The sequence below is a fragment of the Paenibacillus sp. NPDC056722 genome (assembly GCF_042790635.1).
GTDB classification, from domain to species: Bacteria; Bacillota; Bacilli; order Paenibacillales; family Paenibacillaceae; genus Paenibacillus_AQ; species Paenibacillus_AQ agri.
On the sequence record NZ_JBHTYV010000006.1, the window covers coordinates 230,687 to 288,357 of the forward strand.

The 57,671-nt window shown below is 44.5% G+C and carries 54 protein-coding genes and 1 riboswitch (2 of these 55 running past the window's edge); of the genes, 41 read left to right on the top strand and 13 right to left on the bottom strand.

The window, feature by feature from the left end; translation table 11 throughout:
* The 4 genes from ACFRAM_RS17295 to ACFRAM_RS17310 form a co-directional block, all read left to right on the top strand.
* Window positions 1-1,407, top strand: partial view of an FAD-dependent oxidoreductase gene (locus ACFRAM_RS17295; RefSeq protein ID WP_379466898.1) — the 3' portion only. 126 nt of this gene lie to the left of the window's left edge; the window shows 1,407 of its 1,533 coding nt (coding positions 127-1,533); its start codon lies beyond the left edge, outside the window; it ends in the stop codon at window positions 1,405-1,407.
* A gap of 141 nt (window positions 1,408-1,548) precedes the next feature.
* The gene (locus ACFRAM_RS17300) at window positions 1,549-2,367 is read left to right on the top strand and encodes an alpha/beta fold hydrolase (protein ID WP_379466899.1); all 819 of its coding nucleotides are present in this window, start codon (window positions 1,549-1,551) and stop codon (window positions 2,365-2,367) included.
* 680 nt (window positions 2,368-3,047) lie between these two features.
* Complete coding sequence (locus tag ACFRAM_RS17305; RefSeq protein ID WP_379466900.1) at window positions 3,048-3,698, top strand: DUF5071 domain-containing protein; 651 nt, start codon at window positions 3,048-3,050, stop codon at window positions 3,696-3,698.
* Complete coding sequence (locus ACFRAM_RS17310) at window positions 3,691-4,053, top strand: NUDIX hydrolase (protein ID WP_379466901.1); 363 nt, start codon at window positions 3,691-3,693, stop codon at window positions 4,051-4,053. The genes ACFRAM_RS17305 and ACFRAM_RS17310 overlap by 8 nt, the downstream gene beginning before the upstream one ends.
* Window positions 4,054-4,424: 371 nt before the next feature.
* Here ACFRAM_RS17310 and ACFRAM_RS17315 read toward each other — a convergent pair whose 3' ends face one another.
* Window positions 4,425-5,750: an APC family permease gene (locus ACFRAM_RS17315; RefSeq protein ID WP_379466902.1), complete on the bottom strand. Its 1,326-nt coding sequence runs from the start codon at window positions 5,748-5,750 to the stop codon at window positions 4,425-4,427.
* A 233-nt stretch (window positions 5,751-5,983) separates the two neighbouring features.
* Window positions 5,984-6,093, top strand: a riboswitch (guanidine-I (ykkC/yxkD leader).
* Window positions 6,094-6,162: 69 nt separating this feature from the next.
* Here ACFRAM_RS17315 and ACFRAM_RS17320 point away from each other — a divergent pair.
* The 8 genes from ACFRAM_RS17320 (at window position 6,163) to ACFRAM_RS17355 (ending at window position 18,118) form a co-directional block, all read left to right on the top strand.
* Window positions 6,163-6,876, top strand: coding sequence for an urea amidolyase associated protein UAAP1 (locus tag ACFRAM_RS17320; RefSeq protein WP_379466903.1), 714 nt, complete (start codon window positions 6,163-6,165; stop codon window positions 6,874-6,876).
* Between the two features lies 1 nt (window position 6,877).
* Window positions 6,878-7,552 (top strand): urea amidolyase associated protein UAAP2, encoded by a 675-nt coding sequence (locus ACFRAM_RS17325; protein ID WP_379466904.1) that lies wholly within the window; start codon window positions 6,878-6,880, stop codon window positions 7,550-7,552.
* Window positions 7,545-11,165, top strand: a complete 3,621-nt coding sequence (gene uca, locus ACFRAM_RS17330) for an urea carboxylase (protein WP_379466905.1) — start codon at window positions 7,545-7,547, stop codon at window positions 11,163-11,165. Before ACFRAM_RS17325 ends, uca begins: the two co-directional genes overlap by 8 nt.
* Window positions 11,162-12,895, top strand: a complete 1,734-nt coding sequence (locus tag ACFRAM_RS17335) for an allophanate hydrolase (protein WP_379466906.1) — start codon at window positions 11,162-11,164, stop codon at window positions 12,893-12,895. Before uca ends, ACFRAM_RS17335 begins: the two co-directional genes overlap by 4 nt.
* A gap of 745 nt (window positions 12,896-13,640) precedes the next feature.
* Complete coding sequence (locus tag ACFRAM_RS17340; RefSeq protein ID WP_379466907.1) at window positions 13,641-14,666, top strand: LacI family DNA-binding transcriptional regulator; 1,026 nt, start codon at window positions 13,641-13,643, stop codon at window positions 14,664-14,666.
* A 135-nt stretch (window positions 14,667-14,801) separates the two neighbouring features.
* Complete coding sequence (locus ACFRAM_RS17345) at window positions 14,802-15,731, top strand: carbohydrate kinase family protein (RefSeq protein ID WP_175371032.1); 930 nt, start codon at window positions 14,802-14,804, stop codon at window positions 15,729-15,731.
* A 56-nt stretch (window positions 15,732-15,787) separates the two neighbouring features.
* A complete protein-coding gene (locus ACFRAM_RS17350; RefSeq protein ID WP_379466908.1) occupies window positions 15,788-17,158 on the top strand; it encodes a family 4 glycosyl hydrolase in 1,371 nt (456 codons plus the stop codon).
* A gap of 27 nt (window positions 17,159-17,185) precedes the next feature.
* A complete protein-coding gene (locus tag ACFRAM_RS17355; protein ID WP_379466909.1) occupies window positions 17,186-18,118 on the top strand; it encodes a sugar phosphate isomerase/epimerase family protein in 933 nt (310 codons plus the stop codon).
* A gap of 84 nt (window positions 18,119-18,202) precedes the next feature.
* Here ACFRAM_RS17355 and ACFRAM_RS17360 read toward each other — a convergent pair whose 3' ends face one another.
* Together ACFRAM_RS17360 and ACFRAM_RS17365 are read right to left on the bottom strand one after the other, a co-directional pair.
* On the bottom strand, window positions 18,203-18,829 hold the full coding sequence (locus ACFRAM_RS17360) for an HXXEE domain-containing protein (protein WP_379466910.1): 627 nt from the start codon (window positions 18,827-18,829) through the stop codon (window positions 18,203-18,205).
* Between the two features lie 24 nt (window positions 18,830-18,853).
* Window positions 18,854-19,435, bottom strand: a complete 582-nt coding sequence (locus ACFRAM_RS17365; RefSeq protein WP_066368331.1) for a TetR/AcrR family transcriptional regulator — start codon at window positions 19,433-19,435, stop codon at window positions 18,854-18,856.
* A 413-nt stretch (window positions 19,436-19,848) separates the two neighbouring features.
* On the opposite strand from ACFRAM_RS17365, the gene ACFRAM_RS17370 reads away from it, so the two are divergent.
* From ACFRAM_RS17370 to ACFRAM_RS17385, 4 genes are all read left to right on the top strand, one after another.
* The gene (locus tag ACFRAM_RS17370; RefSeq protein ID WP_175371027.1) at window positions 19,849-20,616 is read left to right on the top strand and encodes an S-layer homology domain-containing protein; all 768 of its coding nucleotides are present in this window, start codon (window positions 19,849-19,851) and stop codon (window positions 20,614-20,616) included.
* 590 nt (window positions 20,617-21,206) lie between these two features.
* Complete coding sequence (locus tag ACFRAM_RS17375) at window positions 21,207-21,515, top strand: hypothetical protein (protein WP_379466911.1); 309 nt, start codon at window positions 21,207-21,209, stop codon at window positions 21,513-21,515.
* Between the two features lie 16 nt (window positions 21,516-21,531).
* On the top strand, window positions 21,532-21,975 hold the full coding sequence (locus ACFRAM_RS17380) for a hypothetical protein (RefSeq protein WP_379466912.1): 444 nt from the start codon (window positions 21,532-21,534) through the stop codon (window positions 21,973-21,975).
* Between the two features lie 27 nt (window positions 21,976-22,002).
* Entirely contained in the window at window positions 22,003-22,539 is a 537-nt protein-coding gene (locus ACFRAM_RS17385) for a GNAT family N-acetyltransferase (RefSeq protein ID WP_379466913.1), read from the top strand.
* 155 nt (window positions 22,540-22,694) lie between these two features.
* Here ACFRAM_RS17385 and ACFRAM_RS17390 read toward each other — a convergent pair whose 3' ends face one another.
* Together ACFRAM_RS17390 and ACFRAM_RS17395 are read right to left on the bottom strand one after the other, a co-directional pair.
* Complete coding sequence (locus tag ACFRAM_RS17390) at window positions 22,695-23,366, bottom strand: hypothetical protein (RefSeq protein WP_379466914.1); 672 nt, start codon at window positions 23,364-23,366, stop codon at window positions 22,695-22,697.
* Window positions 23,367-23,444: 78 nt separating this feature from the next.
* Window positions 23,445-24,077: a hypothetical protein gene (locus ACFRAM_RS17395; protein ID WP_379466915.1), complete on the bottom strand. Its 633-nt coding sequence runs from the start codon at window positions 24,075-24,077 to the stop codon at window positions 23,445-23,447.
* Between the two features lie 262 nt (window positions 24,078-24,339).
* Here ACFRAM_RS17395 and ACFRAM_RS17400 point away from each other — a divergent pair, with 262 nt between their 5' ends.
* The 9 genes from ACFRAM_RS17400 to ACFRAM_RS17440 all read left to right on the top strand — a co-directional run bounded on the left by ACFRAM_RS17400 (window position 24,340) and on the right by ACFRAM_RS17440 (window position 31,468).
* Complete coding sequence (locus ACFRAM_RS17400) at window positions 24,340-25,134, top strand: hypothetical protein (protein ID WP_379466916.1); 795 nt, start codon at window positions 24,340-24,342, stop codon at window positions 25,132-25,134.
* A 431-nt stretch (window positions 25,135-25,565) separates the two neighbouring features.
* A complete protein-coding gene (locus ACFRAM_RS17405) occupies window positions 25,566-25,937 on the top strand; it encodes an iron chaperone (RefSeq protein ID WP_379466917.1) in 372 nt (123 codons plus the stop codon).
* A 298-nt stretch (window positions 25,938-26,235) separates the two neighbouring features.
* Window positions 26,236-26,874 carry an FMN-dependent NADH-azoreductase gene (locus ACFRAM_RS17410; protein WP_066366738.1) on the top strand — a complete coding sequence of 213 codons (639 nt, stop codon included), beginning with the start codon at window positions 26,236-26,238 and terminating at the stop codon, window positions 26,872-26,874.
* Window positions 26,875-27,033: 159 nt separating this feature from the next.
* The gene (locus tag ACFRAM_RS17415; RefSeq protein ID WP_066366735.1) at window positions 27,034-27,372 is read left to right on the top strand and encodes an ArsR/SmtB family transcription factor; all 339 of its coding nucleotides are present in this window, start codon (window positions 27,034-27,036) and stop codon (window positions 27,370-27,372) included.
* A 14-nt stretch (window positions 27,373-27,386) separates the two neighbouring features.
* Window positions 27,387-27,839: an SRPBCC family protein gene (locus tag ACFRAM_RS17420; RefSeq protein ID WP_379466918.1), complete on the top strand. Its 453-nt coding sequence runs from the start codon at window positions 27,387-27,389 to the stop codon at window positions 27,837-27,839.
* Between the two features lie 157 nt (window positions 27,840-27,996).
* Window positions 27,997-28,335, top strand: coding sequence for a hypothetical protein (locus tag ACFRAM_RS17425; protein WP_379466919.1), 339 nt, complete (start codon window positions 27,997-27,999; stop codon window positions 28,333-28,335).
* Window positions 28,336-28,663: 328 nt separating this feature from the next.
* Window positions 28,664-29,587 carry an aminoglycoside phosphotransferase family protein gene (locus ACFRAM_RS17430; protein WP_379466920.1) on the top strand — a complete coding sequence of 308 codons (924 nt, stop codon included), beginning with the start codon at window positions 28,664-28,666 and terminating at the stop codon, window positions 29,585-29,587.
* A 196-nt stretch (window positions 29,588-29,783) separates the two neighbouring features.
* Entirely contained in the window at window positions 29,784-30,701 is a 918-nt protein-coding gene (locus ACFRAM_RS17435; protein ID WP_379466921.1) for a GNAT family N-acetyltransferase, read from the top strand.
* Between the two features lie 26 nt (window positions 30,702-30,727).
* Window positions 30,728-31,468 (top strand): alpha/beta fold hydrolase, encoded by a 741-nt coding sequence (locus ACFRAM_RS17440; protein ID WP_379466922.1) that lies wholly within the window; start codon window positions 30,728-30,730, stop codon window positions 31,466-31,468.
* 35 nt (window positions 31,469-31,503) lie between these two features.
* Here ACFRAM_RS17440 and ACFRAM_RS17445 read toward each other — a convergent pair whose 3' ends face one another.
* The 4 genes from ACFRAM_RS17445 to ACFRAM_RS17460 form a co-directional block, all read right to left on the bottom strand.
* Window positions 31,504-32,706: an MFS transporter gene (locus ACFRAM_RS17445; RefSeq protein WP_379466923.1), complete on the bottom strand. Its 1,203-nt coding sequence runs from the start codon at window positions 32,704-32,706 to the stop codon at window positions 31,504-31,506.
* Window positions 32,707-32,815: 109 nt separating this feature from the next.
* Complete coding sequence (locus ACFRAM_RS17450; protein ID WP_379466924.1) at window positions 32,816-33,580, bottom strand: SDR family NAD(P)-dependent oxidoreductase; 765 nt, start codon at window positions 33,578-33,580, stop codon at window positions 32,816-32,818.
* A 104-nt stretch (window positions 33,581-33,684) separates the two neighbouring features.
* Window positions 33,685-34,263 (bottom strand): TetR/AcrR family transcriptional regulator, encoded by a 579-nt coding sequence (locus ACFRAM_RS17455; RefSeq protein WP_379466925.1) that lies wholly within the window; start codon window positions 34,261-34,263, stop codon window positions 33,685-33,687.
* A 144-nt stretch (window positions 34,264-34,407) separates the two neighbouring features.
* Window positions 34,408-35,391: a biotin--[acetyl-CoA-carboxylase] ligase gene (locus tag ACFRAM_RS17460; protein ID WP_379466926.1), complete on the bottom strand. Its 984-nt coding sequence runs from the start codon at window positions 35,389-35,391 to the stop codon at window positions 34,408-34,410.
* A gap of 237 nt (window positions 35,392-35,628) precedes the next feature.
* Between ACFRAM_RS17460 and ACFRAM_RS17465 the strand changes: the two genes are divergently transcribed.
* From ACFRAM_RS17465 to ACFRAM_RS17510, 10 genes are all read left to right on the top strand, one after another.
* Window positions 35,629-36,180, top strand: a complete 552-nt coding sequence (locus ACFRAM_RS17465) for a biotin transporter BioY (RefSeq protein ID WP_379466927.1) — start codon at window positions 35,629-35,631, stop codon at window positions 36,178-36,180.
* Window positions 36,181-36,306: 126 nt separating this feature from the next.
* Window positions 36,307-37,104, top strand: a complete 798-nt coding sequence (locus ACFRAM_RS17470) for an energy-coupling factor transporter ATPase (RefSeq protein ID WP_379466928.1) — start codon at window positions 36,307-36,309, stop codon at window positions 37,102-37,104.
* Window positions 37,089-37,949, top strand: coding sequence for an ATP-binding cassette domain-containing protein (locus ACFRAM_RS17475; RefSeq protein ID WP_379466929.1), 861 nt, complete (start codon window positions 37,089-37,091; stop codon window positions 37,947-37,949). Before ACFRAM_RS17470 ends, ACFRAM_RS17475 begins: the two co-directional genes overlap by 16 nt.
* On the top strand, window positions 37,939-38,727 hold the full coding sequence (locus ACFRAM_RS17480) for an energy-coupling factor transporter transmembrane component T family protein (RefSeq protein WP_379466930.1): 789 nt from the start codon (window positions 37,939-37,941) through the stop codon (window positions 38,725-38,727). The genes ACFRAM_RS17475 and ACFRAM_RS17480 overlap by 11 nt, the downstream gene beginning before the upstream one ends.
* 310 nt (window positions 38,728-39,037) lie before the next feature.
* Window positions 39,038-40,132, top strand: a complete 1,095-nt coding sequence (locus ACFRAM_RS17485; protein WP_379466931.1) for a phosphotransferase enzyme family protein — start codon at window positions 39,038-39,040, stop codon at window positions 40,130-40,132.
* A gap of 217 nt (window positions 40,133-40,349) precedes the next feature.
* Window positions 40,350-42,950 (top strand): phosphoenolpyruvate synthase, encoded by a 2,601-nt coding sequence (gene ppsA, locus ACFRAM_RS17490; RefSeq protein ID WP_379466932.1) that lies wholly within the window; start codon window positions 40,350-40,352, stop codon window positions 42,948-42,950.
* A 36-nt stretch (window positions 42,951-42,986) separates the two neighbouring features.
* Window positions 42,987-44,024, top strand: coding sequence for an AraC family transcriptional regulator (locus ACFRAM_RS17495; protein WP_379466933.1), 1,038 nt, complete (start codon window positions 42,987-42,989; stop codon window positions 44,022-44,024).
* A gap of 373 nt (window positions 44,025-44,397) precedes the next feature.
* Window positions 44,398-45,192, top strand: a complete 795-nt coding sequence (locus tag ACFRAM_RS17500; RefSeq protein WP_379466934.1) for an SDR family NAD(P)-dependent oxidoreductase — start codon at window positions 44,398-44,400, stop codon at window positions 45,190-45,192.
* A gap of 205 nt (window positions 45,193-45,397) precedes the next feature.
* Entirely contained in the window at window positions 45,398-46,543 is a 1,146-nt protein-coding gene (locus ACFRAM_RS17505) for an ElyC/SanA/YdcF family protein (protein ID WP_379466935.1), read from the top strand.
* 257 nt (window positions 46,544-46,800) lie between these two features.
* Entirely contained in the window at window positions 46,801-47,655 is an 855-nt protein-coding gene (locus tag ACFRAM_RS17510) for an alpha/beta fold hydrolase (protein ID WP_379466936.1), read from the top strand.
* A gap of 25 nt (window positions 47,656-47,680) precedes the next feature.
* On the opposite strand, the gene ACFRAM_RS17515 is transcribed toward ACFRAM_RS17510, so the two are convergent.
* The 3 genes from ACFRAM_RS17515 to ACFRAM_RS17525 form a co-directional block, all read right to left on the bottom strand.
* Window positions 47,681-48,505, bottom strand: coding sequence for a MerR family transcriptional regulator (locus tag ACFRAM_RS17515; RefSeq protein WP_379466937.1), 825 nt, complete (start codon window positions 48,503-48,505; stop codon window positions 47,681-47,683).
* A 30-nt stretch (window positions 48,506-48,535) separates the two neighbouring features.
* Window positions 48,536-49,060, bottom strand: a complete 525-nt coding sequence (locus ACFRAM_RS17520) for a GNAT family N-acetyltransferase (RefSeq protein ID WP_379466938.1) — start codon at window positions 49,058-49,060, stop codon at window positions 48,536-48,538.
* A 261-nt stretch (window positions 49,061-49,321) separates the two neighbouring features.
* Entirely contained in the window at window positions 49,322-50,152 is an 831-nt protein-coding gene (locus ACFRAM_RS17525; RefSeq protein WP_379466939.1) for an SDR family NAD(P)-dependent oxidoreductase, read from the bottom strand.
* A 199-nt stretch (window positions 50,153-50,351) separates the two neighbouring features.
* Here ACFRAM_RS17525 and ACFRAM_RS17530 point away from each other — a divergent pair, with 199 nt between their 5' ends.
* Window positions 50,352-51,317, top strand: a complete 966-nt coding sequence (locus ACFRAM_RS17530) for an AraC family transcriptional regulator (RefSeq protein ID WP_379466940.1) — start codon at window positions 50,352-50,354, stop codon at window positions 51,315-51,317.
* Between the two features lie 178 nt (window positions 51,318-51,495).
* On the opposite strand, the gene ACFRAM_RS17535 is transcribed toward ACFRAM_RS17530, so the two are convergent.
* Window positions 51,496-52,431: an AraC family transcriptional regulator gene (locus ACFRAM_RS17535; protein WP_379466941.1), complete on the bottom strand. Its 936-nt coding sequence runs from the start codon at window positions 52,429-52,431 to the stop codon at window positions 51,496-51,498.
* Between the two features lie 187 nt (window positions 52,432-52,618).
* Between ACFRAM_RS17535 and ACFRAM_RS17540 the strand changes: the two genes are divergently transcribed.
* From ACFRAM_RS17540 to ACFRAM_RS17560, 5 genes are all read left to right on the top strand, one after another.
* Window positions 52,619-53,356 (top strand): SDR family oxidoreductase, encoded by a 738-nt coding sequence (locus ACFRAM_RS17540; protein ID WP_379466942.1) that lies wholly within the window; start codon window positions 52,619-52,621, stop codon window positions 53,354-53,356.
* A 31-nt stretch (window positions 53,357-53,387) separates the two neighbouring features.
* Window positions 53,388-54,536 carry an MFS transporter gene (locus tag ACFRAM_RS17545; protein WP_379466943.1) on the top strand — a complete coding sequence of 383 codons (1,149 nt, stop codon included), beginning with the start codon at window positions 53,388-53,390 and terminating at the stop codon, window positions 54,534-54,536.
* A gap of 186 nt (window positions 54,537-54,722) precedes the next feature.
* Entirely contained in the window at window positions 54,723-55,541 is an 819-nt protein-coding gene (locus ACFRAM_RS17550) for a MerR family transcriptional regulator (protein ID WP_379466944.1), read from the top strand.
* 73 nt (window positions 55,542-55,614) lie between these two features.
* A complete protein-coding gene (locus ACFRAM_RS17555; protein WP_379466945.1) occupies window positions 55,615-56,298 on the top strand; it encodes a DUF554 domain-containing protein in 684 nt (227 codons plus the stop codon).
* 281 nt (window positions 56,299-56,579) lie between these two features.
* Window positions 56,580-57,671 carry the 5' portion of a Na+/H+ antiporter gene (locus ACFRAM_RS17560; RefSeq protein WP_379466946.1) on the top strand. The gene runs 900 nt beyond the window's last position, so 1,092 of the gene's 1,992 nt are visible here — the first part of the coding sequence; the start codon lies at window positions 56,580-56,582; its stop codon lies beyond the right edge, outside the window.

Genomic DNA, 57,671 nt, shown 5'->3' on the forward strand with positions numbered 1-57,671 from the left:
GAATTTCCCACAGAACCTGAGAGTCGTTCAGGAGTACCCCAGTCGTTCCATCCCCACCGTGTGCTCCCTCGTGGCAGAATCATTCTAGAACGCTATTTCCCCGGCTATGTAGATACTTTAATAGAGTTGGGCGCTCAACCTACCCAAGGCGAGTCTACGATAACCGTTAATAAGTATGGGAGCTTGGTCAACCAACCCGCGGATAAAGATGCTTCGAGTAGCAGAGTGCTGCTGGAGTGGGTCCTGTATCAGCGTGTTCGGGAGATTTCAAATGTACGTTTTCTAGCAAACACAGAGGTTAAGGGGTTAGTCACTTCAGATGACCTGCAGACAGTCACAGGGATTTATACAAAATCTCGTGATGAGCTAAAAACTGAATCATCATTGACCGCGGATCTGGTGGTAGATGCAGCCGGACGTTCATCTAAAGTAATCAAATGGCTTGAAGCCCTTGGACAACAAGTTCCAGAACCGGAAATTCTGAAAGTTCCACTGGGATATAGCACCCGTTATTATAAAATCCCTTCACACGTTGATCAGAATTGGAAGTCTTTCTTCTATGATACTCAGGCAGGCGAGGGTGTAAGTGCCGTCATGGTGCACCGCATTGAAGATCATATTGCGGGGGCAACCATCGCCAGCACTGGAGGGGAACATTATCCTTCTACCAATGTTACCGAATTTGAGGAAGAATTGAAGCAGTTAGTGGCTCCTGAGATTGCAGAGGCACTCGAACAATTAGAGCCCTACCAAGGTCCACGGGGCTATCGCTTAGCGGAATCGGTTCGTCAGCATTTTGAGAAGCTGGAGAGCTGGCCCTCAGGATTGCTAGTGCTTGGAGATGCCTTATGCAGCTTTGACCCGATCTATGGGCAAGGCATGACCGTAGCTTCGATTGAAGCGGAGACCCTGGCTTCCTGCCTGGAAGAGCAGCTTAGTAATCCCCAGCCGAAGTTCGAGCTTCGTGTGCTCCACAGAATGCAGCAAGCCCTTGAACCCGCATGGTGGCTTAGCTCGGTGTCGGATTTACGTTGGAGAGGAGTCGAGCATGTCTATTCGGAGCCTTTGAAAGGCATTACCTTTGCACAGAAATATATCGATTTGTATACGAAAAAAGCGACTGCATTGGCCCTCGAAGAAGGGAACAGAGCTCTCTTTTTCACCTTGTTCATGATGAACGGGTTAGTTCTTCCGCCGCGTGAGTTCTTTAATGCTCATTTATTGACCATGCTGTTAAATGATAACGGATCCGCGGAAGAGCAACGATTAAGAGCAGAACTTGCAGAAGAGGACCCTCAGAAGTTCCAGGCCAGAATAGATGAACTCATTCCTTCCTTTGAAGCTGCATACGATGACCGTCTGAAGGAAATGCTGGCCGCAAATTACCAGCACGCAGCAGCGGAGTAAGTACTATATTTAATCCAAGAACGATCGCCCTGGACTGCGATCGTTCTTTTTTTGACTATGACAATGTTTGTCACTATTAATAGTTATACTTTAGCCTGTAAGTTCAACTAGAATCTTATTTTGGAAGGGGAAAGAATACAGGTGGCGAATGCTCATCATGAAATTGCAGCAGTGCGGAAATATTTTAAATCAGGGAATCTTCAGCTATCTTACTTAGACTTTGGCGGGGAAAGTCAACAAATACTGGTAATGCTTCATGGGGCAATGGCCAATGCCAGAACATTCTCGGAATTAGCGGATAGATTCAGTAACTGGCGGGTGATTTGTTTAGATCAACGCGGCCATGGTTGGAGTCAGCATGCTCCACAGGACGAATACTCCAGAGATCATTATGTAACGGATGTTCTGAACCTGATTCAAACGGAGCTTGGAGGGCAACCGGTAACGATCCTAGGTCATTCCTTAGGTGGGGTAAACGCTTATCAGTTCGCCACCCTTTACCCTGAATTGGTTCAGGCTGTGATTGTTGAAGATATCGGTGCAGAGATTCATTCTGACTTCTCATTTGCTAACAAACTCCCTTACCGGTCAGCCTCCTTAAAAGAATTGAGAGATTCGCTTATAAACATTGGCCTTCGGGCGATCGATTATTTCTCAGAAAGTGTGTTGGAGGATGAGCAGGGCTGGGGATTCCGCACCGACATGAAAGGGCTGCAAACTACCATAGCACAAGTAAATGGGGATTGGTGGGAGGACTGGTTATCATCCAGTTGTCCTATTCTACTGATTCATGGCAGAAATAGCATCTTTTTCGACTTACCCCAAGCGGAACAGATGGAGGCAAGAAGGCCAAATACAAAGCTTGCTGTTTTCGAAAATTGCGGACACGGCGTCCATTCCGATGATTTGAATGGTTTTTATCAAGTGGTGAATGCATTTCTTGAGGATCTAACGTATTAGCATATATACCGCCGAACGCAGCGCATGACAGGCTGTTGAGACTTTCTCGATAGACTGAAAATGTCTTATAAAACTTTATCAAAGTAACGTAAAGAAACTAATTCTATTGTGTCTCGCAAATAAATGCAAATGGGTTCACCAGAACAGGGGAGCTTGATATAATTAATGAATTATATAAGTCGAACACAAGGTATAACAAAAAGCGAGTATCAGTGAACGGGAAAGTATGGGACTGTAGGCACAAAACGCTCGCCTGTAAGCTTTCTATAGGAAGCCAGCACCGGATCATAGTCTGCTGACAGATTTCAACCTCTAGAAGCGCTATTTCTCCCTTCACCTGTCGTCTTAACAGTGTAAAAGAAGGATCATCTCCCCAATTAACAGCATTTTTGTACCTTATTTTTCTTGAAATTAGTCAAAAGAGGTAACTAAGGTCATTTTTGTATCTTATTTCTCGAAAAAGTATGCTGAATGGGGTATTTCGGAAAATTTAAGGTACAATATTGCACTTAATCTCCACTAACACGTAGCTGCAGAGGATTTAAGGTACAAGAATGCCGCTAATTTCACATCCTATATGTAAGCTCTCTTTTTTCTTGACTATGTTTGTTTTTTAATGCGTTCTATCTAGTACTGGGTTTTCACTCACGAAAGTTCTTTAATAAAGGGGAGTCCCACGTATGAATCACACCTATATACCCGTTGATAAGCATGATTTTAAAAGTGTTGAAACCCTTGCTGACATGAAAAGAGAAGAAGTTATTCCCTTGTTACCAGAATTATTAGAATGGATACAGGATATGAACTGGCCTATCGCTTCCGCAATGGTGGACCTGTTACTTAAGTATAAGGTTGAAACCGTACCGCACCTCAAAATCATCTTTTCTCAATCCGATTCCGCTTGGACATACAACATCCTCGCTTATTTGATAAAGGATTGGAATACGGAACTGATTTCAGAATTGTCCTCAGACCTGCGAGAGCTAGCACAAACGATGGATCACTATGTAGATACAGATCTGCTGTCCATTGAAATTTTGTATAATCATCGCTTGATAGAAACGGAGGAGGCAACCGAGCTATTAGTAAGGAAAGCGGGCGAAATAGAAGCGACCCTCCATAACTTTACAAAAGAACAAAAAGTCACATTCACGAAGTTAGAGCATGAAAAGTCACATATTCTAAACACGGATACCAGGGGAATCTTAAATTACATAGAGGTTAACCGCAAATCCTTGAATGAAAAAGATCAGTACGAAAATTTGCTTCGCCGTTATCAGGAAATTGAGACCATGATAAATACGAATGGAGGCAGGCTCAATCGTGAATAGTGAAATATTGAAGATTTTTGATGATAATCGAAATACAATCGGGGTATCCACACGCGAGGAAGTACACAGATTGGGACTCTGGCACGAAACGTTTCACTGTTGGTTTATAAGCAGAGAAGGGAATAAAGATTATATCTACCTACAACTCCGGAGTGATCAGAAGAAGGATTATCCGAATCTACTGGACATTACAGCCGCCGGACATCTATTAGCTCATGAAACAGTGCTTGATGGAATAAGAGAAGTGCACGAAGAAATAGGTATTGAGGTTACCATTGATGAATTAGAGTCATTAGGAGTAAGATTTTACACTACAAGAAGAAGAGGTAGCTGGGATTTTCAAGGTGGAATTTGATGATTTTTACGATCCTTGGCACGGGGAGAAGGAGCAAATTCAAGCCAGTGGATTTATTATAGAATGCGGTGGGGTAAGGATTCCGGTGAAGAAGATGGTTGATAAAGATCACTTCGTTCCCCATGAGGAATCATTTTATCGACATATTGCGAGTCTAATAAAAGAGTGTTTAATCAAGAAACCTTTTATCCGATAAAAGGACTGGTGCCTCTCTGCCCTACAGCAAGCTGACTATAGGAAAGCATCAATAACAATTCGTGCAAATCAAAAGACGAGCTGAGAAGCCCGTCTTTTTGTGTTGCTTTTGTAGCAATAACCACTCCTTTATTTGAAAATGGGCATGTTTATCACTTTATGACGTCCTGGTGAGCCTAGACCGCTTTATCCACCTCCACCATTGGCAATGTCGCTGATTTCATTCCTCTCAAAGTGTAATACATAAATCCTACAACAAGCCACCCAGAGCCCAGCAGCAGCGAGGAGATATCCAGCAGCGTGATGAGATAAAATACAAATCCTGCGCCGATGAGTGGACAGAGAAAACGTAAGAATATATCCTTCGGAGAACGTTGCTTTTGACGGATGATGTAATGGAAAATGACGGAGAGATTCACGAACAGAAATGCGGTTAATGCGCCAAAATTAACAAATTTGATCGCGGTTTCGAGGCTGATGAAGATTGCAGACAACGAGATTACGCTTGCCAAAATAATGTTGAATACAGGGGTTCGTAATGTAGGGTGGACAGATGCGAATTTTCGCGGCAGCAGGGAGGTTCTGCCCATTACGAACAATAGGCGGGTTACGGTCGTCATGGAAGACATCCCTTGGGACAATACGGAGAAAATAATGACAAAGGTGAAGATGGATGCAAGCAGACTGCCTCCGATGGATTGCATCAATTCAAATCCTGCGGAATCCACGTTGGTGGAGGTGAAGGTAGGGTACATCTGCTGGATAAGGAAACCAGTGACGAAATACATTAAACCTGCCAGCAAAACGATCACTAAAATGGCACGGGGAATGGTTTTCTTCGGATTTTTGGTTTCTTCGGCCATCGTAGTAATGGAATCAAAACCAAGGAAAGAGAAGCAGACAAGCGAAGCACCGGCAAGGATGGATGAGAAAGATACACCTTCTTTAGCTGCAAAAGGGTTCAATCCGGCAGTTATACCGCCTTGCAACGCTCTATACACAAGCAAGGAGCAGAACCCGGCAATGAAGATGATCTGCATCAGCACAAAGATTTTGCTAACGTTGGCTGAAGTCTTAATCCCGATGATATTAATGATCATAACTACAAGGGTACATCCAATAATCCAGACGGAGGAAGGAATGGAAGTGAACTGTGCATGCAGATTGATACCGAACATGAGCACTGCAATGATACAAGAGAAAAGATAATCCAGTAGAATGGCCCAGCCCACTAGAAAACCAATGAAAGGATTCATGGACTTGGTGACATACGTATACGCGGAACCTGACACAGGGAAGGCACGAGCCATTTGACCATAACTTAAAGCCGTGAACAAGATCGCTACAAAAGCCAGGAGATATGCGGCCAAAAGCATACCGCCAGATCCTGCATACAACACACCGAAGCTGGTGAAAAAAATCATAGGCGACATCCAGGACAACCCCATGGTCACGACATGTACTAGAGATAAATTTCTTTTCAAGGTCAGATTATCTGACATAAAATCTCCTCCTTCAGTTTGCGATGAATACTTGCTGTTTTAAACCAATGTCATGACACCTCACATTAAATCAAGGTTTTTCGTAAAAAACAAGCATTATTTCTTCGGTTTTCAAAAAAACGAGCAATAATCTAACGTAAAAATCGTCGCTATTATTGAAATAACTAAAAATTCGAAATATTTTGTTGTCATGAATTTTATTGTGTGTTAGGATTGTTTACACAAACCGAATAACAAATGTTTTCTAGGGTTCCGAACTGCTCCGGCGGTTGGCTGGTCCGAGAGAAAACGCATGGATGCCACATCGCAACTGTGTACACGGCGGGAAAAAAGCCCGGGAGAATTTACCAAGTCTTATCTTTGGTATTTCTCCCGGGCTTTTTTATTTTTTTCACTAACAGGAGGGAATGACATGAGTTCAATCCGTATTCAAGCAGGCGGCAAATGGTCCGGTTTTATTCGCAGAGGGAAAAGCATTGTAATAACAGCAGCTGGCGAACGCGCCAATCTGACAACTCTGCTATTTCATGCATCTGATCCTTCCGAGCGTTATAACATGCCCGACACCTTAAAGGCTCAACATACCGCTTATTTGACAGCGGGCCATGTACTCATGAGTGACCAGGGCCGGGTGCTTGCATCGATTACTGATGACACGGCAGGCTGGCACGACACTTTAGCAGGGTATACAACACGAGCTATGACGGATCGGAAATATGGTTACAGCCGTTATCAAGATGAACGTAATGCCTGGCTCCGCAGCGGTTATGAGAACCTAATTGTTGAGATGTACCGGCACCAGCTTACGCCTCGCGATCTCAGTACTCCGGTGAACTTTTTTTCCAAAGTGGTATGTGAACTGGACGGTACAATGCGGTATGAGCGGCAGCCAACGGCAGGGACATCGGTTACTTTGCGCACGGAAATGGATGTACTTCTTGTGTTGTCGAACACACCTAATCCGCTGGACCCGCAAGCAAGCTACCCCGATACCGCCATTGAACTGCTGTTCAGTGATGCTGAGACGGTGAGACCTGATGACCGCTGCGTGGTCCACTGTAATGAGAACCGGAGAGCTTTTGAAAATACATGGAATGCATATTCGTTACTGAAGGGAGCGAACTAACATGAGCACTCATACATTCGAACCAATACACAGCACGCTTGATCCGGCCAAAGCTGTTTATGACAAAATCATTCCGGCAGGTGAAGGATGGATTCATGACCTTGCCGCCGGGCAGGTGCTCCGAATCCTTGATCTGGAAGGAAATCAGGCGGTTGATACGTTGTTTTACGCGGCTGAAGATCCTGCAGATCACTACAGCGCTATTCAGACGATCACCAGACAACAGAATCTGTATTTGACGACAGGTTCAGTGCTGGTGTCTGAATCCGGACGGGAGCTGCTGCGAATCACTGCGGATACTTGCGGACGGCACGATACGATTGGAGGAGCTTGCTCGGCCCAAAGCAATACCGTCCGTTATTCCCACGATACGCTTCCCATGCATAATTGCCGGGATACGTTCATGCTGATGCTGTCGGGCCGGAGTGAATTTTCCAAAAGAGATCTCGTGCCCAATGTGAACTTCTTCATGAATGTTCCCGTAACGCCGGAAGGCGAGCTAACCTTCGCAGATGGCGTGTCCGGTCCGGGGCGTTATGTAGAGCTGGTCGCGCTTGTTCCCGTAACGGTGCTGATCAGTAACTGCCCTCAGCTTAATAATCCATGCAATGCATATAACCCTACACCCGCACAAGTGCTGATCTGGGATGCAGAAGGGAGCGAGACTCATGTTTAAAAAAGTGCTCATTGCCAATCGCGGTGCCATCGCTGTAAGAATTATCCGCACACTGCGCAGCATGGGGATCGCCTCTGTTGCAGTGTATACCAAGGCAGACCGGGACAGCCTTCATGTTGAACAAGCGGATGAATCGATCCTGATCGGAGAAGGTCCGGCTAAAGAAAGCTATGTGAACGCAGAGCTTATTTTGCAGACAGCAGTAGCGGCCGGAGCAGATGCCATCCATCCGGGTTATGGATTCCTGAGTGAGAATGCTTCTTTTGCCAAGGCCTGCGGAGAACACGGTATTACTTTTATTGGACCCTCCCCGGAGCATATTGAGATGTTTGGGCTAAAACATACCGCTCGTTCCATTGCTGAGCAGGCTGGTGTTCCCATGCTGCCCGGTACGGGTCTGATTCCATCCCTGGAGCTGGCTGCCGAACAGGCTGCTGGGATCGGCTATCCGGTCATGCTCAAAAGCACAGCCGGTGGCGGCGGGATTGGGATGAGAATATGCGCCAATGAATCGGCGCTCCGGGAAGCGTATGATTCTGTCACACGCCTGGCAACGGCGAACTTTAATGACGGCGGTGTTTTTCTGGAGAAATATATTGCACGGGCACGTCATGTGGAGGTTCAAATCTTCGGAAATGCCTTCGGCGAAGCCGTTGCTCTTGGTGAGCGGGACTGTTCAGTGCAGCGCAGGAACCAGAAGATCATAGAGGAGACCCCTGCTCCGAATCTGCCGGATAGCACGCGGCATGAGATGCACGAAAGCGCCCGGCGCCTGGCGGCGACAGCCGGTTACCGCAGTGCGGGGACTGTAGAATTTTTATATGATCCTGAATCGACTGGATTTTACTTCCTGGAAGTGAACACTCGGCTTCAGGTTGAACATGGTGTAACAGAGGTGGTACTGGGGTTAGATCTAGTGGAGTGGATGATCTTAGAGGCTGCCGGAGATCTTACGAATCTCGCCGAACGCATCCGTCCTCCGCAAGGTCATAGTCTTCAAGTCCGATTGTATGCTGAAGATTGCTTCCATGATTTCCGCCCTAGTGATGGCCGTATTGATAACATTGTATGGCCAGAAGGTGCGAGAATCGAAACATGGATTCAGAACGGGCTTGAAGTGACTACACTGTATGATCCGATGCTTGCCAAAATCATTGTTCATGGGGAATCAAGACCAGCGGCGATTGAGAAAATGAGGATGGCTCTGGACCAATTGCGTGTGTATGGCATAACGACGAATCAGACTTACATTCATGCTTTTCTGGAAACGGACCTGTTTCAAGAAGGACTCGTCTATACGAATATGCTGAATGGATTCCATCCCGCTCAACATGCACTTGAAGTGCTTGACGGGGGAGTCCAGACAACCGTGCAAGACTATCCGGGGCGAAAAGGTTATTGGGATATCGGGGTTCCGCCTTCCGGACCGATGGATGCCCTGTCCTTTAGAATAGGGAATCGTTTACTCGGAAATGCCGATCATGCAGCAGGGCTGGAAATGACCTTACGTGGCGGGTCCTACCGCTTCAGGGATGAAATGGTATTTTGCCTCACCGGATCAGATATGGCGGCTACGCTTGACGGCAAGTCTGTTCCTTTATATACACCTACGCTGGCAGCTGCAGGCTCGACGCTGGTTATGAATGAATCTGTTAGCGGCATGCGCAGCTACTTGCTCATAGGCGGCGGATTGGATATGCCCCTAACCCTAGGTAGCTCATCTACATTTACACTTGGTGGATTCGGGGGCCACATGGGGAGTGCACTTCGTCCCGGCGCGGTGTTAAAGGTGCATCATCATCGGGGTACCATCCTGCAACCACTCCCGCTGCAAGCGATCCCTGAATTTACTCACGAGTGGACCATTGGTGTAATTCCGGGACCCCATTGTACGGAGGAGTATTTGCTAACCGAATATTTGGAGCAATTGACGGAGACGGAATGGGAAGTTCATTTTAACAGCTCACGGACAGGAGTACGCCTGATTGGACCTGCCCCGCTATGGGCAAGGGAAGACGGTGGAGACGCCGGACTTCATCCGTCTAATATACACGATAATGCTTATGCTGTCGGTGCGCTGGATTTGACCGGAGATATGCCTATACTACTTGGGCCGGATGGGCCGAGCCTGGGAGGATTCGTCTGTCCGGTTACGACCGCTTCCGCTGAATTCTGGAAGGTGGGCCAGCTTCGTCCGGGAGACAAAATCTCTTTTAAACTGATTACGGTAGAAGAAGCAGAGCAGCTCAGGAAAGAGCAAAATGCCTTCCTGGACGCTATCGTGAACGGTCAATCCACCCCGTCTCTGCCCCAATTGCAGGACATTTCTACGGGCGACTATATGCCACTGCTTGCTTATGAAGAGGATGGACGCCGGTTCAAAATCGGGATTCGTTGTTCTGGCGACGAGAACATTCTGATTGAGTATGGTGACCGTGAGCTGGATCTGCTCTACCGCTTTCAGGTGTATGTCTTAATGCAGGCTGTGAAGGATAGCGGGAACATTCCTTTTATTGAAATGACGCCGGGAATCCGTTCGCTCCAGATTCATCTGGATACGACCCGCATTACAGTGAAGGAAGCGGCTGCGATCGTTCTGGATTTGGACCTGCAACTGCCGTCTCTGGAATCGATCGAAGTGCCTTCGCGAATCGTGAAGCTGCCATTGTCATGGGATGATCCTGCAACACAGCTTGCCATTGAACGTTATCAGCAAAATGTACGCCCTGATGCCCCTTGGTGTCCGAGCAATCTGGAGTTTATTCGTCGCATGAACGGACTGGGTTCATTAGAAGAAGTTGCAGAGGTGGTATTCAATGCGTCCTATCTCGTAATGGGGCTGGGAGATGTATATCTCGGCGCGCCTGTAGCTGTACCGCTTGATCCGCGCCATCGGCTCGTTACCACGAAATATAACCCTGCACGCACCTGGACACCGGAGAATGCCGTAGGTATTGGCGGAGCTTATCTGTGCGTCTACGGGATGGAAGGACCGGGGGGATATCAGTTTGTAGGCCGAACCGTGCAAATGTGGAACAAGTTCAGGTCAACGGCGAATTTTGAGCAAGGGAAACCCTGGTTGCTGCGCTTTTTTGACCAGATTCAATTTTATCCCGTGTCCAAGGAAGATTTGCTGCAGATGAGAGAGGATTTTCCACGTGGGGAATTCGTTGTGGAGGTAGAAGAGACTACGTTTAACCTGGGGGATTATCTCCGGTGGCTGGGGCAGATTCAGGAGCAATCACTCGCTTTCCGCCAATCACAACAAGCTGCGTTCCAGCAGGAGAGAGCCTATTGGAAGGAGCTTGGCATTGCCGAGCATGTGTCTGAGCCGGAAAGTGTGGAATCCTTGGAACAGGAAGACTTGCCTGAAGGAAGTATGGGCCTCAGCAGCTCCATGTCAGGAAGTGTATGGCGGGTGCTGGTGGAAGTGGGTCAGAGTGTCCGCAAAGGCGAAGATCTTATAATAGAAGAAAGTATGAAAATGGAGTTCCCGCAAAAGGCGCCCTATGACGGAATTATCGCTTCGCTCTATGTATCGTCCGGTGACCAGGTGCGGGCGGGGGACTGCATCGCAGCTTTATATCCTGCCCAGGAGGTGAATGCATCATGACAATGAAATCTGTACCTGCTCTGTTGTCCATTGAAGTTCTGCAAAAGGGATACCGCAACCGTCAGTTTACGCCTCAGGATGTCATAGCGGCAATTATTCACCGGGCCGGGCAGACTCAGGAGAAGAACATCTGGATTCTTCCGCCATCCTTAGAGCGAATTCAACCTTACTTGGACCAGCTGATGCAAAAGAGTCCGGAAGAGTTCCCACTCTGGGGCATTCCATTTGTGGTCAAAGACAACATCGAGGTGGCTGGCTGGCCGCTGAGCGCCGCCTGTCCTGACTTTACTTATATTCCGGAGCATCACGCGACTGTAGTAGAACGACTAATTATGGCAGGCGCAATCCCTGTCGGTAAAAGCAATCTGGATCAGTTCGCCACCGGACTGGTCGGCACCAGAAGTCCTTATGGCGATACGCATAACGCACTTCGTGCGGAGTTGATTAGCGGAGGTTCGAGTTCCGGTTCGGCCGTGTCTGTAGCCTGCGGTCAGGCTGCTTTTGCGCTGGGTACTGATACTGCAGGATCCGGGCGCGTTCCCGCAGCCTTAAATCATCTGATCGGTTATAAACCAGCCGTGGGCGCATGGCCTACCAAGGGCGTACTCCCTGCTTGCCGTTCTATTGATTGTGTGACTGTATTTACGCATGTGCTGGATGATGCGGAGCGAGTGGACCTGGCAGTTCGCGGATTAGACCGCGAAGATCCTTATTCAATAGATCGTCCCCTGCAGCGGGGAGTTATGCCGGGCACCTTTTTACTTCCTGCAGGATCGCTTCAGTTCTACGGACCTTATGCTGAGCAATATGAAGAGGCTTGGAATCGCAAGAAAAAAGCAATAGCAGAGCTGGGCGTGCGTGTGAAAGAAGTTGACATTTCCTTATTAGAGGAAGCGGCAGCACTCTTATATGAAGGTCCTTTGGTTGCAGAACGTTGGGCAGATCTTGAGGATTTTGTGGAAAAGCATACAGGCTCCGTCTTCCCTGTGACCGAAACGGTTCTACGCTCGGGGAGTAAACCGGAGTTCACGGCGGCCGCTCTTTTCAAGGCACAGCACAGGTTGGCTGAGATTCGACGTAGCATTGCTGCAATGCTAGAAGGTAACGTGCTCGTGTTGCCGACTTGCGGCGGGACCTGGACGAGGGAACAAGTAAAGGCGAATCCGATCGAGACGAATAGTAAAATGGGACTCTACACCAATCATTGCAATTTGCTGGATCTCAGTGCCCTTGCGTTCCCTGCGGGGTGGGCTGAAGCCGGGCTTCCCTTTGGGATAACCCTATTCGCACTCCCAGAAGAAGAAGCTAACCTAGTGGTTGCCTCCAGAATCCTGCTTCAGCAGGAAGATAGGATTACGGTTGCGGTGTGTGGATTGCATATGCGGGATATGCCGCTTACGCATCAAATGACGGGACTCGGAGCTGTTTTTCTGGAGGAAGCCGTAACCGCACCGAAGTATGAGCTGTATAAACTCCAGACGGAGCCACCTAAACCGGGTCTCATCCGTGCAGACCAAGGAGGATCGTCTATTCTCGTAGAGTTGTGGGAAATGCCAAGTGCCTCCTTTGGTGCATTTACGGCCTCCATTCCTGCTCCATTAGGGATAGGGCGAGTAGAGCTGAGTGATGGCCGGCAAGTTAGCGGCTTTCTATGTGAACCCTATGCTGCTCTGAATGCAGAGAATATTAGCTCATTTGGAGGATGGAGAGAGGCGGCTTTGCTCGGATGATGTTTTGTTTGATGGAAGCAGGTGAAGATAAACAGGCTCAGCATCCTCAACACAACGTTATCAACATAGCTTGTCGATTTGGCCTCATCAAAACAGCCAGTTTTGAAGGTTGAACTCACGCCCACAAAGCTAACGGACCGTAAAGTCCTTATTTGCAAATAAAGCTGCTTTAAGAGCAAATAGCGGACTCAGATGACGCTATTTGCTCTAAAACAGCTGATTTTGAATATGATTTCTGCCAATAAGGGCTCTGGAGTCCGTTAAATTCCTGAAAGGCTTGATTCTATAGTAATAAGGCTTCTGGAGTCCGTTGTTTGTCGAGGCACAGAAGAACTAGAAGCACAGAAGAGTTAAAGACGCAGAAGAGATAAAGGCAGATAATAAGAGATAAGGCACATAAGAGTTAAAGGCACAGCAAAATTAAGACAGATACTAACCTAATTACACATACAAAACGAACATCACCCAAAGCGAAACACGCAGCAGAATCGAAACATCCGCGATAGTGCAACAAACAGCCATAGTAAGACGCGCACCCAAAGCGAAACACACAGACAAAACGAACCAGACAGCCAGACTATACCCCGGCTGTCTGATTCATATGTTGCAGCTAACAATGAAAATATATCAGAATAAAAAGTGCATGAATCATTAAAAATAAAAACTGTTGACGAATCTGAAAACGTTTTGATATATTTTGATTATCAACTACAACATCATTGAAAAACGTAATGATCGCAAAGAAGTGGAGGGAAACGTTCTGTCTGTCAACATTAAAGATGTCGCGAAGAAGGCTGGCGTTTCCATCTCGACCGTATCCAGGGTGCTGAATAATGGGAAGTATGTGAAGCCAGAGGTTAGACTGATTGTGCAACAAGCGATTGAAGACCTCAACTTCGTTCCTAACAGCATTGCCCGCAGTTTGGTGAGCAAGAAGACGAATCTGATTGGTGTGATCGCTTCCGATATCTCTACCAGTTTCTTCTCTTCCACACTTAGTTATATTGAAGAAGCTGCAAGTCAGAATCGTTACAACATTCTTGTGGGTAACATCAAAGACAATCTGGACAAGGAATTGAAGTATCTGCAGGTCTTTAAGGAGATGCAGGTGGACGGCATTATTATTATGCATGAGATGATGGATAAGCATATTGAGCGGTTTCTCCAATCGTTGACGACACCCACCGTGTTTTGCAGCGCCAAACCGAATTCATCTGTGAATTGCCCGTCGGTGAACATAGATGATCTGCAAGCGTCGTACGACACTGTGAAACATCTGATCTCGCTGGGACATCGGCGTATCGCTTTTATCGGGGGAGATACGAAGGAGCTCTCGACAGGGCGCTATCGTTATGATGGCTACTTGAAAGCACTCGTGGAAGCGGGGATCTCGGTGAATCCGGATTGGGTCCGTTTCGGTAATTTCAAGCTGCAGGATGGCTATGATATTATGCAGACTTTCCTACAAAGTGAACAACTGCCAACTGTTGTCTTTGCAGTCAGTGACGATATGGCCGTAGGGGCACTCAATTGTATTGTGGACCATGATCTAAAGGTGCCAGATGACATTTCGCTTGTTGGGTTCGATGATTCGAGTATTACAGAAACGGTCCGTCCGAAGCTGACTTCATTGCATCAACCGATTCAGCAGATCGGGCAAATGAGCGTCGATATCCTGATTAAAATGATTGAAGGGCAATCGCCAGGAGTTAAGGAAGTCGTACTTAGCCACAAGCTGGTGGAAAGAAGCAGTCTGAGAAGCTTGCTGTAAGAGTCTCAGGCATCTTTTTTACTCAAATCTGATAACGTTACCAGATAATCATACGATAAAACACTTACAACTCTTTTATTTATATCTGGTAACGTTACCATAATAATTATTCGAGATTGATAGGAGGGAATTCTTGTGCAAGCTGAAAAATCTTACGATGTGCTGCTCGTGGGAGCAGGGAACATTGATATCGTCGTTAGCGGCTGCAACGCCATTCCTGATGCGGGACAAGAGATTCGGGTGCCGAATATCTCTTTTCACATCGGGGGCGGGACTGCACTCAGTGGGTTGGGCATGGCCAAGCTTGGAATGCGCCCAATGATTACTGGACTTGTAGGCGACGACTATTGCGGAAGGTTCATCATCGATGAACTTCAGCGTTATGGGGTAGCTACAGACATTGCTTTTAGCCGAACGCAAAGTACTGGGATCAGCATCGCATTTAATCCGGAAACGGACAGGAGTTTTATCACTCACGATGGCACCGTCACAGCATTTACGCTGAATGACGTCAAGGGGCAGCTGCTGTCCGAAGTCCGACACGTCCATATCACTGGATATAACGGGCGCTCCAACCATGAGGAATATATGACTTTCGTCAAGAAAGCCAAGCAAGCTAATTTGACAGTGTCCATGGACGTTGGGTGGGATGAATCTGGCGAGTGGTACGACGGTATTTTTGAGGTCATCCCATTTGTGGACGTGTTTTTTTGCAACGAGCTGGAAGCTCTCCATTATACTCGCAAATCCGATGTCAAGGAGGCCCTCTCTGTATTCGCTGCTCATGTACCTGTTGCTGTCATCAAACTTGGAGAGCAGGGAGCTATTGCTGCCAGTGGAAGGACGATGCTGCATCAACCTGCTTACCGGGTAACCGTTGTGGATACAACTGGAGCTGGAGATTCATTCAATGCCGGTTATCTCTACGGTTATCTGAATGGTCATGATTTGAAAAGCTGCTTGAACTTTGGTACCGCCTGTGGCTCGTTCTCAGTTACGAATCGCGGAGGCAACGCAGGATTTCCTACGTTACCTGAGTTGACCGCGTTTTTGGCCGAAAATTAGTCGCAGTTTCTATAGCTTCATTCTTAATTCCATATTACATTTGAGGAGGATTTACAATGAAATTGGCATTAATCGGGGGCGCGGGTGTTCGCGCGGTATTTTTCACTAAGAGCTTAACAATGTTGGCCCAAGAGATTGGAATCACGAAATTCGTCATGTATGACATTAACCGTGAGAAATTAGAAATCATCGGCAAGTTGTGCAAGCATGTCGTTGCGGAAAGCGGCATTCCCATGGAGCTGGAATTTAGCGATGATATCGAATATGCTCTCACCGATGCGGATTACGTTATCACGACCATTCGGGTAGGGAATGACCGCTCCCGTGTTATCGACGAGCAAATTGCCCTGAAGTATGGCGTAATCGGACAAGAAACAACGGGTCCTGGGGGCTTTTCCATGGCAATTCGTACGATTCCTGTACTGCTGGATTATTGTGAGAAAATCAAACGTCTTGCGCCAAACGCTTGGGTGTTCAACTTTACCAATCCATCCGGGCTTGTCACGCAAGCCATGCATACCGCCGGTTATGACCGTGTGATCGGTATTTGTGATACACCAAGTTCGACCAAGATCCGCATTGCCGAAGCGATTAACGCTAACCCAGACGAGCTTTATGTGGAGTTTGTTGGACTTAACCATCTTTCCTGGATTACGAGCGTTGTACAGGACGGCGAAGAATTGCTGCAAGACCTCGTATCGGATAAAGCGTTTATTGCCAAGGTTGGCGAGTTCAAAATGTTCGATCCCGATTTGATCGACACGCTTAAATTACTGCCTAATGAGTACCTGTATTACTACTATAACCGGGAGCAAGCAGTTGAGAACATCATGAAGAGTGGCGATACCCGCGCCAAGTTCGTTGAAGCTAACAATGCAGAGATGCTGCGTGTGCTGGGAGAAATGGACATCGACGCTGATCCGGAAGCAGCACTGCAAACCTACCTGCGGTTCATGCACAAACGTGAGTCTTCATATATGGCTATCGAAACAAGCAAAGGCCCGATTGAGCAACCCGCAGAGGACGAGAAGCTGGAAATGCCGAACACACTCGGCTATGCCGGTGTCATGCTGGACTTCGCGAGAGCGATGAATCAAGGCATTGAGAAGCATATTGTGCTGAACATTCCAGCCGGCGACTATGTCGAAGGTTTTGAGAAAAATGATGTTCTGGAAATCACCTGCCGCATGACGGCCGAAGGCGCGGTTCCGGTTACACCGAAGAAACTGCCTGAGCATGCCTATCAACTGATGAAGAATGTGAAGTTATTCGAAAGATATACGGTAGAGGCTGTGTTGAACAAATCCAAAGATTCCGCAATCAAGGCACTGATGGTGCATCCGCTTGTCAATTCCTATTCCATGGCCAAAAGCTTGGTGAACGATTACCTTGAGGCTTACGCAGATATTCTCGGAGAATGGGAATAAGCCGGGCGTATAATAGGAGGCACTCGTATGAATAAAAAAGGGATTGGAATCAGTCTGAACGCTGAATTGGTGAATGGCGATTTAGAGGCGCTGGAACGCCACTTGGGGTATATCGCAAATGCCGGATGCGATTACGCAGAGCTCATCTTGCATGGACTTGACGTAGTGATCGGGGGCCGTGTTCACCAGAAACGGCTGGAGAGAGTGCGTCAGGTGTTGGATAAATACGAGCTCGGATATACGATGCATTTACCCTATGAATTGAATTTACTGTCGTGCAGCAAAGGCGATGATTACGAAAGGGTCTTCGAAGCAGGGATTGAGTTGTCAGCTGCGATTGGCGCGGACACCATCGTGTATCATAGCTCCTATGCGGAGTTGACGGATCATAATCTTATGCAGCATTATTTTCCGACGTATGGCCGACTGCCAAGGGAAGAGCTATTTCAGATCTTGCTTGAAGAGGATGCTACGAAGCTGCGTAGATTGGGGAGTATCGCCAAGGACGCTGGCATTACGATTGGAGTAGAGAACAACATCTGGTACGATATTAAGAATGATTACACCTACGGCATGAATCCGCAGACGTTGGTGGAGCATGTTCGCTACGTCGGACTGGACAATGTAGGTATTACGCTAGATGTTGGACATTGTTATCTGACTTCCATTGCTTACGGCTATGATTTCAAAAAAGCCATTGAGGCCGCGCTGCCTTATGTGAAGCACCTGCATGTACATGATAACTTCGGGGAGCTGTACGATGCCAAGGCATTCATGAGCAATCTTCCTTATGGATATGGTGATTTGCATTTGCCTGTGGGCTGGGGCGATATCCCTTATGAGGAAGTTTTCCAGTGGATAGAACCGTATCAAGGTATTGTAAATATGGAGATTGAATTCCGGCTGTATCCTCATTTTCAGGAAGCTGTCGAAGACATGAGGAATCTTTTGGCCAAATAAGTGTATATATGTGCAGATACATTTATTATCGAATGAACAAAGGTCCGCGATTTCGCGGACTTTTGTTTTTTTGGACGATAGAATTTATTTTTTGTGATAAGGCCCTAATTGTTGTTGTGAAAAAATATGGATGGAGTTTTTGTTTTCTAGCCACGTATTTCCTTTCACTATTAAAATATAGACAGCTACGGCAAAATAAATCGCGCTCCAAATCCAGTCTGTTACGGTTATTAAATGATGCGCATACACGTAGTTGATATACCAGATTCCAATTGGCAAATGTACAAAGATCGCGGTGAATACGCCTGGATGGTATATCCTTTTTGCTTTTATATTTGCGACGATACCATGGAATATGATCTGGAAAAAACCCATCAAAACAGGTGCCATCCCCAGCCATATGACCGATGGGAACAATAGAGGGAGCAGGTAAAACACATAGGCGATGACCACATTAATTATCATAGCGGACTGTTTATTTAAAGGGTATCTCTCAGGGGCGTCACTCTTAAACAGAACCGTGTTGAATATGCCTGGAAAGTAACCTGGCCAACGATATTCCTCAAACTGATGCAGAAGGATCGCCACGAAACTCAACCACAAAATGCTGTTAATCCGCGGAATCGTGTCCCAATTCATTGCAACATAAATACATACAACAATTCCAATGATAAGCCCTAAATCCTGCCAATACTTTTTCAAGAATTTCATTTGAATCACCCCAATCCAAGGTTTTTAGTGAAAGTATCTGTCAAAGAGCAAATCAATTTGTTCCTCTATCGGTGCAATCTTCACGGAAGCGCCTGTTTCCAGAATAGGACTCATAAGTGCCGGAAGAAAAAGTGCCCCGAAGATCTGTGTCGTCATTGTCATTAGGCGTTCTGGTTGCTGTTCGTTAGTTAACTCTCGCAGGGTACTTTGAACCTTGGGGAATCCTAATAAGTTGAGAAATGATCCATATTCATGCTGGGATGAGAAAACGGTCTTGCCCATTAAGATGATTCTAGAGAGCAACTCGGGATATTGACGGATGACTTGCAAATAATCAAGTAAGAATTGCCTCAATCTAGCTCGTGCTGGGAGGGAAGAATCATCAAGGATATCAAAGGTATGCTGAAAGCTATTCAAAATCAACTTCACGGACTCGTTAATCAAGTTATCTTTGGACCCAAAGTAATAGTTCACTAAAGCGACATTTGTGTTTGAGGCTTCTGCAATTTTTTTGATGGTGATACTTTCAAAGCCTTCTTGTTTGGTTAACTCCAGTGTTGCGCGCATAATCTTCTCTTTTGTTTCCAGTTTTTTGTCTGTTTCCATCGTGTAACCTCCAAAGTATGCTTCTTTAATTAAACGATTCGCACTAATTTAAATGATGATTTAAATACAAATTTAAATGTCATTTAAATTTAGGTTTGAATTCAGTATAGCAATTATTTTCCTGATTGCAACCTTGATTTTGACAGTGGGCTCCCGGAATGAGAAAATGTTATTTCATAGAACTATAAAACAATAGTCAGAGCAAAGGTGGCAACAGCAACTTGCAGCAGCCAAAACGAGTGTTATACCGTTTAATTCTTTATTAGTTCTAAAGGTTGATTGCCGATTTCAAAAACACTGTTAAACAGCATTTTTCTTTTTTGTATAATCTTTTCCTACAGGAATGCCGATATAGATTTGAGTCTTAAGGACTATTTTGTATTTCGATTTTATTCAAAGGAAGTGGCAATGAAGTGTTTAAAAAGAAGTGGCTTATCACCCCGCTGGTTGCGGCTACACTGATGTTCAGTCCATCCGCATTCGCAGCAAATACGTTTCCCGATGTGGACGGGACAAAATATGAATGGGCTGCCGAATCGATTCGTTCGATGGTCGACAAGGGCGTTGTCAACGGTTATGCAGATGGAACCTTCAAGCCAGGCAAAACCATAACGAAAGCAGAGTTTGTACATATGTTTCACAAGCTTTTTCCAGAAATCAATTATTCCTCCGGCAAATCTTCAGATTTTGTGGATGCGCGTAAACACTGGGCCAATAAAGATTTTGCAGCAATATTCAACGGGGACTATATATGGCCGTACACTGAAAGTCTAGCGGGCAAATATCCTGACTATCAATTCTATGTCAAGCCGGACAAACCGTTGACCCGCTGGGATGTAATGATGATTTCTTCGATCCGGACGGATTATACCGAGCAGACGCTCCATCCGGAGATTGAGGAAGTGATCACCGCAGCTTCGCAGTTCAAGGATATTAAAGTTCGTCAGGCAAATTACAATGACAATTTCTCAGCCTACTATCCGGTACTGTACATCGACAAGACCGGAGAAGAATTCTACTATGACGGTGATTTTCAGGATCTAAAGGCTGAGGCTTTCTACACTCTGACCCAAATGGGCGTTCTTACGGCTAATCAAGGATACCTTTTCCCAAAATCGCTAGTCACACGGGCTGAAGCGGTTACCATCCTACAGCGTTTGTACGAAGCCACAACTCAGTGACCTGTAAGAGAATGTGATACCAGGTCTTCAATAACCTACTTTTCTATGCGCTCTGAGTCCGCGAAATCGCGGGCTCTTATTTTATAAGCGAAGGATTTATGCCCAGATGACTATCTCATCCAGCGCTTTGCGCTTCTTGCCATATCAAGGAGCCTCTCCGCGATAACCGAAAGCTGACAAGTGGGGAGGACAGCATTACGAAGCCATTAAGAGCACTGGTCAGCATTCATAATAATTGCATGGTTTAGCTTGCTAAAAATTTAAGGCGGCTTTCCCTTTCGTTAATAACCTTCCGTTATGTCAATTTGCCGGCGACTTCTACGAATAACGATTCGAAGTAGTAGTCAATGACCAGTTACAGATGCTATTATGGATGCTATGAACCATCTCGTGAAATACGCACTTTAAAGTATAGTAGGTACTTGAAAAGGCAGGGGTGGTGTTATCTTGAAGAAATATTGCAACGGTATGGAGGTCTCTTTGGAAGTGGCCACTTGGACATAGTCTATAGAGGCAGAGCTACCTACTTGGAAAAGTATTAGCAACGTTCTATCCATGCATAATTACAAAATAATCTTGGAGGCTTAGCAATGAATCAGCGTTTTCGGTTAACCAGATCGATGCAAGAAAATAATGTGGAGCAAACCATCTCCTTGGAAGAGTGCAAGGACTACTTCTCCTCTCAACCTGACTTTACATACTCACAGGTTCTTATTGTTAAAGGACCAGAAAGTACCATGTCTATAGATGGTGATTTTTTCAAATGGAAGGTGATGGACGTGGAAATTCCCTTCCGTCTTTACATGGGCGATTTATACGTAGCTATTTCACACGAAGCAATTGTTCCCAAAATGATTGAGATTGCAACGGATCTGCGTGCAGATATAGTTGAAGGGTAATCTAAGAGAGTCCCCCGTGTATCGAATCTCAATAGAAGGGCGATGCGAGGAGAAGCAATTCAAGTTCGTTCCAATCGATTGGGTAGAGCTTGATGTTTGGCTGGATTTTGATCCTTTTAAAGACTTAGAGTCGTCCCAACTAGAGATATTAGAAGATCAGTCAGAGCAATGGTGGCAACAACAGCTTGCAGCAGCCAGAACGAGTGTTATACCATTTAATTCGTTGGAATTCGATCATGTAACGAAGCAGAAATATCAATGGTTAGAGACAATCAATCCCGAATCACATGCTGTTCGCTGGGTATGCAGACACCATATTATGATTCAACGCATTAAAAACGCAATCAACGATAATCCAGACGCACGAATCCTATGTATTGTAGGTGCTGACCATAACCATGCGCTGTACGAGGGATTGATTGCACAAGAGAATGTTCAACTTATCTATCCGCTAAAATAATATCAATTAATTGTGGGGATGATGCAGATGGGAGAGCCGCAAGTATACGTCCGTTTCCCGGAAGAAGCGGATGCCGCAGAATTGGCAGCATTGTACAAGCGTAATCGGGAGTTTTTTGAGGAGTTTTCGCCAAGCATTCCAGAGGAGTTCTATACAGAGGAATATCAGCTTGAGAAGATTATTAAGACTAAGGCCGATAGAGACGAGGACCAGCGATATGACTTCTTGGTATGCCACAGGGAGGACAATCGTATTATTGGTAGCGTAGGGCTGACCTTTGTGTTGCGTAGCTCGCTTCAAAGCTGCATGATCGGATACAACCTGGACCGGGATTATAACGGCAAAGGCTATATGACCGAGGCTGTGAAGCAGGTGGTACGCTATGCATTCGAAGAGCTGAAGTTCCACCGGATCACAGGGGAAGCCTCTCCCCGGAATCCTGGGTCTATACGTGTACTTGAGAATGCCGGGTTTCATACAGAAGGCATCTCCCGAAGCAATGTGAAGATCAACGGAGTGTGGGAAGATCATCAGGTTCTGGCCATCATCAATCCTGCAGATTGAATCTAGTCTAACATTTAAATCCATATAACGTAAAAAGGGTCGATATTTCTGACAACAGAAACATCGGCCTTTTTTTTGCCGTGTACACCTATTTATAAGTAAAGTGCCCTGTTACCAGAGCAAGTTGCCGCTGATAGCAGGGAGGCCAGGGATCATTATTTAAACGGTTCGACACCAATCGTAGTACCTGTATCACCGGGGTCCTTCATTTTAATATTCGTAATATACCAACCTTCATAGCCCTGGGATGTCATTTTCTGTACAGTGACAATCGCAGATCCAGTGCCTTTCCAATTGGAAGAGCGGAGACCATAGTCGAATGAGAACTGAGTCGTTGTCTTATTCAGAGATTTTGTTTTAAGCTTATCAATCTCAGTCATGTGTGGGCTCGAACCGCCTGTTGTCCAGTAATAATACTCGAATTCTTGCTTCGTTTTGGTACGTAGTTCAGGGGAGAAAACAGCATATTGCAATGCGCCATTGCGAGTCTGAATGCCTTTGACCCATGTATTTAAAGCTTCTTTGGCCGTAGTGGGAACCAGCCCTGCTTCCAAACGCCCGATCTGAACTGCTTGTTGAGCGGAGTCCGGTAGCGTCACTTGAACTTCATTCTTATCGGCATCATAAACTGCTTTTCCTTTAAATTTTTCGGCAAGTAGATCGATTGGAGCTAGTACTTTACCGTCTTTGACTTGAAGGTCCAGTTTGCTTGTATCAAATTCTTGGCCATTGATAATCAGATTCAATTTTGATCCTGCATAAGCGGAGCCTATAGCAATCAATACTCCGAGGCCGGTACACAGCACAATTTTCGACAGGGATTTCATTAGCACTTCACCTCTTCTTGATATATACAGAAATAGACGATTATTACTGGGAAAAGTTTCATATAAAGTTTTTATGCTCTACTCACTAACCTCACTTGTTTTCTCTTTATATTGATTAATCAAGTGATAGATATCCATTTTCCATATCTTATCTTCTTTTTGTAGACCTAATGCCAAGGAATTTGTCATTATTCCAACCCCCGCTGTAATAATTACGGTGACTTTATTCTCCTCTGCGGTATTTTCTTCAATTTTCAGGGATTCATAATACCGGTAATGAACTGCTATTTCTGAATCATAATTCGATGCATATTTAAAATATTCATTGCGGAACGTCTCCTGATCTGGTAATAGACCCGCATTATAAGTGATCGCATAGATCAAATCAGGATCGCCAACGGAGAGGGAGTATAGATAAACGAGTACCATGTCCTCTGGGGTGAAATCGTAAAGATAATGAAAATTCTTCTCTTCGGCTATAAATTTCACGAATGATTCCTGTTTCGCCAATGACAACTGTCTTAGATAAGAGAACCTTTTATCGTTCCCATCATTGATGCTTTCAATGCTGCCGTTAGTATTAGATAGCCGCTCGTCAAAGTGAGCTTCTGATGTTGGGGAATTTTTCTCGGTCGTTGCCGGCTCACTCTTTGTATAATCACAACCTACTAGAGATATTAAAATAATCATTGTCAATATGAGTTTTCTCATTTTACAGTCCCCTTTTGAAACCCGTTGTTCTAACTAACGAATGGAGTTACCAACATATTTTTCTATTTGACGTTGTGTTGTTATGTTCCTTGCTGTTGATCACTTACTTAATTTATAGCCTGGGCCCAAGCAAAACCCAACTGGAAAATGAATAGGTTAAAACCTTCAGCGAACTTTCAGTTGGCATTAAGGGTGTCTTCATATTAGAGCCTTATGATACGGATGTAACCCCACAAAAAAACAACCGCAGGAGGATCTGAACATGAAGAAGAGACTGATCGCAGCAAGTGTATTGGCACTATCAGTAACGTTAGGTGGTGGCACACTTCTAGCCGGAAATGTTCTGGCAGCCAGTACCGTTCAAACTACGCCGAATCCAACATCAGCAACGAAAAGTCCGGTTAATGGAACGTTGAAAGGTAAAGGCTTTGGATGGGGCGGCGAACGTGGCGCACATGCTAGAATGGACAATGCAGCGATTGCCACACTTCTTGGCGTAACAGAAAAGGATCTGAAGACGGCAGAACAAGCAGGGAAATCACTTGCAGTAATTGCTGGCGAGAAGGGCGTAGCAGTGCAAACAGTGGTTGACCTCGTGACCAAGCAACTAACAACGAATCTGGACAAGCAACTAACGGACGGTAAAATTACACAAGCAGAATATGATAAGCAAAAAGACAAATTGGCTACAAAAGCGGGCGAGATTGTTAATCGAACATTTACCGGCAAAGGAGAACACGGGAATCGCGTGAAGCTGGACAATGCAGCGATTGCCACACTTCTCGGGGTAACAGAAACTGATCTGAAGACGGCAGAACAGGCAGGGAAATCACTTGCAGTAATTGCTGGCGAGAAGGGCGTAGCAGTGCAAACAGTGGTTGACCTCGTGAGCAAGCAATTGATAACGAATCTGGACAAGCAACTAACAGACGATAAAATTACACAAGCCGAATATGATAAGCAAAAATCGAATTTGGCTACAAAAGCGGGTGAGATTGTAAACCGGACCTTTGTGAATCGAGGCGGTCACGGCAAATTTGATCGTAATCAAGGGTGAACACTCGTTTTTAGCTGCCGAAATAAACTAAGGAACTGATGAGCATTGTTATCGAAAGAAAATGCACACTTTATTAGATTGAGTAAACCGTATTTGTACTGACACAAGCTCTTGGCCTAGCGGATGCCAGAGTATTTAGTGAACAACGCAGATTATCTATGCAGAGCAGTTGATCACGTGAAAATATTAGATGTAATCGGATATGATCATGCAATAAAAGAAGGAGCAGCTTGCCCACGGCATCTGCTTCTTCTTTTGTATGCTAACACACAGCGTACGGTACGCTTAGTGTTAGATATCAATTGCAATTGCAAAGCATGGGAGAGGGCCATGTGATAGAATAAGGGTTAAGTATTACACTAGTGGACAGATTATAGTCGATAGGGAATGGGCTTGAGGACACCTCTAACGACATTTAGGAGGAGGTTAACATGGAAGTTTTTGCAGAATATTTAGCGAGTATTGATAACCCGGAGCATCGGGCCCGAACGGAAGAAGTGTTGAATTGGGTGAACCAAACATTTCCGAATTTAGTGCCAAAAGTGGCTTGGAAGCAACCGATGTTTACCGATCACGACACGTATATTATAGGCTTTAGCGTATCCAAACAACATTTGGCTGTGGCTCCTGAAATTGCAGGGATTACTCACTTTTCTGCTGACATTGCGCAGGCAGGCTATGATCACACCAAGCAGTTAGTACGTATCAAGTGGGAACATCCGGTAGACTACTCATTACTTGAGCGAATGATACGCTTCAATATTTTGGATAAGGCGAAATGCACAACATTTTGGCGGAAATAGAATAATTAAGATTGACCCTTAAAGGCTGCGTAAATCGCGGCTTTTTTTATTTTTATACTTATAAGCAGGAACAGGAACTCTCTATAGGAGGATGTGTAATTCGAGTGTTTCTACTTGACAGTGGATAAAAGATGCTTTATATTTAATCACGTGGTTAATTAACCAATTGGTTAAACATATTGAGACCTCAAAAGGCTAAATAATAGCCGATTAGTCTCAATGAAAAAAGATTGGAGGCATTGTCGTAACTATTTTTCCAGGAGTAAACACAAATTAATTGAAGGCAGGTTATTTAATTATGGCGACAGTATTGTATATCACAGCAAACCCGAACGTTCTGGAAGCATCTTATAGCTTAACTGTAGGAGAAGAATTCGTAGAGGCTTATCGCTCCGCCAATCCGACCGATGAGGTTATTCGTCTGGATCTATTTAAATCGGATATTCCGCAACTGGATGCTGATGTTTTTAGTGGCTGGGGTAAGCTGGGAGCGGGAACTGCCTTTGCAGAATTGACCGATGCTGAAAAAGCGAAAGTAAGTCGTCTTGGGCAATTGGTGGATCAATTTGTGGCTGCCGATAAATATGTTTTTGTAAATCCGATCTGGAACTTTTCTATTCCACCTGTTTTGAAAGCATATATTGATGCGATCTGTGTTGCCGGCAAGACGTTCCGCTATACCGATAAAGGTCCGATTGGCCTGCTGACGGATAAAAAAGCTGTTCACATCCAAGCTAGCGGAAGCGTATTGTCCCCAGGCTCAGTGTATGCGGATTCTGAAATGGGTCACCGTTACTTGGACTCCATTATGAAGTTCATTGGCGTTCCTAGCTTTGAAGGCATCTTTGTGGAAGGCATGGCGAAGTCTCCCGATCAAGCGCCAGCGATTAAAGAAAAAGCGATCCAACAAGCGCGCGAGATCGCAACCAGCTTCTAATCAGTCAATCAGCCTTTGCACAACCGAGCCGAGCGAGTTTCAGGTCTCTAATCCTGAACCGTTCGGCTTTTTTTTCGTGCTACCACTCTGTTTACCTGATTGGAGTTTTACAAATGTCACTTCTTGACAATAGCTAGAAATCCGAATAGACTTAAACACATGGTTAAATATGATGATGAACTATTGGATAATGTGTTCCACGTACTCTCTGATCCGACGAGAAGAGAAATTCTAAGACGTCTGGGTGTTGGAGAGATGACCGTTATGAATTTGGCGAAACCTTTTGAAATGTCATTGCCAGCTATCTCTAAGCATTTAAGGGTATTAGAAAAGGCTGGTTTAGTTTCGATTCGGAAGGAAGGAACTTATCGATATTATTATTTGAATCCAAAGACTGTGGATAAAGCGCACGAGTGGTTAATGGAACTCAGAAACTTCTGGACTCCCCAATTATCTAACCTGGAGCTTTTTTTGGACAATCAATCAAAAGAAGACTGACGGAGGCACTCTTAATGATAACAATGCTGAATGGAAAATACGTGCTTACGCTTCAACATGTTTATAATGCCAGTAAGGAAAGAGTGTTCCTGGCTTGGACGAAGAAAGAACAGTTAGAGCAGTGGTGGGGGCTGGTAGGTTTTACGACAACCATTGAACAAATGGACGTTACTGTGGGTGGGAAATACCGTTTTCATATGCAAGCTCCGAATGGTGGTATGGTTTTCACTTTAGAAGGCCGGTATGTCGAGATCGTTCAGAATGAGAAGCTGGCGTTTACTTGGAAATGGATGAATGAAGGAGACGAAGCAGAGGAAACGCTGGTTACCATTGATTTTGTTGAAAAGGACAATACAACGGAGCTTGCGATTACACATTCTGCATTCTCCAAGATGAATGTTGTGAAAAGACATAATAATAACTGGAACAACGCTTTAGAAAATGGACTCTTAAATTATGTCAACTAAAGCCAGGTTGGACGACAAGTGCGTAGAGCACTAAGAATCCTGGTAAAATGCCGATTCAGTTTCGAGAGAAGCCCTCGTTTTTAATAACGGGGCTTCTTTTTATTTTTAATACTGAGATAATGTTTCACATTTATATTTACATACGGAAGACAACAACATGAATTCCTTCCCTGGCTTGAAGGAGGTTACTGCCATCTTTCCTATGCGTACCCGGCGGAGTTTGTCGCTTCGTCAAAAAATTAATATCACCAACATACTTATTGTTTCCCTGGCGTTGGTCTTCTTCACGGTCAACATCTACCGGGTTGTATTTAATCAGACGCTAGAGAGAACGGCTGCTAATTCGCAACAAGAAGTCAACTTGATGGCGAAATCGCTGGGCACCGCACTTCTCTCTGTGCAGAATTTCCCCAAGCTTGCGCTGATCAATCAGGCTACTCAAAACGTACTTGGAAGCGGGTTGGATTTCTTGATTTTCTTAGAAAATGGTTTATAATGGAATAAAATATGTGATCGGTGGGATAAATACAGTGATGATGATGACGGTGTTCTTGACAGAAGTAAAAGGGTGATTTCAACCTAATAACGTATGAGCAAGACTGAAGCACTCTTTATTATTATGAAGGGTTCGTTTTCCGATGTCTTAGTTCATACACTCTGTTATGAATTCTCATCATTATCATCGCTTTCGTACTCTATGCTATATGGACAATTATGTCCTATTTAGCATTCGTGCGATTTAAAAGCTGTGGGATGAACGTTAGTTCACTCTGCGGCTTTTTGTGTTTTTCCAAAAGAATATGAAGTAAGGGAGAGGTTCAGAGATGGCTCATAGTAAACCGGAAGTCTCGATGGAAGAAGTGCAAAACTTGATTAAAGCTCACTTGGGGAAATCTGCTGAGGGTATACAGGCAATCGAAGGTGGTAATCTAAGCAGCGTTTTCTCATTTGCGATCGACCAAAGTGAATACGTTATTCGCTTTAGCGCGGACCAAGATGCTTTTGTAACAGAAGAGTATGTAGCGAATTTACTTACATCTAATCATGTGCTGTTCCCACAGACATTAGGATCAGGCAAAGAGGGGACATTGAAATTTTGTATATCAGAAAAGATAGCGGGGAAGCCACTAGCTGAGTATGACGTGGATCAAAGATGCAAGCTACTCCCGGATCTGATCCATCAAATTACAAGGATGAACCAGGTGTCTTTGACAAGTAAACAGGGCTTCGGGTATCTGAGACCAGATGGCTCTGGAAGCCATGAGAACTGGGAGGATGTTGTTACAGCAGTTTATGCAGAGGATCAAACAGGAACCTTTTGGGAGAATTGGTATGCGTTATTTGATACAAGTTGTCTTGAACGTGATGTCTTTAACGAATGTTATGCCCGGCTACTTGATTACAGCAAATATAACGCTCCGCATCGCTACTTCGTTCATGGCGATTGTCATGAATGGAATATCCTTTCCGATGGCTGCAAGATCACGGGGATTATTGACGGCAACTTTATGTATGGAGATTTTCTGATTGATGTTGCTACAATTGAGCATATCGTTCCTAACAGAGATTTAGCCGTTGATTTTGGGAGTTATTATGAGGAAATGGGAGTGCCGATTCCTGATTTTACTAACCGATTGATTGGTGCACGATATTTTAAAGGCTTAGACGGATTACGATTCTTTGCAAAAATGGGCTGGGATCATGCGTATATTGAACTGCGAGACAGCCTGTTGTCTTTGGCTAAATGATAGAGCTATATATCCTATATCACGAAGGGATGCAGTGAAGATGAGGTTTAAATATCAAAACTGCACGCTATGTATAAGCTAGGTAAGCTTGGATAGAAAATGCTTAGAACTATTTATTACCAAGCGATGGATCAAAAAAATAGTAAAATATCACTATTGGATCTCTAAGTATTAATAATAAATGGTGGTGTTTGGCATGCGGGAAATAGAAGTAAGGACATTTGCTAAAGAGGATATGCAGGGGTTAGGTGAGTTGTATCATGCCGTTACCGCTAATAATGACTCCGTTTTTTGGTGGGTTGGAGAAGAAGAGAATTGGCCGAACGTATTCGTAGCGATTGAGAATAAACGTATTATTGGCAAAGGACAAGTTAGTGTTATTTCCACGGTTCCGCCGGGCAGCCCGGAGGAGCGGTCGCACTATATTTATTTCAATTTGAAGGTACTTCCACTGAGAGAAGACGACTATCCACTTTATGATCTCCTGTATGAATGTTTGTTAAATAGGGCGTACGAATTAAAGGAAACACTTCCTGGTTCGAATCGGACTATTGTTGGAATTGGGAATCAATCCACTGAAGGGTATAACAATAACTATTTCATCTCGAAAGGTTTTATCTATGCGAAGAGTCTGTACACAATGCGAAGAGACTTATGCGAGAAGATTGAGGAGACCATTCTTATTGAACCTTATCGATACTTGGGAGGAGCATTGGACTCAGAGGAACGAATCGAAGAATACTTAGCGGTTGACTTGGAAATTTGGCCGGATGCCCCGATTGGACATAAGCAGTTGAGCGATAAACAGAAGAATTCTTCGTGGACTATTTTTATTGTCAGGGAAAATGAAACCTTAGTAGGGAGCATTATGGCTTGGATTGATGAAGATGGGGATGGGGATGGAATTATTGAAGATCTATTTGTAAGAAATTCTTATCGAAAACAAGGCATTGCAAAGTATTTGCTATCTCAGGCATTAACTTATCTCAAACACCACGGCTGTACGTCCGCAGAACTTCAAGTCGAAACAGCCAATAGTTCCGCGCTATCTTTATATCACTCCGCTGGCTTCAAAGAAGTATCGGAAGAAGTTCGTTATCATCGAGAGCTCTAAAGCGTTAAACAAGGAGGAGAAGTACATTGCCTTATGTTAAGGTTTATGACTTGGAATTGTTTTACGAAAAAATGGGTAACGGGGATAATATCATTTTTTTGCACAGTGGCTACTCACGCGGTATACTGGCTTTCGCTGGCCAAATGTTAGATTTTCAAAAGAAATATACCTGTTATTTCCCAGATTTCAGGGGGCATGGAAGAACAAGATGCGAAAGCCTCGAATGGTCTACACCTCAAATTGTAGATGACATCTTACAATTCATGACTCAATTAGATATTCCAAAAGCTCATTTCATTGGATATAGCTTGGGAGGGAATGTTGGGCTTTACCTCGCGGTAAATCATCCTGAAAGAGTTATTAGCCTCACTACAATAGGTACTAGTGGCTTTTGTGACCCTAGTGGTGTTGAAGAATTTGAGCCTGAATGGATCATCGAAAGAGGATTACACGATACGATCAATCAAATGATCGAAAGACATGAAGAAGCACATAAAGGGAATTGGGAAGAATTTATGAGGCAATCGTCGCAAGATTGGCGATTGTATCCTCAACTTACAGAAGACCAACTTAGGAGCATTGAATGTCCATCGCTATTTATTACTGGCGAGCATGATCAATATGTGGGTGAGGAGAGAGTCAAACATCTAGCTTCACTTGTCAAAGGATCACATTATCTAGTTGTCCCTAACGGAAGTCATAGGCCGCATATGGTCAGAGAAAACCCTGCTTTAGTAAATGATACGATACTTCAGTTCTTGAGGTAAAACAAACCCCCAGCCAATTGGCTGGGGGTTCTTTATTAATTTTCGGTTGAAAGTTTGCCAGAAGATTCATTATCATCCCTGCCAACCATGAATGTCATAATAAGCGCTAATGCGACCAATATTACTCCCAGCCACATAGAGCTAGTTAAATTAATAGCATTGACAGCAACGCCGCCTATAAGTGAACCAACGCTAATTGATAATTGAAATACTCCCGTAAAGATAGCTTGCGCAGCTTCTGGTGCATTCCGGATAGAGGAGAAGATCCATAGTTGGGCACCTAAAGGAGCCATTCCCCAAGCGAATGCCCATGTAATTAAAGCAATCGTTACGATAATCGAGCTATGTCCTAAGAGTGAGATAGCGGCAAGAGATACCAGATAAATAAATGCTGTCATTGCATTCATGCGCTGAAGTCCTATTTTAGAAATGAATCCGCCAATAAAATTACCCAAGCAAACAACAATACCATATATAAGCATCAAAACGCCTAATACATTTGAACTGGTGCCCGTCACTTGCTGCAGATATGGAGTTACATACGTATACGCTGCGTATTGGCCTCCGACGAGGAATACAACTATGGCAAAAATCATTCTTATTTTATTAAAACGAAACAGCTCCACGTAATCATTAACGCGAACGCCTTGTTTCATTGGGATTTTTGGCAGTAGAATGAGTTGGATGATAAAAGTAACGACCGCAAAAACACTGGCCGCTGTAAATGCGGCTCGCCAATCAAAATGCGAAGCAATGAATGTACCCGTAGGCACACTGACCACCGTTCCAATCGAAATTCCGCCTAGAACGATGGAAGATGCCCGTGCGATCTTATCTTGGGGGACTAGTCGGACAGCGCTCGCTATAGCGATTGCCCAAAAACCTCCTACTCCGAGTCCAAGAATAATCCGTGCAATGATGAACACTCCAAAACTAGGGGCAAATACCGAGAGTACACTGGACACAATAAGCATGAACGTCAATACGAGCAACACAATTCGTCGATCTAATTGTCCAATAACTATGGTAGTAAGCGGGGCTGCAACAGCTCCTAAAAGGGCGGTAGAAGTCACTGCAAGTCCGGCGGTACCTTCTAACACACCAAAGCTTCTACAAATATCAGGAAGCAGGCCTACAGGTAAAAACTCCGTAATGACAAGCGCTATAGCGCCTAATGCTATCGCAAAAACACTAAGCCATGGATTTCGCATGGTTTGGTTTGTATAATTGCCTTTCAATTAAATCAACTCCTCATCCTAAAGGACGGCACTTTCGTACCGCCCGATCAACATATTCTCTAAATCAGCGGACCCAGGAATTTTGAAATTCCGTCTTGAATCTAAGACATTACCAAGGCAGCGTATTTTCCAAAAAGAAGAAGGAACCGGTTGGGCCATCCGCAGGCAGTGTTGCCGCCAAAATGCTTGTCCGGCTACCTTCCACCTCATCAATATCCGCAGCACCTCCGCCAAGTCGAGTGCGAACCCAACCAGGGTGAATGGAGTTAACTTTAATCGGAGTTCCCTCAAGTTCTGCAGCCAAATGGATTGTGAAGGCGTTTAATGCTGCTTTGGAAGCGTTATAAGCAAAAGTTTTCGCTGAATATATAGGTGAGTTCGGATCTGCCTGGAGGGAGAGTGACCCCAGAATGCTGGAAAGATTGACGATACGTCCAGCATCAGATTTACGAATCAGCGGTAAGAGAAGCTGCGTTAAATCAACTTGAGCAAAGAAGTTGGCGTTAAAAGTGTCATGTAATACCTTTAATGGCAGGGTACTTGTTCGGTTGATAACTTCAACGGACACATTTTCTTGATCCAGCAAAACACCAGCATTGTTGATCAAGATATCCAGCTTTCCGAAATTCTCATTGAAGTAATCATAAGCAGCCACATTATCTTCATGCAGATTGACATCTATTTTAATACTTTCTACGTTGAATCCCTCTTGTTTAAATTGTTGAGCGACTTCAATACCTTTTTGTGCATCGCGCGCACCGATCACTACCACAGCTCCTAAGTGAGCCAGACCACGTACAGTTTCCAATCCAATACCACGAGTTCCGCCAGTTACAAAGGCTACTTTACCAGTTAAATTCTGTGTTGTTGTCATTTCTAAATCGTCTCCTTTTAATTGAAAAAAATGTGGGTGGGGTGAGATGTCAGGAACGAGAAAAGTTTATGGGAATGATCATTCTCATTAAGGGCAAAAAAAATTCAATACTCTAAATACCTCAAAGATAGGGCGGCTAAACGATGAAGCTTATCCTTACTTGTCGATGTACGTCTCATTACTCTGAATCCCAATAGCGTATTATGCAAAGATTCTCCAAGTTCTTTGGCATCATAATCAGATGTGAATTCCTTGTTATGCTGACCCCACCGAATAATAGATGTGAGTAGCTGTTCTTGTTTTTCAAATCCTTCAATGGTCTTGGCATCGGCATCAGCATCATGCATCGCTAATTCCACTGCTGCATTTACAAATAGACAACCCGTAGGAACATCATCAATGTTATCAATCGTATACTTGAAAATGAAATGTAACGCTTGAGTAGCTGTTTCAGATTGTTCAATTCCTTCTTGAAGAGTGCTATCCGTTATTTCTCCGTAATGATCCAAGACCTTAAGAAACAATGTATGCTTATCCTTGAAGGTATCATATAGGCTTCTTCTATGAACTCTCATATGCGCTACAAGATCAGACATGGATGTTTTTTCATAACCTTGTTCCCAGAAGAGTTGCATGGCCTTATGAAGAACTGCATTCTCGTCATATTCTTTGCTTCTTGTCATTCATGATCACCTCCCGAAGACATCTTATCATTATGGGAACGATCAGTAAAGAATAATTTTAAAATATACTTTTTGCTAGCCAGATGGATACGGTTCTTAAGCTCCTTGAGTACAACAAAACCCCAGCCAATTGGCTGGGGCTCTCTATCCATTAACTTTAATACTAACTTCTCCGCTTGAAAGATACTCCTCATCGCCATTCTCATACCTGACTTTGAGCCGACAATTGTCATCAATATCAATGGCTGTTGCCTGGCATTGTTTGTTTTCTTTCAGTACAGTTACGGCTTTGCCGAGGAAAAATATACGTTTTTTATACTCAGGCAGAAATAGCCTGTCCGTCAAACGTGTATAGAAAACCATGAAATTATTGAGTATCTCTGCCGCTAGTCGGTTACGAAGATCTCCGCTGTTCTTGTCATCCGAAAATACAGATGTAGCGATATCTGTAATCTCTTCAGGGAATCCATGAGAGGGCAGTGATACATTAATTCCAATGCCGAGCACAGCATAGTCAAGCCAGCCACTTTCCACTGAAAGAGCGGCTTCAGTAAGGATTCCGCAGACCTTTTTACCATCCATGAATACATCGTTAACCCATTTTATCTGCGTGTCCTTATGGGCTACACTCTCGATGGCCATCGAAACAGCTACTGCGGCGGAGGTCGTGAGAAGAAAAGAATCTTGCGCTGAGATCTTCGGACGTAGAAGGATGCTCATATAGATCCCCGTTCCTGAGGGAGAAAAGAACTGCCGGCTTTTTCTGCCGCGTCCGGCTGTCTGCTCCTCCGAAAGGATCACTATGCCCTCAGCCGCTCCGTTCAAGGCAAGTTTTTTAACGGATTCATTTGTTGACGGTACTGTTTTGAGGACTTCAATATGTAGATTGTTACACTCCATATTTAAATAATTCGAAATTGCAACAGCGGATAGAATATCCGTATTAGGTGATAGAGAGTACCCTTTATTTGTTACAGCCGTTATGGAGTAACCTTCGTTCTGCAGCGATTTGATCGACTTCCAAACAGCACTGCGTGTAACGGATAGCTGTCCAGCTATCTCCTCGCCGGAGATATATTCGCCTCTGTTGCCGTCGAGTAAAGCTAGAATACGTTCTTTTACCGTCATGGCAATAAACCTCCACTAATATATGCCTAACAACCTTATCCCTATATTTTAACATGCTTAGCTAGTCAATAACCAGCTACAAAAGTTAAGCACATGAATGATCTATTTAAGTGTTTGATTGTGAACCTACAATAAATTTAGGTTTACAATTGAAATTCACTCTATTATAATTCAGCGTATGGAACAGCTCGTTAGCTTAATCAAATACATTTCACGTTCCCAATGGAGGTCTATTTCTTGAAAACAAAAGAACTTGTCTATGCGGCATTATTCGCCGCTCTAATCGCAGTGCTGGGTATGATCCCGCCTATACCACTCGGGTTCATACCCGTTCCAATCACTGCTCAGACACTCGGTGTCATGTTGGCTGGATGTTTTCTGGGTAGAAAAACCGGCGGCCTAAGTCTTGTACTCTTCATCATTCTGGTGGCTATTGGTTTGCCTGTGTTAACAGGTGGGCACGGTGGTCTGGTGGCGTTGGTTGGACCGTCTGCAGGTTACATATTCAGCTGGCCGATTTCGGCCTTCCTGATCGGATGGGCTTCCGAGAAAATCTGGCTGCAGGTCAAAACATGGAAGCTGGTAGTCATCAATCTGATTTTTGGTGTAATAGTGGTGTATCTCATTGGTGCCCCTGTCATGGCTCTGATCACTAATACGTCCATTTGGGCCGCCTTAATAGGTTCGATAGCCTTTGTTCCAGGTGATATCATTAAAGCCGTCATTGCAGCCATCATTACGATGCAGCTTAGAGCGATTAGTCCTATTGAAGAAAAAGTACAAGCTTAGTATCATTGCTCCAATAGTCCTCATCAATATGATTACACTTTGGCGAAAGCCAAAGCCTTCCAGACTGGTTACTACCGAGCTGGAGGGCTTTTTCTCGGCTTCGAAGTAACGAAGGGAGCAACACAGATGCTTGTTTTTGATCAAGTTAATTATCATTACCGCCGAGAGCATCCCATCATTCAAGATGTGAGCTTCGAAGTTCAAGAAGGAGAATTTGTCGCCATCGTCGGAGGGAACGGAAGCGGGAAATCCACACTTGCCAAGTTGATGAACGGATTGCTACTGCCCAGAAAGGGACAAGTAAGACTTAATCAGTTGAATACCCTTCAGCATGTGGATTTGAAAAAGATTCGTGAGCAGGTTGGACTGGTCTTTCAGAATCCTGAAGATCAATTTATTACGACAACCGTACTAGATGAAGTCGTGTTCGGATTGGAGAACCTTCGCATCCCAAGAGAAGAAATGATGCCTAGGGTTGAAGGGGCCTTGCAAGCTGTCCGTATGGAAGAATACATGGACGCGATGCCGCATCAGCTGTCAGGAGGCGAGAAACAACGGGTTGCGATTGCGGCCATTCTGGCCATGCGTCCGTCTATCCTGGTATTCGATGAGGCTACTTCCATGCTGGATCCGCAGGAGAGGAAAGACATCCTTGAGGTGATGCGCACCCTTCATCAATCAGGGTTGACGATCATTCATATTACTCACCACATGGATGAGATTCTGTCAGCGGATCGGGTTCTGCTGCTAAGTAATCGGAGTATCCGTTTTGACGGTACTCCGTCAGCCTTATTCAACAGCGTGTCCCTGACTGACCAGTTGGTTCCTCCTTTTGCTGTAAGGCTGCATCAGACACTGGGATTAGATGTCCCCTTAGGTTCTGATTGGAAGGAGACGATCACCAACTTATGGTCTATGCATTAAAGGATGTAAGTGTAAGTATGAACGGCAGAGAGGTTCTACAATCGTTGAGTTGTACACTTCAGGAAGGAAAGTGGATCTCTGTTATTGGTCACAACGGGGCCGGTAAGTCCACTTTTGCCAAACTTATAAAAGGTCTGATCCCTTCATTCAGTGGTGAATATACGTTTAACCAACAGCCACTTCCGCGGGACAGTAAAGGGAATATGAGGGTGGTTCCACAGATTGGCTATGTGTTTCAGAATCCGGAACAGCAAATCTTTGAAACGACTGTTTATAAAGAGCTGGCTTTTGCTCAGAAAATAAAAAAAGCTCACACTGGGGATACGAAGGCTGAAATCGAATCTGTGATGCATCAAATGGGGCTCCCGTCAGACCTTCTGGACGCGTCTCCATACCAGCTCAGCGGGGGACAAAAGCGGCGTGTTGCCATTGCTTCGGTGCTTATTGCAGATCCCGAGTTGCTTATTCTGGATGAACCGACAGCTGGACTTGATCCTTTAAGCAGGATTGCGCTTCTTGAGGAAATCAGAGCATGGCAGCGGACAAAGAATCGAACGGTGATCTTCATCTCTCATCAGATGGAGGATGTAGCTGAGTACTCAGATGAGGTTATGATCTTTAACAGTGGACGTTTATTGGTACAGATGAGTGCGAATGATCTTTTTTTACAACATACAGAGTTCATGAAGCAAGCAGGGCTGCCTTTGCCGGAGCCTGTACAGCTCCTCAAGCTGATCGAGGAATTGTCCGGCCGTATTATCGAACCAGCCAGTTGCAGAGAAGAGGACATTATGCAGCAGGTTAGATCAGTCTGGCAGGCAAGGGGTATTCAACATGATGGATAAAATCATACTGGGTCAATATGCAGATACTGGCTCAGTCATTCACCGGCTGGATCCCCGAACTAAACTATTGAGCATTTTTGCCATCATGATTAGTTTCCTTCTGCTAAAAACATTTGCCGGATATATTGCGACAACTGTCCTGGTGGCAGGGTTAATCCTGACCGCTAAATTGCCGGTTGTAATGGTCTTCAGAGGATTAAAGCCAATTCTCTTCATTCTTTCCTTCACCTTTTTGTATCATGTCGTGCTGACCGATGGAACGCCACTCTGGCCTGGCTTCTTTCTAAAAGTGACCCTAGAAGGGATAAAGAACGGCAGCTTTATTGTTTGGAGAATGATATTGCTGATCTTACTTGCTTCGGTACTTACGTTAACAACCAAACCGCTGGATCTGGCGAAGGGTCTTGAAAAACTGCTTAAACCGCTGTCCCGCTTAGGTGTTCCAGTCGAAGCTTTTGCACTGATGATCGTGCTTGCCATCCGGTTTATTCCAACGATCATTCAAGAGCTTGATCGCATTATGCTGGCTCGTAAGGCTAGAGGGTATGACACTACGTCTACCAAAGGCTACAAGAAGATCGTTGCTTATACTTCAATACTGATTCCGCTATTCGTTACAACGATTCAGCGGGCGGAGCAACTGTCTTTAGCGATCGATGCAAGAGCTTACGGGGATGGAAGGGGCCGGACATCCTATAAGGAGCTGAATTTCGCGCAGGTGGATTATGCTGCTGGCGGATTAACGCTTGCTTTTGTATCGCTAATCCTTTATCTCTGAGTTGCAAAAGAACAATTAAGCTAAGCGTATTATAGAGTCACATTAGAATAATATCTGATGTGACTTTTTTGTATACAGATTAGTAACGGCTCATTGCTTGGTGTCAGTGTGTACACTAGAACGTAGCCCAGTTCTGGGATATTCGCTGCGGGGAGAACTCAGTAAAAGTAGACTGCTTATACACACGAAACAGGATCAATCAGTTTTAATTGTTTTCTACTATCCCATTTACCGGAAGTTGTTAGTAAAATATACATATAGTTCAAAAGGATTTGCTTTTAAACAAATGATTAGTTAAAGGGGAAATGTTATGACTTATGACGAAGTTGTTCAAATCGGGGATGCCTATTTGCTTCCATTAGTGTCAGAGCTATATGGCTTGGAGGGTTATGAGATCAGCCGGATTAACCCACATGACGGAGGGCGGAATATCGCTTATAACTATGAAAAAGACGGCGCTGATGCCAAAATACTCCGAATCGCCTTTTTGAATGACAGGAGCCGGGAAGATTTTCTGGCCGAAGTCCAGTACATCAGATATCTATTCGAGCATGGCGGCAGCGTATCGAATGTAATCAGTTCCCGGAAGGGGAATCTGCTGGAAGAGATCACTCATCATAATCACACTTTTTTTGTCTGCCTGTTTGAAAAAGCCAAGGGTAAGCATCTGGTGGAAAATAACTACCAGTATCGAGAAGGCGTTCCTATTACCGAATATTATTATAACTGTGGTAAAACTCTCGGTAAATTGCATCAGTTGTCGAAAAGTTATACACCAGTCCAGCGCCGATATAGCTTTTTAGATAAATATAACGCAGAATATATTGAAAAATTGATTCCCGATTCCTTATCTCGGTTGAAGGAAAAGCTGGTAGCGCTTCTTACGATAGTGGAGGGATTGGAACGGAGCAATGAATCCTATGGTATGATTCATTTTGATTACGGAGATGGGAATTATCATATCGATTTTGATACCGGGCAAATCACTGTATATGACTTTGATAATACGTGTTTCTGTTGGTATATGTGTGACCTGGCGTCGATCTGGAGAAACGGAGTGGGCTGGATACAGTTTGAACCAGACGCCAACAAACGCAAAGAGTTTATGGATGATTATTTCAAAGTCTGCCTCGAGGGATATCGATCCGAGACCAATATTGGAGATGCGATGCTGGATCAACTACCATTATTCATCCAAATAAACCTGCTGGAAAATATAGTAGATGCATTTGAGTGTATGCAGCACGCCGGTGAAGAGCCAGAGTATGATGAGGCATTGTCCTATTTAATAAAATGTATGGAGGAGGATATTCCGTACATGGGATTTTTTCATGAGATTTACTCGTGTGAAGAGCCCTTTGAATATGCTTTGAAAGAAGCTGCAGGCGAGGTATATGATTCTTGAAAGCACTAAAGATAGCGAAAAAACAAAGAAAGAACCTGAATATTTCATTCAGGTTCTTTTTATATTGCACATGACCAGACTAGATGATATAATCTGATCGCAACTTTTTAATTTATGAATAGGCATAGAAAGTCTATCTTATATATTAATCTTACTATGCCGACCAAAGTCTTGTCAAATGTTTTTTCCTCAAATGAATGGTTAGGAGAGATGTGGAATGCGTTCGTTGGTTCTCGATTTTCAGGAAATGAACAACACACAGCTTATGCTTGTTGGCGGAAAAGGGCTGCATTTAGGGGAATTGTCTAAAATTGAGGGTATACAAGTACCAGAGGGATTTTGTGTGACAACCGTGGGATATCAAGCAGCAGTCGGACCAAATGAAACATATCATGCTTTGTTGGCTCAACTAGCCATGCTAACCCTAGAAGATCGAGATCAAATTGCTGAAGTCAGCGGGAAGCTTCGACAAATCATTTTGGAAGCAGAAATTCCATCCGAGGTTGTGCAAGCAGTCACCCATTATCTCTCCAAGTCTGGTGATAAGCATGCTTATGCAGTGCGCTCTAGTGCGACTGCTGAAGATTTGCCCCATGCCTCTTTTGCCGGCCAACAAGACACCTATTTGAATATCATTGGCCAACAAGCAATTTTGGAGCATATCAGCAAATGTTGGGCATCCCTGTTTACAGATCGCGCGGTCATCTACCGTATGCAAAATGGATTTGACCACAGTCAAGTTTATTTATCCGTTATCGTGCAAAGGATGGTGTTCCCGCAAGCCTCCGGGATTTTATTTACCGCTGATCCAATGACCTCTAACCGGAAGCTGCTATCGATCGATGCCAGTTATGGCCTTGGAGAAGCGCTGGTTTCTGGCTTGGTTTCTGCCGATGGTTATAAAGTACGGGAAGATGAAATCGTCGAGAAGAGGATAGCAACCAAAAAGTTCGCTGTCTATGGACATGAAGAAGGTGGAACAGAGACTCAGCAGATCGATCCTGATCGGCAAAAGTCTCAGACACTGACTGATCAACAAATTTTACAATTATCACGTATCGGAAGGCAGATTGAAGCTTATTTCGGTTGCCCGCAAGATATTGAATGGTGTTTAGCGGAAGATGTCTTTTATATTGTTCAGAGCCGTCCGATCACAACGTTATACCCGATCCCTGAAGCGAACGATCAAGAGAATCATGTCTATATCTCTGTAGGCCACCAGCAAATGATGACGGATGCGATGAAGCCACTGGGATTATCGTTCTATCTGTTAGTAACTCGTGCACCTATGTGTACTGCTGGCGGAAGGCTCTTTGTTGATGTCACACCTCAGTTAGCTTCACCTGTCAGCAGAGACATAATATTAAATATGTTGGGGCAATCCGAGCCGCTCGTCAAAGATGCACTCAAGACTGTTATAGCACGAGAGGATTTTATAAAATTATTACCTAATGATACCGCTGCACCGAACAAAGCCAAAAATTACGCAGGCATGCCAGCACCAATCGAAACCGATCCATCAATTGTTTCTGACTTGGTTAAGCGGAGCGAGACATCGTTGGCGGCGTTAAAAGTAAATATCGAAGGAAAATCAGGCGCAGACTTATTAGATTTTATTCTAGAAGATCTGCAGGAATTAAAGAAGATTCTCTTTGACCCGCAAAGCACGAAAGTCATTATGGCTGGTATGAACGCGTCCGCTTGGATCAATGAGAAAATGCAAGAATGGCTGGGTGAAAAAAGTGCAGCTGACACCCTGTCCCAATCTGTATCGAATAATATTACTTCAGAGATGGGGCTGGCGCTCCTGGATGTCGCTGATGTCATTCGTCCTTACCCGGAAGTCGTTGATTATTTACAGCAACTAAAAGAGGACAGCTTTGGGGACGAACTGCTTAAGATTCGTGGGGGACAGGAAGCGTATGAAGCGATTACTGCTTTTCTGGACAAATACGGAATGCGGTGTGCCGGTGAAATTGATATCACGAGAACCCGTTGGAGCGAAAAACCATCAGCCCTTGTCCCGATCCTTCTTGGTAATATCAAGAACTTTGAGCTGAAAGCCAGCCATCGGAAATTTGAGCAAGGGCAGCTTGAAGCTTTAAGTAAAGAACAAGATCTATTAGAGCGCCTAAAGGCACTGCCAGATGGAGAGCAGAAAGCAACAGAAACCAAACACCGGATTGACTTGATCCGAAACTTCAGCGGCTATCGGGAGTATCCCAAATACGGCATGGTGAATCGTTACTTCGTTTATAAGCAGGCTTTACTCCAGGAAGCTGAGGCACTTGTCCGGGAAGGAATTATTCATGAAAAAGAAGATATCTACTTTCTTACTTTTGATGAACTTCACGAGGTCGTGCGTACCCATAAATTAGATTACCAGATCATAGACACACGTAAAGACGAGTACAAACGATATGAAAAACTAACTCCGCCGCGTGTGATTACATCTGATGGTGAAATCATCGCAGGGGAATACAAACGAGAAAATCTTCCTACCGGAGCTATTGTAGGCCTGCCTGTTTCTTCCGGAGTGATTGAGGGACGAGCACGTGTTATTGTAAACATGGAAGATGCTGATTTAGATGATGGAGATATCTTAGTTACTGCTTTTACTGACCCTAGCTGGACTCCCTTGTTCGTATCCATCAAAGGCCTGGTCACTGAAGTGGGTGGACTGATGACCCATGGAGCCGTGATCGCACGTGAATATGGCTTGCCAGCAGTTGTTGGCGTGGAGAATGCTACCAAACTGATTAAAGATGGGCAGCGCATTCGCGTACATGGAACGGAAGGATATATTGAAATATTGTAAGGGTGAATTTGCATTAGAAAAAGGAGTACCAAACGTATGATATCTAATACCTCTGACCGTATTAAGCTGCCGCAAGGATTTTGGACAGGATTACGTCAATTAGGGATTGCCGCCCAAGACGTAGCTCGCAAAGCGGGATTGCCGCTCACCATTATTACTGAACTAGTAGTCACTACCACCCAATATTTCGCGATCTGGCAGGCCTATTCTGATCTTATTGGTGACACTGCCAAAGGCATTATCGAACTTGCGACCGTATATGAAACAGCGAAGTACCCACCATCTGTTTTGGCGACTTACCACGCTCGTGACTATCGTGACGCGCTGAGTCGAATGACTCGTTACAAGCAACTATGCCCGCCCGAAAGCTTGCGTATCACGGAGGAAGGAGAACACTGTGTAATCGAACTGGAATGGCTGTATACCGAGCAATCTGGTCCGCCGCTGCTGATTGGGATCACGCTGGCAAATCTTCTGGAGCTTGGGCGCCGGGGCACGGGTCAATCTTTGACGGCACAGCTGGTTGAATTTACGCAAGCAATGGGTGATGTGCAAGCCCTTGAGGCTTATTTTGGCTGTCCTGTTCGGATTGGCGCGAAGAGTAATCGGCTGACACTGCATCGAAAAGATTTGGACCTACCCTTTCTGTCGTATAACGAAGAGCTGCTGGAGATCCTTACGCCAGTACTGAACGAATCGCTGGGGAAGCATCAGAGCATCCGCTCCGTCACGGAGAAGGTCAAATGGATCATGAAACGCAGCCTCACCGGAGGACAACCAGATATTCATTCCGTCGCAAAAGAGCTCAATATGAGTGATCGGACCTTGCAGCGCAGGCTTACTGATGAGAACACGAGCTTCAAGCTTCTGTTGACACAAGCTAAACATGAGCAGGCACTGGAATATTTGGCAGACCCCGCGCTCGATATTAAAGAAGTCGCTTTTCTAATTGGATATGAGGACCAGAATTCGTTCTACCGTGCCTTCCGCATATGGGAAGATGACACTCCTTCCAATTGGCGTGCTGAGCATTTAGGTGCAAATTCGATGTCCGAAAATGCGAATACGTACTGACTTATAACTTTTGGCGTGTTAAACAAGAACTTTGGCGTCCTATGCTAGTTACTGAACCCCTAAGACAACGTAATATAATCCCTATCCGGAGCGCAAGGCTGTTGTAAATAAAACTACGGATTACCGTTATATAAGACGAACAAAAAGAAAATAACAAAAAACGAGAAGGAGCGAAGGGGGAAGTTTGGAACTGTAGGAGCGGTAGCGACCGCCTTTGTCTCCAGATTTCAACCGCAACTGCGATACAATGGAAAGAAATATGGAGACAACAGCGGCCGGAAGTCCAAACATTCCACCGTAGTAACGACCGAGTCTTACGTTAGGATTTTAAGTTTGTCTTATATAGATGCAAATAAAAAGGAGTAGAGTAGAAATGGATATGGGATTACAGGGGAAAACAGCTTTAGTGACAGGATCGACCAAAGGAATAGGTAAAGCCATCGCCATTGAACTTGCCAAAGAAGGGGTCAATGTACTTATAAATGGACGAAATGCGGAAGAGGTTGAACGAACTGTACAAGAAATAAAAACCAATTACCCGGCAACCTCGCCACAGAATGCTACAGCCGATATTGTGGATGTAGTGCAAAGAAAAGCGTTATTTGCAAAATACCCCGATATCGATATATTAGTTAACAATGCGGGGATTTATGAAATTATGCAGTACGATGACGTCAACGATGAAGTGTGGGAACACTATTTCTGGACAAATGTTCTTGCTGCTAACGGGTTGTCTAAATTTTATTTGCCTAAAATGTTAAAAAATAATGTTGGCCGCATTATCTTTATTGCGAGTGAAGAAGCGGTTATGCCTTCAGGTCAAATGCCGCAATATTGTATGACCAAATCAATGCTGCTATCTCTCTCCAAAAGCTTGTCCAAGCTAACTGTAGGCACAGAAGTTACCGTCAATACCATTATGCCAGGACCGACACTCTCTGAGAATGTACAGCAAATCATTGAGGGAATCTACCCTAATGAAGAGATGGCTTTTGCGGAAAAAGAGAAAGACTTTATGACTAAAAACCTGCCTCAATCTGAGATACAACGTTTTATCAGACCTATTGAAATCGGCAGACTCACTACTTTTGTATGCAGCCCTTATGCATCCGCCTTTAAAGGCTCTCCAATCCGCATGGATGGAGGAATGGTTCCGACGATTTTTTAATATTTTTTCATAAAGACTTCAGTTGCTTTAATATAAGGTTACTTCACTAGTCGCATCTTTACATACTGGAATATTTATACTACACGACTTTACAATAGATTTACGCTGTCTTCATTCTACGTTGATAAATCAGTGTTAACTTTACATAGTCAGGTAGTGATCAAGCCTCATCAAACTGAGGCAATATGAAGGCGTGGGGGACAACATGAAGAACACAAAGAAGAAACTAGCTTTAGCGTTAGCCATTACGATGTCTACAGTTACATTTGCAACGGCGTACGTAACGATGGCACCGCCAGTAAGAGCTGCAGAAGTAGAGACCTCCAATGCAAAGCCGATTAGAAATGATGAACCGACTTATGAGAGAATTAATCAATATAAGGACCTGGCCATGTATTACTACTGGCATGGCGGTGATATCCAACAGTCCGAGAAGGATATTTTCAAAGGCATTACGCTTAAAGGGAAATATGACGTTGTAGAGAATGCTTTTAAAGAAGCAACACTCCTTGACCCGTTCGATCTGGATTTGAAGTTCTCACTCGCTTCTACACTAATTATTGAGAAGAAAGTTCCAGAAGCTCTGCATACGTATAGACAAATTTTGAATTTGGATCCTAACAACTTTAATGCAAACCTGCTTAACGGAGTGTATTCGAAGGCATCTGGAGACGAGGCTACGTACAAAGCTTCTATTGCAAAGCTGAAACTGATCAATGCTCAGAAAACTAATCAGTATCTGCAAAAAATAGAGCGTACAGAGAAGGTATTTAATGAAAAGCTGAGTACAACTCCTCCGGCAAATGTACAGTCAAAAAATCATGCGATTGTGATTCTGGGTTATGCACTTGCTGATGACGGAACGATGCAACCGACGTTGATTGAGCGTTTGAAAACAGGTCTGGCTGTAGCGAATAAATATCCGAACTCTAAAATTATTGTTACAGGCGGAGTACCAAAGCAAGGCGTTACAGAGTCCGATGCCATGAGTCAGTGGTTGATTGCTCAAGGCGTTAATAAGGATAGAATTATTCTTGAAAATAAATCTACGGATACCGTTGAAAACGGTCTGTTCTCTACTGCCATTCTGGAAAGAGAAGGATTGAAAGACGTTACGATCGTGACCAGCGCAAGCCACATTCGTAGAGCACTCGCGGTCTTTAAAGAAGCTGATAGTTTCTATAGCAAAATGAACGGCAAAGCAGCAAGCAGAAACTTTACGAATGCTGTGTATTTGGATTACAAGTCTCTTGAAGAAGCACAGAAAGTAACAAATGATGAAAAGCTCGTTATTTACCGTGACCTGCTTAGAACTTCTGGTATTTGGCAATATCCTGGGTTGCAAAGATAACTACTTGCAATGAAAAAATGAGTTTGAAGGCATTATCTATGGGCGTTCCTTTACAGGACAAGCTCAGGGTAATGCCTTTTCTTTTTGACTGATCCATGACAGGTATATTAGAAAAAGATACTTAGTATCTAATTATCGCATTATTCATGATTGCAAGAACGATGTATCATCATAGAAGAGATAGAATTTCTGCTATTAAAATTGTGCATATCTGTCCAGAAGCGGGGAATAATCATTAGTAAAATTAGGAGGTTTATATGACGACTTATCATTCAGTAGAGGTTGAAGGATTAGAGGTATTCTATCGTAAAGCGGGTAATCCAAATAAACCAGTCATTGTATTGCTGCATGGCTTTCCGTCTGCTAGTCATATGTTCAGAGAACTAATCCCTGTGTTGGAGAAAGATTATTATGTCATTGCTCCTGATTATCCGGGGTTTGGAAATACTTCATCACCTGACAGAGAAGAGTTCCAGTATACATTTGATCATATTACCGAAGTTATGGAGTCTTTTATCGATAAATTACTGCTGACTAAATATGCTCTATACGTCTTTGATTATGGAGCTCCGATAGGCTTTCGTATCGCCATGCACCGTCCAGAGCGTGTAACCGCAATAATAAGCCAGAATGGAAACATCTATCGTGAAGGACTAGGTGAAAAATGGGCAGCACGAGAAGAGTACTGGAATCATCCGACTCCAGAAAAAAGAGAAAGTTATCACACAGCATTTGCACCTGATACGATCAAGAATCAATATGTTCAAGGAACAGAAGACAACAGAGTTTCTCCTGATGGCTATGCGCTTGATATTGCTTATACGTCTCGTGCGGGAAATGATGAAAAACAATCAGATTTAATTTTCGATTACCAAAGCAATGTAAGATTATACCCGCAATTTCAAAAGTATCTCCAAGAATATCAACCGCCCTTATTGGCAGTATGGGGGAAAAATGACGTATCCTTTATTCCGGCCGGTGCCGAAGCTTTTAAACAGGATTTACCCGAAGCGGAGATTCATTTATTGGATACAGGGCACTTTGCATTGGAAACACATGCGCTTGAAATCGGTGAACTGATGCTGAATTTTTTAAAGAATAATGGAATATGAAAAAGTGGCCGGGGGCGCACCTCTATTAAAGTTCAGCATCACATATTCTCAACTGTATTTCCGTTAGAAATTGTTCAGTAATGATCGTATCACGGTTATCGATTTCATAGATTTCAAAAGGGTCTCCTAATATACGGAGGCCTTTTTCGTCGGCATGTGCAACGACTTCAAGCATTTTTTCGTGACTTTGGCGGTAATTGCCCCGGTAATAGAATGACAGATAATCGCCAGCAGGGAGGATATAATCATAGTCGATCTTTCCAGCTTCATCAGGATCAAAGATAAAGAAGACCGAGTTAAAGACATCTCGCAAACCATGCTTTAATTCCTCAAGTGACACAGACGCACCGTATAATTGATTGCCTAAATCCAAAATGTGACTTTTATGCTTCTGATGCAACTTCTTGATGGCATAATCCATTTCCTCGTCCCTTGTTATGCGTGTGTTGAGCTGCAGACAGGGGCGGTCGGGATATGTTTTGATGGAGAAGATCCCCGTCTGAATTTGCTGCGCGTCGGTCAATACTTTAATTCTGCTCTGAATGATACGCTGCGTTGTTTCAAGCTTAGCGACCCTTTCATTAATCATTTCTTGTTCAGTGTGTAACAATTCAAGCGTATTCTCGACACTTTGCTGATCTAGATACGACTTGATCTGTGGTATCGTAAAATCCAGTTCGCGTAGGTCACGGATGATATTCAATTTATAGATATCTTGAAGGCTATACAGACGATATCCGTTGTCGTCTCGACGGGGGACCAACAGGCCAAGTTTCTCATAATAACGTAAGGAATCAACGCCTATTCCGTAGAGCTTTGAGATTTCATTGATTTTATAGTCGTTCTTCATCGGTTTCCTTCCTGCTTGCAATTATCTATTCTATACGCGGGTGTGTGCCGCAGGCACACCGTATACTTCCTTATACAGTAATTCCCTCACCATTTCAAATTGCGTTAAAGTCAAACCTACCGGATAGCTCATGATTTGTAGTGGCAGGGTTTGCTGCCTTGCGCGTAGCGGTGGTTGCACATAAGAATAGTCTAACAAACAAAATCCCAGACGTTCATAAAATCCGATCCTTCTCCGCTTCAGCTCATCATCAGGCAATTCGACCTCCAATATGACCGGCAAGTCGGACTGCTTCATGAAACGCTCCATTAATCGCTTGCCTATGCCACCTCCACGAATGTTAGGGGAGACAGCTACATTCTCAACGTACCTGAACGTCTCGAACTCCCAGCCTGCGAGAAAACCAATCACTTCGTTCTGCTCGTTCACCTCTGTGTGAAGACGATATCGTGAATTCGACAGTAGCTTCTTCTGTTCCGAATAAGCCCGATACTCAGCTTCGGGGAAAGACTGCTTCATAATTTCGTACACTTGATCAAACCGTTCTGTAAACATCAACTTAACCACCTAGATTCGTAAAAGACATATTTGATATCCATCACGATAAACCCTAGTACAGTACCAGAGTCAAGCGAAGGGGCATATCTCTTCTAAAATGTTAGGTGGGTACATCTGTCATCCTAATCCAGAATCACTTACATCATACGATTCTGCTCCTCCGGCAACTTCGCTTTATTCACACTTAAGGGCGTCGAACCTTTGCGGTCCGGCGCCCTTAAGTTTAATTCAATAGCAAATGCTCGCGGTCACACTGTATCACTCATATTCTGTTGAGATGGTGACTTCATGCCAGCGCTTAGCATCGGCAGCACGCTGTTGTTCAGCTAGTTCAGCTCCCTGTGCAGCATCTACACCAAGCAACAAATGTGCAGGCAGCTCATCCGCATAAGCCAACTGAAGGACGACGTCGGCCACTTTTACAGGATCACCTTTTTCTTGCCCCTGTAGATCATCCATCATTTTGAGCAGCGCACCTACGGAGGCTTCGTAGTCCGGAAGTAATGCAGGACGTTTATTGATCGCGCGGCCTACCCAGTTCGTACGCATGCCCCCAGGTTCAAGTGCGCTGATTTTGACTCCGAAATGAGCTGTTTCCATAGCTACAGCTTCTGTGAAGCCACCAACTGCCCATTTGGCTGCATGGTAAGCAGCGCTGCCCGGAGTTGCCAAGCGACCACCAACCGATGAAATATTAAGGATATGCCCGCTCCGCTGCTTGCGCATAATCGGCAATGCCGCACGCGTCAGATATACGACTCCGTAAAAGCAGGTATCCATCAGCGTCTTGAAATCCTCAGAGCTTGTTTCTTCAAAAGGACGAATATCGCCATAACCTGCATTGTTAACCAGAACATCGAGCCGTCCAAAGGCATTCAGAACAACTTGAACCGCGGCTTGTGCCGCTTCTTCAACGGTCACATCCAGCGTAGCTACACGGATCTGATCGCCATATTGCTTAACCAGATCATCGAGTTGTCCGATATTACGGGCAGTTGCAACAACACGTTCACCCTTTGCAAGAGCAGCTTCAGTAATATTACGACCTAGCCCGCTTCCGCTTCCAGTAATTAACCACACCTTAGACATGTAATCCGCTCCCTAATTCAAGTTTGTTGTGTACTTAAGACCTGTATTCTGTGGCCTTGTGAATTTGATTATAGTGTGATTATAATGGGGAAAATAGTCGAATCGTGCCTCATTTTTGCCTAAAACTCCGATGAGCTGATACGGTTATCCAAATCGGAATGCTGCTGTATCATACCAGCCTATAGAGAGGAAGATGCTTATGCCGCGTCAAAACGATGAACCTTCAGTTGTTGTACAGCGATTGCTACACCTGTGCGGTGCTTATTCCTTTTCCCGCGGTATCTGTGAGACCGGAATTTCGTTTCTCTCGCTGCTGAAGGCAGAACGGCCGACCACAATTCAATACGGCTTTTTCAATCCAGGGATTTGTGTAGTTCTCCAAGGGAATAAAACGCTAATTGTCCGCAATAATACTTACAATTATGGGGCCGGAGATTATATTGCATCCAACCTGGATATGCCGATCAAAGGCCAGATATCCCAAGCTACGCAGAAAGCGCCGTACATAGCGATCCGAATTGCGTTTACAACAGACGAAATTGCATCCGTTGCTCTAGATGCCAAGCTCAAAGCATTAAGTGAGAACCAACTGACAGAAGGCGCCTTTATTGGTAAGACTGGGGTTGAGGTATTGCATGTACTTGAGCGGTTGCTGCAACTAGCTACAGACCGTGAAGCGGCGGATTTTCTCGCATTTGGCGTTAAGCGTGAGCTGATTTACCGCCTGCTCACCGACGAGGGTGGAGCGCGCTTCTACAATAACATGTTGCTGCATCATGATGCGGCAGGCATTAGTAAGGCTATCCATTATGTTAAAATAAACTATATACGTAACCTTACCGTAGAGGAAATTGCTCAGGTAGGCGGCATGAGTCCTTCTACATTGCATCACAAATTTAAAGCGGTCACTACACTGAGCCCGATCCAGTATCAAAAGCAGCTCCGGCTGCAGGAAGCGCGCAGAATTTTACTTTCTGATGATATTGATGTCACCTCAGCCGCGCTGGATGTTGGATACGAAAGTGTGACGCAATTCAACCGCGAATACAAACGATTCTTCGGCCTGCCGCCACTTAAGGACATCCGTACGATTGGCAATCAGGCCAAGGGAAGCTCGCATGAATCTGCTTATGCTGACAATATACTGATAGACCTGGGTTTATAGCTTAACCTATATTGGCTTCCTAACAAGCAAGCTATTCCATAAGACGAAACAGCACCTTCGAAGTTAGATGGTATCTAACAATCAAAGGTGCTGTTTTTTATTGCCTTAAACATCCATGATCAAGGCACTGGGAGTGTCCGTGGTGAGTCGATTTTTCTCTTATTGCTATTAATTAAATTCAGCTAAGCACATCTGTACTTGTCTTGGGACTGCGAAGATTTTGAACATCCAGCATCGGTGGTCGTCCGTACATGCGGGCATACTCCCGGCTGAACTGGGATGGGCTCTCATAACCAACACGAAAAGCAGCATCGGAGGCTTGAACGGTTTCCGTTAACATTAAGCGTCTTGCTTCTTGTAAACGCACCGTTTTCTGATATTGCAACGGGCTCATCTCCGTGACGCGCTTAAAATGTTTATGAAATGCTGAGGTGCTCATGTTCACTGACTTTGCTAGCTGATCGACCACCAGAGGACGGTCAAATTGCCGGTTAATTTGTTGGATCGCTTGGGCGATGTTGTGTGCTTGACTGCCAACAATAGCGAATTGATGGATTAGCGCACCTTGTTCACCTTGAAGCACCCGATATAGAATTTCGCGGATGACGAGCGGCGCCAGAATGGGGATGTCTTCAGGAGCATCAAGTAGCTGCATCAGCCGCACAATAGCTTGAAGTAATGATGGAGACATATGATCCACGGTTATGCCGGGGCTAGCGGCCATGGGTGCGGAAGCGGGACGATTCGTCTCTTTGACAATGTCGAGTATTACGTCAGAGTCGAAGCCTAGCCGCAGACTTAAATGTGGGCTCTCGGGTGAAGCAATGAGAATTCTGCTGATTACCGGTAATTCAACGGATATGACCAGATAAGTTGATGGGTCGTACCGATAGATTTCGTCAGCCAGTGTAGCTGTTTTCGCCCCTTGCGCGACGACGCAAATGGATGGCTTATAGACAGACTCAATCGGTTCAGACAACTGTGTAGCATGCATTAACGTTAGCGAAGGTACGGCCGTCTGATGTGTGCCACCCGACGGAGCATGGCGCCGAATCAAGTGTGCTAACTGTTGCAAGGTTTCCTCTATACGCTGTGATTCATGTTTGTGATTCATGTTTGCAGGCTCCTATCCAGGAAGGATGTACGTGGCTTTTATTATATGTAGTCAGAAGAGAATTAGGCAAGTATCGGACAGGATTGGACTAACGGCAAAATGCATGTAGTTACTATAATGAATTAGCAAAGCCGAGTTGCGGCTGATGACCGATAGTCTACATTCAAGGATAAGGGAGAGAGATACAATGAGTTTGAATGAAAAAGTTGCAATTGTTACAGGGGCTTCCCGGGGTATTGGACGGCAGGTGGCCATTCAATTGGCGCAATCTGGTGCGAAAGTAGTCGTCAACTATTCCTTGAATAAGGAGAAAGCGGACGAAGTTGTTCAGATGATTGAGCAATTCGGCGGTCAAGCAATAGCAATTCGTGCCGACGTGAGCAAGGTAAATGAAGTTGAAGCATTATTCACGAAGACGATCGAGCAATTGGGTCGCTTGGATATTCTGGCCAATAATGCTGGTGTAATGGAGTGCAAGGCCATTGCAGAAGTGACAGAGGAGATATTCGACCGGCAGTTCGTTATCAATGTGAAAGGCACGTATTTCGCTTGCCAACAAGCGATGAAACATATGGAAAAGGGCGGGACGATCATCAACTTTTCGACCTCCGTGTCAGGCGCGATGCTTCCAACATATAGCGTCTACGCCGCAACGAAAGGTGCAGTCGAGCAGTTGACTCGCCAATTGGCTAAGGAATTCAGTCTCCACGACATCGTCATCAATTGCATAGCACCTGGTCAAGTTTCCACTGAGCTATTTTTAAATGGAAAGTCAGAGGAATTAATTGAATCGTTTAGCCGGATGAACGCCTTTGGACGACTTGGGGAGCCGGAAGACATCGCTAATGCGGTTGATCTGCTCGTCAGTGACAAAGCGCGCTGGATCACGGGGCAGACGATCCGTGTAAACGGCGGGTTCAATTAAATCATCGGTAACAGGAAAGGAACAAACATTCATGTCCAGTACACTTAAAATATACATCTTGGCGATTCTTAGCTTTCTTGTCGGTACTTCGGAATATGTTATAGCTGGAATTCTGGATAAAATAGCTGCGTCAACAGGAGTTTCGCTCGTCACGGCCGGGCAGTTGATTACGGTCTTTTCACTGGCCTATGCCTTTGGTACGCCACTAGTGATGGTAATGACCGCGCGTATGGAGCGCAAGAAGCTGCTTCTCTTCGCCATTGGATTCTTTGTCCTGAGCAATGCACTCGCTTTTATTCTGCCAGGGATTGCACTGCTCAATGCCTCCCGTATACTGATGGGGATCAGCGCCGGTGTTGTCGTTGTCGTATCCATGACGATCGCAACGAAGGTCGCCCGGCCGGGCAAGGAGGGAAGTGCACTGGCAGCAGTGCTGATGGGCTTTACAGCTTCCTTGATCTTCGGGGTCCCGCTGGGGAGAATAATGGCTACCGCCTACGAGTGGAAGGCTGTATTCGGAGTCATTGCCGTGCTTGGACTCGCGGCCATTGTTCTAATTGCACTTCTAATTCCGCACGTAGATGGCGAAGAAGTGGTCTCGCTGCGCAAACAGTTCGCCCTGCTTAAGCAGCCTAGAGCGCTGACCGCTTTATCCGTGACGTTCTTCTGGATCATTGGATACTCCATCTTTTATTCTTACATTACGCCATTCTTGTTGACGGCAGTAGGGATGAGTGACGGTACTCTTAACACGATACTGTTCGTAATCGGCATTGCCAGCCTGATCGGATCTCGCTCCGGCGGTTATGCAACTGACAAATGGGGGCTTCATCGTGTGCTCATAACCGGACTTGGGCTGAACGGTATTGCACTAGTTCTGATTGCGTTTGGTGTTCATGTTCCGGGACTGCTGATCGCCATGCTGATTCTGTGGTCGATTGCAGTATGGTCGTTGGGTCCCCCGCAACAGCTACATGTGATTACTATTGCTCCTGAATCGACGGGAATTATGTTGAGCTTAAATAGTATGGTACTTCAGCTGGCGATGGCGGCCGGTGCCGGTGTGGGCGGTCTGGTGGTCGAACGGATCTCGCTGTCTGCGATCACTTGGATTGCCGCCGCAGCTATTGTTGTGGCATTCGGGGCTGTGCAATTATCACGGCGGATGAGCAGTCGTTGACCACTCTTAGAGTCCCTGAGAACCCAGGTTATTAATAACCTGGGTTTCTTTTTATGTTTGTAACTTGGGCGCGCTTGGCGCTCCGTTCTTTCTCTATCTGCTGCGTTCCGCGAAGAATATGTAGTTTACACACGAAAACCTTAACGATATGATTTATAAACAGATATTCGAAAAGGCGGAAACTGCATGAAGGAATTATTCACAATAGGTGAATTATCAAAATTATTTCAGGTCAAAATCTCCACGCTCAGATATTATGATGAGATTGGGCTTTTGAAACCAGAGTACATAGATAAGAGCAATAATTATCGCTATTATTCAACTCAACATTTTGAAAGATTAAGTACGATCAAATATTTAAGAGCTTTGGGTGTGCCAATCAGCGACCTTCTGGATTTCTTCGACTACCGTGATACGGATAAACTGATCGAGATGCTAAACCGGCAACAGGCTGAAATTGCCAATAAAAAAAGAGAATTGGAATTGATCGATAGAAAAATCAAACGACGCCTGACTCAGATCCATGATGCAATCAATCATCCAATGGGTACAATTATGGAGGTGAAGCTGCCTAAACTAAGAGTGGCCCATTTAACCCATGATTATAGACCTGGTGAAGATATTGAGTATCCAATTGCCGAACTCCGAAAAAATTTCAACATCGATGAAAGTATATTCCTGGGCAAAATAGGGATTTCAGTTGCGCTTCAGGATATTGAGGCCAATACATTTGACCGCTACAACAGTATTTTTATGATTTTAGAGGAAGGGGATAATATCCCCAAAGCGGAAGTCATTTTTCCTGCCCGTGAATATTTAAGAGTTCGATTCAGTGGGACACATGTCCATGCAGCCGGGTTTTATGAAGAATTACTTAAGTATAGTGAACAGCATGGGTATACGATCATCGATGATTCAATTGAGATCACATTGATTGATTATGGGATCACTAATAGCGTGGACAAGTACGTTACAGAAATTTTATTACCTTTTAGCCGGAAATAAACAACTTGACCCTCTAGTTACTAGAGGGTTTATTTTTTTTATATGCTAATTCTGAAGGGAGAAAGAAACGATAATGTTGGGTACGGCCTTTAATGTGTTAATGATTATTCTGGGTAGTATTATTGGAAGTGTTTTCAAAAAGGGGATCAAAAACGAGTATCAAGATATCTTGATGAACGCAATGGGACTAGCTGCGCTAGCACTTGGAATGAATACGATCGTGCAGCATATGCCTGATAGTAAATATCCAGTTCTGTTTATTGTTAGTTTAGCTCTTGGCGCTTTAATTGGACAAAAGATTAACTTGGAAGAGAAATTTAATAATCTTGTTAGTAAGTTTTCAAAAGGAAACCTGGCCGAGGGATTATCAACTGCGATTTTATTATTTTGCATCGGTTCACTATCTATACTTGGCCCGGTCGAAGCAGCGTTAAAAGGTGATTATACTTATTTATTTGCTAATGGAATGTTGGATTTTATAACTTCTATTGTATTAGCATCAACATTTGGTCTCGGCATAGCTGTAGCTGCGCTAGTATTATTTTGCTGGCAAGGTTCAATCTATTTAATCGCGAAATTAATAGAGAATTCTTTAAATGCAGATCTGATGAATGAGATCTCTATCATTGGCGGTATTTTAATATTATGTTCAGGGCTGGGTATTTTAGGGATTAAGAAGATTAAAACATTAAATCTTTTGCCCGCTTTGGCTATTCCTCCGCTTATGTTTTTGATCATTTTTGTTTTTAAGTTGTAGTACAACAAGAGGGGACAATTATGATTATGGGAAGACCCCTCCTGAGCTCGATGGAGTTTAGTCAGGAGTTAGATCGCCCCTTGCGTATTGGCAAGATCAAGAACTCTAAACTCAATAAGTATAAAAGGATCAGCGTCTCCATATGGAGGCACTGATCCTTTTTTAATACATGGTAACCATCGGATTTACATTCAGTTTAAAAATACATTTTATACTAAGTTAAATATTAGAACTCTGATATTATGAAATCTATTGATTGCAGATCTGGAGGTAAGATTCACTTGGAATTGTTTGAATTTATTTTGCTGATGTTGGCGGCTGTCTCTTTATCCAATTTAGTGAACAGATTTATTCCTTCGGTCTCCGTGCCGATTATTCAAATCGTACTGGGGATGATCATTACTTGGCTACCTGTTCACTATGAACTGAAATTAAATCCGGAGCTATTTTTGCTTCTATTCATTGCCCCGTTGCTATTCAATGATGGCAGACATGCGGATAAAGAGGCGCTGTGGAAGCTGAAAAAACCGATCCTATTACTAGCGCTGGGTCTGGTGTTTGTAACGGTAGGTGTGATGGGATATTTCCTGAATTGGTTACTTCCGGTCATCCCGCTGGCAGCATCCTTCGCACTGGCGGCTGCACTAGCGCCTACCGATGCTGTTGCCGTAGGTGCACTGGAGCAGAAGGTGAAGATCCCTCATCATACGATGCAAATTCTAGAGGGAGAATCTTTAATCAACGACGCATCGGGGCTGGTCTCCTTTCAGTTTGCCGTAGCCGCTATGGTCACTGGTATGTTTTCTTTCAAAACGGCCAGTATCAGCTTTATCTCCATTTCACTTGGCGGTGTAGTACTTGGCCTTCTGCTCACATTAGTAAAATATGGCGTAGTAAAATGGCTGCGGAGACTGGGGATGGAGAATGTCACGCTTCACATGCTGATTGAGATTATGACTCCTTTTTTGATTTTCATCGCAGCCGAGGAATTGGGGGTCAACGGTATCCTTGCTGTCGTTGCTGCAGGAATCGCCCATTCTTTAGGTTACAAGAAAATGAATCCCGAGGTTGCCAAGCTAAGAGTTGTATCTAAAAGCACCTGGTCGGTCATTATCTTTGTATTGAACGGACTGGTTTTCCTGCTGCTTGGTACACAGCTGCCGGAAATTATTCAGACGATTTGGAACAGCCCAGAAATAGGGAATGTTAAAGTCATTTTGTACACACTATTATTGACTGTAGCTGTACTCGGGTTACGCCTCATCTGGGCGCTTCTGATGGAGCTCTCTGAAAAGGCCAATCCACGCGAACCATGGCCAGTCAGATTCAAGAAGGCGCTGATCCTCAGTTTATCAGGAGTACGGGGAACGATC

Coding starts and splice junctions, on each gene's coding strand:
- ACFRAM_RS17305 (WP_379466900.1), top strand. CDS start 3,048: ATGAATCACACCTATATACCCGTTGATAAGCATGATTTTAAAAGTGTT.
- ACFRAM_RS17315 (WP_379466902.1), bottom strand. CDS start 5,750: ATGTCAGATAATCTGACCTTGAAAAGAAATTTATCTCTAGTACATGTC.
- ACFRAM_RS17320 (WP_379466903.1), top strand. CDS start 6,163: ATGAGTTCAATCCGTATTCAAGCAGGCGGCAAATGGTCCGGTTTTATT.
- ACFRAM_RS17325 (WP_379466904.1), top strand. CDS start 6,878: ATGAGCACTCATACATTCGAACCAATACACAGCACGCTTGATCCGGCC.
- uca (WP_379466905.1), top strand. CDS start 7,545: ATGTTTAAAAAAGTGCTCATTGCCAATCGCGGTGCCATCGCTGTAAGA.
- ACFRAM_RS17335 (WP_379466906.1), top strand. CDS start 11,162: ATGACAATGAAATCTGTACCTGCTCTGTTGTCCATTGAAGTTCTGCAA.
- ACFRAM_RS17350 (WP_379466908.1), top strand. CDS start 15,788: ATGAAATTGGCATTAATCGGGGGCGCGGGTGTTCGCGCGGTATTTTTC.
- ACFRAM_RS17355 (WP_379466909.1), top strand. CDS start 17,186: ATGAATAAAAAAGGGATTGGAATCAGTCTGAACGCTGAATTGGTGAAT.
- ACFRAM_RS17360 (WP_379466910.1), bottom strand. CDS start 18,829: ATGAAATTCTTGAAAAAGTATTGGCAGGATTTAGGGCTTATCATTGGA.
- ACFRAM_RS17365 (WP_066368331.1), bottom strand. CDS start 19,435: ATGGAAACAGACAAAAAACTGGAAACAAAAGAGAAGATTATGCGCGCA.
- ACFRAM_RS17375 (WP_379466911.1), top strand. CDS start 21,207: ATGAATCAGCGTTTTCGGTTAACCAGATCGATGCAAGAAAATAATGTG.
- ACFRAM_RS17385 (WP_379466913.1), top strand. CDS start 22,003: ATGGGAGAGCCGCAAGTATACGTCCGTTTCCCGGAAGAAGCGGATGCC.
- ACFRAM_RS17390 (WP_379466914.1), bottom strand. CDS start 23,366: ATGAAATCCCTGTCGAAAATTGTGCTGTGTACCGGCCTCGGAGTATTG.
- ACFRAM_RS17395 (WP_379466915.1), bottom strand. CDS start 24,077: ATGAGAAAACTCATATTGACAATGATTATTTTAATATCTCTAGTAGGT.
- ACFRAM_RS17400 (WP_379466916.1), top strand. CDS start 24,340: ATGAAGAAGAGACTGATCGCAGCAAGTGTATTGGCACTATCAGTAACG.
- ACFRAM_RS17405 (WP_379466917.1), top strand. CDS start 25,566: ATGGAAGTTTTTGCAGAATATTTAGCGAGTATTGATAACCCGGAGCAT.
- ACFRAM_RS17410 (WP_066366738.1), top strand. CDS start 26,236: ATGGCGACAGTATTGTATATCACAGCAAACCCGAACGTTCTGGAAGCA.
- ACFRAM_RS17415 (WP_066366735.1), top strand. CDS start 27,034: ATGGTTAAATATGATGATGAACTATTGGATAATGTGTTCCACGTACTC.
- ACFRAM_RS17420 (WP_379466918.1), top strand. CDS start 27,387: ATGATAACAATGCTGAATGGAAAATACGTGCTTACGCTTCAACATGTT.
- ACFRAM_RS17425 (WP_379466919.1), top strand. CDS start 27,997: ATGAATTCCTTCCCTGGCTTGAAGGAGGTTACTGCCATCTTTCCTATG.
- ACFRAM_RS17430 (WP_379466920.1), top strand. CDS start 28,664: ATGGCTCATAGTAAACCGGAAGTCTCGATGGAAGAAGTGCAAAACTTG.
- ACFRAM_RS17435 (WP_379466921.1), top strand. CDS start 29,784: ATGCGGGAAATAGAAGTAAGGACATTTGCTAAAGAGGATATGCAGGGG.
- ACFRAM_RS17450 (WP_379466924.1), bottom strand. CDS start 33,580: ATGACAACAACACAGAATTTAACTGGTAAAGTAGCCTTTGTAACTGGC.
- ACFRAM_RS17455 (WP_379466925.1), bottom strand. CDS start 34,263: ATGACAAGAAGCAAAGAATATGACGAGAATGCAGTTCTTCATAAGGCC.
- ACFRAM_RS17460 (WP_379466926.1), bottom strand. CDS start 35,391: ATGACGGTAAAAGAACGTATTCTAGCTTTACTCGACGGCAACAGAGGC.
- ACFRAM_RS17470 (WP_379466928.1), top strand. CDS start 36,307: ATGCTTGTTTTTGATCAAGTTAATTATCATTACCGCCGAGAGCATCCC.
- ACFRAM_RS17475 (WP_379466929.1), top strand. CDS start 37,089: ATGGTCTATGCATTAAAGGATGTAAGTGTAAGTATGAACGGCAGAGAG.
- ACFRAM_RS17480 (WP_379466930.1), top strand. CDS start 37,939: ATGATGGATAAAATCATACTGGGTCAATATGCAGATACTGGCTCAGTC.
- ACFRAM_RS17485 (WP_379466931.1), top strand. CDS start 39,038: ATGACTTATGACGAAGTTGTTCAAATCGGGGATGCCTATTTGCTTCCA.
- ppsA (WP_379466932.1), top strand. CDS start 40,350: ATGCGTTCGTTGGTTCTCGATTTTCAGGAAATGAACAACACACAGCTT.
- ACFRAM_RS17495 (WP_379466933.1), top strand. CDS start 42,987: ATGATATCTAATACCTCTGACCGTATTAAGCTGCCGCAAGGATTTTGG.
- ACFRAM_RS17500 (WP_379466934.1), top strand. CDS start 44,398: ATGGATATGGGATTACAGGGGAAAACAGCTTTAGTGACAGGATCGACC.
- ACFRAM_RS17505 (WP_379466935.1), top strand. CDS start 45,398: ATGAAGAACACAAAGAAGAAACTAGCTTTAGCGTTAGCCATTACGATG.
- ACFRAM_RS17510 (WP_379466936.1), top strand. CDS start 46,801: ATGACGACTTATCATTCAGTAGAGGTTGAAGGATTAGAGGTATTCTAT.
- ACFRAM_RS17515 (WP_379466937.1), bottom strand. CDS start 48,505: ATGAAGAACGACTATAAAATCAATGAAATCTCAAAGCTCTACGGAATA.
- ACFRAM_RS17520 (WP_379466938.1), bottom strand. CDS start 49,060: ATGTTTACAGAACGGTTTGATCAAGTGTACGAAATTATGAAGCAGTCT.
- ACFRAM_RS17525 (WP_379466939.1), bottom strand. CDS start 50,152: ATGTCTAAGGTGTGGTTAATTACTGGAAGCGGAAGCGGGCTAGGTCGT.
- ACFRAM_RS17530 (WP_379466940.1), top strand. CDS start 50,352: ATGCCGCGTCAAAACGATGAACCTTCAGTTGTTGTACAGCGATTGCTA.
- ACFRAM_RS17535 (WP_379466941.1), bottom strand. CDS start 52,431: ATGAATCACAAACATGAATCACAGCGTATAGAGGAAACCTTGCAACAG.
- ACFRAM_RS17540 (WP_379466942.1), top strand. CDS start 52,619: ATGAGTTTGAATGAAAAAGTTGCAATTGTTACAGGGGCTTCCCGGGGT.
- ACFRAM_RS17545 (WP_379466943.1), top strand. CDS start 53,388: ATGTCCAGTACACTTAAAATATACATCTTGGCGATTCTTAGCTTTCTT.
- ACFRAM_RS17550 (WP_379466944.1), top strand. CDS start 54,723: ATGAAGGAATTATTCACAATAGGTGAATTATCAAAATTATTTCAGGTC.
- ACFRAM_RS17555 (WP_379466945.1), top strand. CDS start 55,615: ATGTTGGGTACGGCCTTTAATGTGTTAATGATTATTCTGGGTAGTATT.